The sequence below is a fragment of the Enterobacter sp. MF024 genome (assembly GCF_005843915.1).
GTDB lineage: Bacteria > Pseudomonadota > Gammaproteobacteria > Enterobacterales > Enterobacteriaceae > Enterobacter > Enterobacter barmai.
The window spans coordinates 402447-459960 of record NZ_VCBB01000005.1 but is presented as its reverse complement, the minus strand read 5'-3'; the positions used below and the strand labels follow the sequence as shown (position 1 = coordinate 459960).

The 57514-nt window shown below is 58.5% G+C and carries 50 protein-coding genes, 1 pseudogene and 1 riboswitch (1 of these 52 running past the window's edge); of the genes and pseudogenes, 21 read left to right on the top strand and 30 right to left on the bottom strand.

Annotation, left to right across the window (positions count from 1 at the left end; genetic code table 11):
* The 5 genes in view from FFB58_RS11565 to baeR are tightly spaced (each overlapping or abutting the next) and all read left to right on the top strand, a layout consistent with a single transcriptional unit that may run on beyond the window.
* Positions 1–158, top strand: partial view of an MdtB/MuxB family multidrug efflux RND transporter permease subunit gene (locus FFB58_RS11565; RefSeq protein WP_138369949.1) — the final stretch only. Its footprint begins 2968 nt before the window's first position; the window shows 158 of its 3126 coding nt (coding positions 2969–3126); its start codon lies beyond the left edge, outside the window; its stop codon occupies positions 156–158.
* Entirely contained in the window at positions 159–3239 is a 3081-nt protein-coding gene (mdtC, locus tag FFB58_RS11560) for a multidrug efflux RND transporter permease subunit MdtC (protein WP_138369948.1), read from the top strand.
* Positions 3236–4651: an MFS transporter gene (locus FFB58_RS11555; protein WP_138369947.1), complete on the top strand. Its 1416-nt coding sequence runs from the start codon at positions 3236–3238 to the stop codon at positions 4649–4651. Before mdtC ends, FFB58_RS11555 begins: the two co-directional genes overlap by 4 nt.
* Positions 4648–6051 carry a two-component system sensor histidine kinase BaeS gene (gene baeS / locus FFB58_RS11550; protein ID WP_138369946.1) on the top strand — a complete coding sequence of 468 codons (1404 nt, stop codon included), beginning with the start codon at positions 4648–4650 and terminating at the stop codon, positions 6049–6051. The genes FFB58_RS11555 and baeS overlap by 4 nt, the downstream gene beginning before the upstream one ends.
* A complete protein-coding gene (gene baeR / locus FFB58_RS11545; protein WP_039031110.1) occupies positions 6048–6773 on the top strand; it encodes a two-component system response regulator BaeR in 726 nt (241 codons plus the stop codon). The genes baeS and baeR overlap by 4 nt, the downstream gene beginning before the upstream one ends.
* A gap of 36 nt (positions 6774–6809) precedes the next feature.
* Here the strand turns inward: baeR and FFB58_RS11540 are convergent, their stop codons facing one another.
* On the bottom strand, positions 6810–7553 hold the full coding sequence (locus tag FFB58_RS11540; RefSeq protein WP_138369945.1) for a MerR family transcriptional regulator: 744 nt from the start codon (positions 7551–7553) through the stop codon (positions 6810–6812).
* 108 nt (positions 7554–7661) lie between these two features.
* Entirely contained in the window at positions 7662–8888 is a 1227-nt protein-coding gene (locus FFB58_RS11535) for a diguanylate phosphodiesterase (protein WP_138369944.1), read from the bottom strand.
* A gap of 303 nt (positions 8889–9191) precedes the next feature.
* Here FFB58_RS11535 and ycgZ point away from each other — a divergent pair, with 303 nt between their 5' ends.
* The 5 genes from ycgZ (at position 9192) to yegS (ending at position 13467) form a co-directional block, all read left to right on the top strand.
* The gene (gene ycgZ / locus FFB58_RS11530) at positions 9192–9431 is read left to right on the top strand and encodes a regulatory protein YcgZ (RefSeq protein WP_039031107.1); all 240 of its coding nucleotides are present in this window, start codon (positions 9192–9194) and stop codon (positions 9429–9431) included.
* 136 nt (positions 9432–9567) lie between these two features.
* Positions 9568–9885: a hypothetical protein gene (locus tag FFB58_RS11525; protein ID WP_039031106.1), complete on the top strand. Its 318-nt coding sequence runs from the start codon at positions 9568–9570 to the stop codon at positions 9883–9885.
* A gap of 38 nt (positions 9886–9923) precedes the next feature.
* Positions 9924–10202, top strand: a complete 279-nt coding sequence (locus FFB58_RS11520; RefSeq protein ID WP_072036700.1) for a biofilm development regulator YmgB/AriR family protein — start codon at positions 9924–9926, stop codon at positions 10200–10202.
* A 173-nt stretch (positions 10203–10375) separates the two neighbouring features.
* On the top strand, positions 10376–11737 hold the full coding sequence (yegQ, locus tag FFB58_RS11515) for a tRNA 5-hydroxyuridine modification protein YegQ (RefSeq protein ID WP_138369943.1): 1362 nt from the start codon (positions 10376–10378) through the stop codon (positions 11735–11737).
* A gap of 830 nt (positions 11738–12567) precedes the next feature.
* On the top strand, positions 12568–13467 hold the full coding sequence (yegS, locus tag FFB58_RS11510; protein WP_138369942.1) for a lipid kinase YegS: 900 nt from the start codon (positions 12568–12570) through the stop codon (positions 13465–13467).
* Positions 13468–13581: 114 nt separating this feature from the next.
* On the opposite strand, the gene FFB58_RS11505 is transcribed toward yegS, so the two are convergent.
* The 9 genes from FFB58_RS11505 to thiM form a co-directional block, all read right to left on the bottom strand.
* Positions 13582–14355 (bottom strand): ABC transporter ATP-binding protein, encoded by a 774-nt coding sequence (locus tag FFB58_RS11505; protein ID WP_039031103.1) that lies wholly within the window; start codon positions 14353–14355, stop codon positions 13582–13584.
* 9 nt (positions 14356–14364) lie between these two features.
* Complete coding sequence (locus tag FFB58_RS11500; RefSeq protein WP_138370006.1) at positions 14365–15228, bottom strand: ABC transporter ATP-binding protein; 864 nt, start codon at positions 15226–15228, stop codon at positions 14365–14367.
* Entirely contained in the window at positions 15200–16105 is a 906-nt protein-coding gene (locus tag FFB58_RS11495) for an ABC transporter permease (RefSeq protein ID WP_138369941.1), read from the bottom strand. The genes FFB58_RS11500 and FFB58_RS11495 overlap by 29 nt, the downstream gene beginning before the upstream one ends.
* Positions 16102–17139, bottom strand: coding sequence for an ABC transporter permease (locus tag FFB58_RS11490; RefSeq protein WP_138369940.1), 1038 nt, complete (start codon positions 17137–17139; stop codon positions 16102–16104). The genes FFB58_RS11495 and FFB58_RS11490 overlap by 4 nt, the downstream gene beginning before the upstream one ends.
* Positions 17136–18752 (bottom strand): ABC transporter substrate-binding protein, encoded by a 1617-nt coding sequence (locus tag FFB58_RS11485; RefSeq protein WP_138369939.1) that lies wholly within the window; start codon positions 18750–18752, stop codon positions 17136–17138. The genes FFB58_RS11490 and FFB58_RS11485 overlap by 4 nt, the downstream gene beginning before the upstream one ends.
* A gap of 36 nt (positions 18753–18788) precedes the next feature.
* Complete coding sequence (locus FFB58_RS11480; protein WP_138369938.1) at positions 18789–19943, bottom strand: mandelate racemase family protein; 1155 nt, start codon at positions 19941–19943, stop codon at positions 18789–18791.
* 357 nt (positions 19944–20300) lie between these two features.
* Positions 20301–21353 (bottom strand): class I fructose-bisphosphate aldolase, encoded by a 1053-nt coding sequence (fbaB, locus tag FFB58_RS11475; RefSeq protein ID WP_039031098.1) that lies wholly within the window; start codon positions 21351–21353, stop codon positions 20301–20303.
* A 118-nt stretch (positions 21354–21471) separates the two neighbouring features.
* The gene (gene thiD, locus FFB58_RS11470) at positions 21472–22272 is read right to left on the bottom strand and encodes a bifunctional hydroxymethylpyrimidine kinase/phosphomethylpyrimidine kinase (RefSeq protein WP_039031097.1); all 801 of its coding nucleotides are present in this window, start codon (positions 22270–22272) and stop codon (positions 21472–21474) included.
* Complete coding sequence (gene thiM, locus FFB58_RS11465) at positions 22269–23039, bottom strand: hydroxyethylthiazole kinase (protein ID WP_138369937.1); 771 nt, start codon at positions 23037–23039, stop codon at positions 22269–22271. Before thiM ends, thiD begins: the two co-directional genes overlap by 4 nt.
* 35 nt (positions 23040–23074) lie before the next feature.
* A riboswitch (TPP riboswitch) is annotated at positions 23075–23171 on the bottom strand.
* Between the two features lie 322 nt (positions 23172–23493).
* Between thiM and FFB58_RS11460 the strand changes: the two genes are divergently transcribed.
* The 3 genes from FFB58_RS11460 to FFB58_RS11450 all read left to right on the top strand — a co-directional run bounded on the left by FFB58_RS11460 (position 23494) and on the right by FFB58_RS11450 (position 27065).
* On the top strand, positions 23494–23955 hold the full coding sequence (locus tag FFB58_RS11460; protein WP_138369936.1) for a hypothetical protein: 462 nt from the start codon (positions 23494–23496) through the stop codon (positions 23953–23955).
* A 242-nt stretch (positions 23956–24197) separates the two neighbouring features.
* Positions 24198–25580 (top strand): diaminobutyrate--2-oxoglutarate transaminase, encoded by a 1383-nt coding sequence (locus FFB58_RS11455; RefSeq protein ID WP_138369935.1) that lies wholly within the window; start codon positions 24198–24200, stop codon positions 25578–25580.
* 18 nt (positions 25581–25598) lie between these two features.
* Positions 25599–27065, top strand: a complete 1467-nt coding sequence (locus FFB58_RS11450) for an aspartate aminotransferase family protein (protein WP_039031093.1) — start codon at positions 25599–25601, stop codon at positions 27063–27065.
* 61 nt (positions 27066–27126) lie between these two features.
* On the opposite strand, the gene FFB58_RS11445 is transcribed toward FFB58_RS11450, so the two are convergent.
* From FFB58_RS11445 to FFB58_RS11435, 3 genes are read right to left on the bottom strand one after another with little or no spacing between them, the layout of a single operon-like run.
* On the bottom strand, positions 27127–29316 hold the full coding sequence (locus FFB58_RS11445) for a polysaccharide biosynthesis tyrosine autokinase (RefSeq protein WP_138369934.1): 2190 nt from the start codon (positions 29314–29316) through the stop codon (positions 27127–27129).
* Positions 29298–29762, bottom strand: a complete 465-nt coding sequence (locus tag FFB58_RS11440) for a protein-tyrosine-phosphatase (RefSeq protein ID WP_039031091.1) — start codon at positions 29760–29762, stop codon at positions 29298–29300. Before FFB58_RS11440 ends, FFB58_RS11445 begins: the two co-directional genes overlap by 19 nt.
* Positions 29762–30901: a polysaccharide export protein gene (locus tag FFB58_RS11435; protein ID WP_138369933.1), complete on the bottom strand. Its 1140-nt coding sequence runs from the start codon at positions 30899–30901 to the stop codon at positions 29762–29764. Before FFB58_RS11435 ends, FFB58_RS11440 begins: the two co-directional genes overlap by 1 nt.
* A 496-nt stretch (positions 30902–31397) precedes the next feature.
* Between FFB58_RS11435 and FFB58_RS11430 the strand changes: the two genes are divergently transcribed.
* On the top strand, positions 31398–31730 hold the full coding sequence (locus FFB58_RS11430) for an RcnB family protein (protein ID WP_039031090.1): 333 nt from the start codon (positions 31398–31400) through the stop codon (positions 31728–31730).
* Positions 31731–31814: 84 nt separating this feature from the next.
* Here FFB58_RS11430 and apbC read toward each other — a convergent pair whose 3' ends face one another.
* Positions 31815–32924, bottom strand: a complete 1110-nt coding sequence (gene apbC / locus FFB58_RS11425) for an iron-sulfur cluster carrier protein ApbC (RefSeq protein ID WP_039031089.1) — start codon at positions 32922–32924, stop codon at positions 31815–31817.
* Between the two features lie 136 nt (positions 32925–33060).
* On the opposite strand from apbC, the gene metG reads away from it, so the two are divergent.
* Positions 33061–35094: a methionine--tRNA ligase gene (metG, locus tag FFB58_RS11420; RefSeq protein ID WP_138369932.1), complete on the top strand. Its 2034-nt coding sequence runs from the start codon at positions 33061–33063 to the stop codon at positions 35092–35094.
* Positions 35095–35213: 119 nt separating this feature from the next.
* Here the strand turns inward: metG and FFB58_RS11415 are convergent, their stop codons facing one another.
* The 3 genes from FFB58_RS11415 to FFB58_RS11405 are packed head-to-tail and all read right to left on the bottom strand — an operon-like array spanning position 35214 to position 38132.
* Positions 35214–35684: a DUF1456 family protein gene (locus FFB58_RS11415; RefSeq protein ID WP_039031087.1), complete on the bottom strand. Its 471-nt coding sequence runs from the start codon at positions 35682–35684 to the stop codon at positions 35214–35216.
* A gap of 46 nt (positions 35685–35730) precedes the next feature.
* Positions 35731–36450, bottom strand: a complete 720-nt coding sequence (gene btsR, locus FFB58_RS11410; protein ID WP_039031086.1) for a two-component system response regulator BtsR — start codon at positions 36448–36450, stop codon at positions 35731–35733.
* Positions 36444–38132 (bottom strand): sensor histidine kinase, encoded by a 1689-nt coding sequence (locus FFB58_RS11405; RefSeq protein WP_039031120.1) that lies wholly within the window; start codon positions 38130–38132, stop codon positions 36444–36446. Before FFB58_RS11405 ends, btsR begins: the two co-directional genes overlap by 7 nt.
* A 218-nt stretch (positions 38133–38350) precedes the next feature.
* Here FFB58_RS11405 and mlrA point away from each other — a divergent pair, with 218 nt between their 5' ends.
* Both mlrA and FFB58_RS11395 read left to right on the top strand, forming a co-directional pair.
* Positions 38351–39085 carry an HTH-type transcriptional regulator MlrA gene (gene mlrA / locus FFB58_RS11400; RefSeq protein ID WP_138369931.1) on the top strand — a complete coding sequence of 245 codons (735 nt, stop codon included), beginning with the start codon at positions 38351–38353 and terminating at the stop codon, positions 39083–39085.
* Positions 39086–39144: 59 nt separating this feature from the next.
* Positions 39145–39258 carry a protein YohO gene (locus FFB58_RS11395; protein ID WP_072036698.1) on the top strand — a complete coding sequence of 38 codons (114 nt, stop codon included), beginning with the start codon at positions 39145–39147 and terminating at the stop codon, positions 39256–39258.
* On the opposite strand, the gene FFB58_RS11390 is transcribed toward FFB58_RS11395, so the two are convergent.
* The 5 genes from FFB58_RS11390 to bglX all read right to left on the bottom strand — a co-directional run bounded on the left by FFB58_RS11390 (position 39233) and on the right by bglX (position 45412).
* On the bottom strand, positions 39233–39970 hold the full coding sequence (locus tag FFB58_RS11390) for an ABC transporter permease (protein WP_039031084.1): 738 nt from the start codon (positions 39968–39970) through the stop codon (positions 39233–39235). The two genes, FFB58_RS11395 and FFB58_RS11390, sit on opposite strands and share 26 nt — an antisense overlap.
* On the bottom strand, positions 39967–40899 hold the full coding sequence (locus tag FFB58_RS11385) for an ABC transporter ATP-binding protein (RefSeq protein WP_138369930.1): 933 nt from the start codon (positions 40897–40899) through the stop codon (positions 39967–39969). Before FFB58_RS11385 ends, FFB58_RS11390 begins: the two co-directional genes overlap by 4 nt.
* Positions 40892–42049, bottom strand: coding sequence for an ABC transporter permease (locus tag FFB58_RS11380; protein WP_286172678.1), 1158 nt, complete (start codon positions 42047–42049; stop codon positions 40892–40894). The genes FFB58_RS11385 and FFB58_RS11380 overlap by 8 nt, the downstream gene beginning before the upstream one ends.
* Before the next feature lie 19 nt (positions 42050–42068).
* Entirely contained in the window at positions 42069–42986 is a 918-nt protein-coding gene (locus FFB58_RS11375) for an ABC transporter substrate-binding protein (protein WP_138369929.1), read from the bottom strand.
* Between the two features lie 128 nt (positions 42987–43114).
* Positions 43115–45412: a beta-glucosidase BglX gene (gene bglX, locus FFB58_RS11370; protein ID WP_138369928.1), complete on the bottom strand. Its 2298-nt coding sequence runs from the start codon at positions 45410–45412 to the stop codon at positions 43115–43117.
* A 189-nt stretch (positions 45413–45601) separates the two neighbouring features.
* On the opposite strand from bglX, the gene dld reads away from it, so the two are divergent.
* Together dld and FFB58_RS11360 are read left to right on the top strand one after the other, a co-directional pair.
* Positions 45602–47359: a D-lactate dehydrogenase gene (gene dld, locus FFB58_RS11365; protein WP_138369927.1), complete on the top strand. Its 1758-nt coding sequence runs from the start codon at positions 45602–45604 to the stop codon at positions 47357–47359.
* 103 nt (positions 47360–47462) lie between these two features.
* Positions 47463–48017 (top strand): GNAT family N-acetyltransferase, encoded by a 555-nt coding sequence (locus FFB58_RS11360; RefSeq protein WP_039031078.1) that lies wholly within the window; start codon positions 47463–47465, stop codon positions 48015–48017.
* An 85-nt stretch (positions 48018–48102) separates the two neighbouring features.
* On the opposite strand, the gene pbpG is transcribed toward FFB58_RS11360, so the two are convergent.
* Both pbpG and FFB58_RS11350 read right to left on the bottom strand, forming a co-directional pair.
* Positions 48103–49023: a D-alanyl-D-alanine endopeptidase gene (pbpG, locus tag FFB58_RS11355; protein WP_138369926.1), complete on the bottom strand. Its 921-nt coding sequence runs from the start codon at positions 49021–49023 to the stop codon at positions 48103–48105.
* A 167-nt stretch (positions 49024–49190) separates the two neighbouring features.
* Entirely contained in the window at positions 49191–49778 is a 588-nt protein-coding gene (locus FFB58_RS11350; RefSeq protein ID WP_039031076.1) for a Yip1 family protein, read from the bottom strand.
* Between the two features lie 150 nt (positions 49779–49928).
* Between FFB58_RS11350 and FFB58_RS11345 the strand changes: the two genes are divergently transcribed.
* Both FFB58_RS11345 and FFB58_RS11340 read left to right on the top strand, forming a co-directional pair.
* Positions 49929–50195, top strand: coding sequence for a hypothetical protein (locus FFB58_RS11345; RefSeq protein WP_138369925.1), 267 nt, complete (start codon positions 49929–49931; stop codon positions 50193–50195).
* 24 nt (positions 50196–50219) lie between these two features.
* Positions 50220–50780 (top strand): DedA family protein, encoded by a 561-nt coding sequence (locus FFB58_RS11340; protein ID WP_039031074.1) that lies wholly within the window; start codon positions 50220–50222, stop codon positions 50778–50780.
* Positions 50781–50783: 3 nt separating this feature from the next.
* Here FFB58_RS11340 and FFB58_RS11335 read toward each other — a convergent pair whose 3' ends face one another.
* The 5 genes and pseudogenes from FFB58_RS11335 to licT form a co-directional block, all read right to left on the bottom strand.
* Complete coding sequence (locus tag FFB58_RS11335) at positions 50784–51557, bottom strand: SDR family oxidoreductase (RefSeq protein WP_138369924.1); 774 nt, start codon at positions 51555–51557, stop codon at positions 50784–50786.
* 55 nt (positions 51558–51612) lie between these two features.
* On the bottom strand, positions 51613–53031 hold the full coding sequence (gene mdtQ, locus FFB58_RS11330) for a multidrug resistance outer membrane protein MdtQ (protein WP_138369923.1): 1419 nt from the start codon (positions 53029–53031) through the stop codon (positions 51613–51615).
* Between the two features lie 141 nt (positions 53032–53172).
* Positions 53173–54567, bottom strand: a complete 1395-nt coding sequence (gene ascB / locus FFB58_RS11325; RefSeq protein ID WP_039031071.1) for a 6-phospho-beta-glucosidase — start codon at positions 54565–54567, stop codon at positions 53173–53175.
* A gap of 12 nt (positions 54568–54579) precedes the next feature.
* Positions 54580–56551 (bottom strand): annotated as a pseudogene (bglF, locus tag FFB58_RS11320) (PTS beta-glucoside transporter subunit IIABC).
* A gap of 25 nt (positions 56552–56576) precedes the next feature.
* On the bottom strand, positions 56577–57410 hold the full coding sequence (licT, locus tag FFB58_RS11315; RefSeq protein WP_138369921.1) for a BglG family transcription antiterminator LicT: 834 nt from the start codon (positions 57408–57410) through the stop codon (positions 56577–56579).
* Positions 57411–57514 lie beyond the last annotated feature (104 nt).

The following is a 57514-nucleotide window of genomic DNA, read 5'->3' as shown; positions in this document are numbered from 1 at the left end:
CCGAACTGCGTCGTCCGTTAGGGATCGGCATGGTGGGCGGCCTGCTGGTGAGCCAGGTGTTAACCCTGTTCACCACGCCGGTGATCTATCTGCTGTTTGACCGCCTGGCCCTGTGGAGTAAAAGCCGCTTCCCGAAACGTGAAGAAGAGGAGGCGTAAGTGAAGTTTTTCGCCCTCTTCATTTACCGCCCGGTGGCGACGATTTTAATCTCGCTTGCCATTACGCTCTGCGGCGTGCTCGGCTTCCGGCTGCTGCCGGTGGCCCCGCTGCCGCAGGTGGATTTCCCGGTGATCATGATCAGCGCCTCCCTGCCGGGCGCATCGCCGGAGACCATGGCCTCGTCGGTGGCTACGCCGCTGGAGCGCTCTCTCGGGCGCATAGCCGGGGTCAACGAGATGACCTCCAGCAGCTCGCTCGGCAGTACGCGCATCATCCTTGAGTTCAACTTTAACCGCGACATCAACGGCGCGGCGCGGGACGTGCAGGCGGCCATCAACGCCGCGCAGAGCCTGCTGCCAAGCGGCATGCCGAGCCGTCCGACCTACCGCAAAGCCAACCCGTCCGATGCGCCGATCATGATCCTGACGCTCACCTCGGACACTTACTCTCAGGGGCAGCTGTACGACTTCGCCTCCACCCAGCTGGCGCAGACCATCGCCCAGATCGACGGCGTGGGCGACGTGGACGTTGGCGGCAGCTCCCTGCCCGCGGTGCGCGTGGGGCTGAACCCGCAGGCGCTGTTTAATCAGGGCGTGTCGCTGGATGACGTGCGCAGCGCCATCAGCAATGCCAACGTGCGCAGGCCGCAGGGGTCGGTGGAGGATGGCAGCCGCCGCTGGCAGATCCAGACCAACGACGAGCTAAAAACCGCGGCGGAGTACCAGCCGTTAATCATTCACTACAACAACGGCGCGGCGGTGCGCCTGAGCGACGTGGCCAGCGTCACCGACTCGGTGCAGGACGTGCGTAACGCCGGGATGACCAATGCTAAACCGGCCATTTTGCTGATGATCCGCAAGCTGCCGGAAGCCAATATCATTGAGACGGTGAACAGCATCCGCGCCCGTCTGCCGGAGTTACAGGAGACTATTCCGGCGGCCATCGATCTGCAGATTGCCCAGGATCGCTCCCCCACCATTCGCGCCTCGCTGGAGGAGGTGGAGCAGTCGCTGATCATCTCGGTAGCGCTGGTGATCCTGGTGGTGTTCCTGTTTCTGCGCTCCGGGCGCGCGACTCTGATCCCGGCTGTCGCCGTGCCGGTATCGCTGATTGGCACCTTCGCCGCCATGTACCTGTGCGGCTTTAGCCTCAACAACCTGTCGCTGATGGCCCTGACCATCGCCACCGGCTTTGTGGTAGATGACGCCATCGTGGTGCTGGAGAACATCTCGCGCCATCTCGAAGCGGGGATGAAGCCGCTGCAGGCGGCGTTACAGGGCTCACGGGAAGTGGGCTTTACGGTGCTCTCCATGAGCCTGTCGCTGGTGGCGGTGTTCCTGCCCCTGCTGCTGATGGACGGCTTGCCGGGGCGTCTGCTGCGGGAATTTGCGGTGACGCTGTCGGTGGCGATTGGCATCTCGCTGTTGGTGTCGCTGACCCTGACGCCGATGATGTGCGGCTGGATGCTCAAACGTAGTCCGCCGCAGTCGCAGCCGCGCAAAAAAGGCTTTGGCCGGATGCTGATGGCGCTGCAGGCGGGCTACGGGAAATCACTGAAATGGGTGCTGAACCACACCCGGGTCGTCGGCCTGGTGCTGGTGGGCACCATCGCTCTCAACGTCTGGATGTACATCTCCATCCCGAAAACCTTCTTCCCGGAGCAGGACACCGGGGTGCTGATGGGCGGGATCCAGGCTGACCAGAGCATCTCCTTCCAGGCGATGCGCGGCAAGCTGCAGGACTTTATGAAGATCATCCGCGAAGACCCGGCGGTGGATAACGTTACCGGCTTCACCGGCGGCTCGCGGGTAAACAGCGGGATGATGTTTATCACCCTGAAGTCCCGCGACGAGCGTAACGAAACCGCGCAGCAGGTGATCGACCGCCTGCGGGTGAAACTGTCCAAAGAGCCGGGAGCGAATATGTTCCTGGTGGCGGTGCAGGATATCCGCGTCGGCGGGCGTCAGTCTAACGCCAGCTATCAGTACACCCTGCTGTCGGACGATCTCGCCGCGCTGCGGGAGTGGGAGCCGAAGATCCGCAAGGCGCTGGCGGCATTACCGCAATTGGCGGACGTCAACTCCGACAGCCAGAACAACGGCGCGGAGATGGCCTTAACCTACGATCGTGAAACCATGTCGCGGCTGGGCATTGACGTCAGCGCCGCCAACAGCCTGCTGAATAACGCCTTCGGTCAGCGGCAGATCTCCACCATCTACCAGCCGATGAACCAGTACAAGGTGGTGATGGAGGTCGATCCGCGCTATACCCAGGACATCAGCGCGCTGGATAAGATGTTTGTGATTAATAACGACGGCAAGGCGATCCCCCTCTCCTACTTCGCCCACTGGCAGCCCGCTAACGCGCCGCTGTCGGTGAACCACCAGGGGCTGTCGGCGGCGTCGACCGTGTCGTTTAACCTGCCGACCGGCTCGTCGTTGTCGGAGGCCAGCGAGGCCATCACCCGCACCATGACCCAGCTTGGCGTACCGTCCTCGGTGCGCGGCAGCTTCGCCGGTACCGCCCAGGTGTTCCAGGAGACCATGAAATCGCAGGTGATCCTGATCCTGGCAGCCATTGCCACGGTCTATATCGTGCTCGGGGTGCTGTATGAGAGCTATATTCATCCCCTGACCATTCTCTCCACCCTGCCGTCGGCGGGGGTGGGCGCGCTGCTGGCGCTGGAGCTGTTTGGCGCGCCGTTCAGCCTGATTGCGCTGATAGGCATTATGCTGTTAATCGGCATCGTGAAGAAAAACGCCATCATGATGGTCGACTTTGCCCTCGAGGCCCAGCGCAACGGCAACATGACGCCGCAGGACGCCATTTTCCAGGCCTGCCTGCTGCGTTTTCGCCCGATCATGATGACCACCCTGGCGGCGCTGTTTGGCGCCCTGCCGCTGGTGATCTCCAGCGGTGATGGCGCGGAGCTGCGCCAGCCGCTCGGGATCACTATTGTCGGCGGGCTGGTGATGAGCCAGCTGCTGACGCTGTACACCACCCCGGTGGTCTATCTGTTCTTCGACCGCCTGCGGGTGCGTTTTTCCCGTAAACCCAACGAGACGGTACCTGGCCCATGACCGATCTTCCCGCTAACGTTCGCTGGCAGCTGTGGATTGTCGCCTTCGGCTTCTTTATGCAGTCGCTGGATACGACCATCGTCAATACCGCCCTCCCCTCCATGGCGAAAAGCCTCGGGGAGAGCCCGCTGCATATGCACATGGTGATTGTCGCCTACGTGCTGACGGTGGCGGTGATGCTGCCCGCCAGCGGCTGGCTGGCGGACAAAGTGGGGGTGCGCAATATCTTCTTTACCGCCATCGTGCTGTTTACCGCCGGATCGCTGTTCTGCGCCCGGGCAGAGACCCTGAACGAGCTGGTCATGGCCCGGGTGCTGCAGGGCGTCGGCGGGGCAATGATGGTGCCGGTGGGCAGGCTGACGGTGATGAAGATTGTGCCGCGCGAGCAGTATATGGCGGCGATGACCTTCGTCACCCTGCCCGGCCAGGTGGGGCCGCTGCTGGGCCCGGCCCTTGGCGGCGTGCTGGTGGAGTACGCCTCCTGGCACTGGATCTTCCTGATTAACCTGCCGGTGGGCATCATCGGGGCCCTCGCCACGTTGTGCCTGATGCCGAACTACAAAATGCAGACCCGGCGCTTTGACCTGGTGGGCTTTTTCCTGCTCGCGGCGGGGATGGCGACCCTGACCCTGGCGCTGGACGGGCAAAAGGGGCTCGGGATCTCCCCGCTGGCGCTGGCCGGGCTGGTGGCTATCGGGGTGGTGTCGATTCTGTGGTATCTGTGGCACGCCAGGGGCAACGACCGGGCGCTGTTCAGCCTGACGCTGTTCCAGAACACCACCTACCGCCTGGGGCTGCTCGGCAGCCTGGCAGGGCGCATCGGCAGCGGCATGCTGCCGTTTATGACCCCGGTCTTTTTGCAGATTGGCCTCGGCTTTTCGCCGTTCCACGCCGGGCTGATGATGATCCCGATGGTGCTCGGCAGCATGGGGATGAAGCGCATTGTGGTGCAGGTGGTGAACTACTTTGGCTATCGCCGGGTGCTGGTATCCGCCACGCTGGGACTGGCGCTGGTAAGCCTGCTGTTTATGGCCGTCGCGCTGCTGGGCTGGTACTACGTCCTGCCGCTGGTGCTCTTCTGCCAGGGGATGATCAACTCCATCCGCTTCTCCTCCATGAACACCCTGACGCTGAAAGATCTGCCCGATGAGCAGGCGAGCAGCGGCAACAGCCTGCTGTCGATGATCATGCAGCTGTCAATGAGCGTCGGGGTCACCATTGCCGGGCTGCTGCTGGGCATGTACGGGCAGCACCAGCTCACCGCCGACAGCACCGTCGTCCATCAGGTGTTCCTCTACACCTACCTTAGCATGGCGCTGATCATCGCCCTGCCGGCCTTTATTTTCGCCCGGGTTCCGGATGATACCAGCAAGAATGTCGTCATCAGGCGGCGCAAAAGGAGTGAACCATGAAGTTCTGGCGACCGGGCATTACCGGCAAGCTGTTTCTGGCCATTTTCGCCACCTGTATTGTCCTGCTGATCACCATGCACTGGGCGGTGCGTGTCAGCTTTGAGCGCGGCTTTATCGACTACATCAAACACGGCAACGAGCAGCGGCTGCAGGGGTTGAGCGATGCCCTCGCCGAGCAGTACGCCCTGCACGGCAACTGGCGCTTTTTACGCAATAACGACCGCTTTGTCTTTCAAATCCTGCGCTCGCTCGAGCACGACACCGACGACGATCGCCCCGGCCCCGGCATGCCGCCACACGGCTGGCGCACCCAGTTCTGGGTAATCGACCAGGATCTGCGGGTGCTGGTCGGCCCGCGCGCCCCGGTGCCGCCGGACGGCACCAGGCGGGCCATCACGGTGAACGGCAATGCCGTCGGCTGGGTGATCGCCTCCCCCGTTGAACGGCTGACGCGCAATACCGACATCAACTTTGACCGCCAGCAGCGCCAGACCAGCTGGCTGATTGTGGCCCTGTCCACCCTGCTGGCGGCGCTGGCCACCTTCCCGCTGGCGCGCGGCCTGCTGGCGCCGGTCAAGCGGCTGGTGGACGGCACCCACCGGCTGGCGGCGGGGGATTTTTCCACCCGCGTCGATACCCGCAGCCAGGACGAACTGGGCAAGCTGGCGCAGGACTTTAACCAGCTCGCCAGCACCCTTGAGAAGAATCAGCAGATGCGCCGGGACTTTATGGCCGATATCTCCCACGAGCTGCGCACCCCGCTGGCGGTGCTGCGCGGCGAGCTGGAGGCGATCCAGGACGGGGTGCGTAAGTTTACGCCGGAATCGGTGACCTCATTGCAGGCGGAAGTGGGCACTCTCACCAAGCTGGTGGACGATCTGCATCAGCTGTCGATGTCCGACGAAGGGGCGCTGGCGTACCAGAAAGCACCGGTGGATGTGATTAATATTCTGGAGATGGCCAGCGGTGTCTTCCGGGAGCGCTTTGCCAGCCGGGATCTGCGCATTGAGCTGTCGCTGCCGGAACACGCGGTGGTGTTTGGCGATCGCGACCGGCTGATGCAGCTGTTCAACAACCTGCTGGAAAACTGCCTGCGCTACACCGACGCGGGCGGCGCGCTGCGCATCTCCGGCAAATGTGAAGAGCAACGCTTCGCCCTGACCTTCGCCGACACCGCGCCCGGCGTCTCTGACGAGCAGCTCAACAAGCTGTTTGAGCGTTTTTACCGCACCGAAGGCTCCCGCAACCGCGCCAGCGGCGGCTCCGGGCTGGGGCTGGCGATCTGCGTGAACATCGTGGAAGCCCACGGCGGCACCCTCCGTGCCGCCCATTCGCCTTTTGGCGGGGTTAGCATTACAGTAGAGCTACCGCTGGAACGCGATTTATCGAGAGAAGCATGACTGAGTTACCCATTGACGAAAACACACCCCGCATCCTGATTGTGGAGGACGAGCCTAAGCTTGGGCAGTTATTAATCGACTATCTGCGGGCGGCGAGCTATGCCCCGTCGCTTATCAGCCATGGCGATCAGGTGCTCTCTTACGTGCGCCAGACCCCGCCGGATCTGATCCTGCTCGACCTGATGCTGCCTGGCACCGACGGCCTGACCCTGTGCCGGGAGATCCGCCGCTTCTCCGAGGTGCCGATTGTGATGGTGACCGCCAAAATCGAAGAGATCGACCGCCTGCTGGGGCTGGAGATCGGCGCCGATGATTACATCTGCAAACCCTACAGCCCGCGCGAAGTGGTGGCCCGGGTGAAGACCATTCTGCGCCGCTGCAAGCCGCACCGTGAGCTACAGGCGCTGGATGCGGAAAGTCCGCTTATTATCGACGAAGGCCGTTTCCAGGCGAGCTGGCGCAGCAAGCTGCTGGACCTGACGCCGGCGGAATTCCGCCTGCTGAAAACCTTGTCCAGCGAGCCGGGGAAAGTGTTCTCCCGCGAGCAGCTGCTGAACCATCTGTATGATGATTACCGGGTGGTGACGGATCGCACCATCGACAGCCATATCAAAAATCTGCGCCGCAAGCTGGAAGCGCTGGATGCCGAGCAGTCGTTTATTCGCGCGGTATACGGTGTGGGGTATCGCTGGGAAGCGGATGCCTGCCGGATCGGCGGGTGAAGGAAGAAAAATTACCCGCTGCGGCGGGTAATGGCATCAGAGGACGTCAGCCGCCCCGTGCGCCGTAATGACATAACCCTGCTTTTGCCAGTGCTCCAGCTGCTGGCGCTGTTCATCCGACAGGGTTTTACCTGCCCAGACGAGAATATGCTGGCCCGGGAAGAACTCCGGATGGGGTAACTCCAGCGGTTCAGCAAAAACGTTGATGCGCCACCCCCGGTGCGACAGACGCCACGCCTCCATCCACAGGCGGGTACGATCCTCAACCCCCCAGCCAATGAGCAACGCATCCCTGCCCGCTTTGGTACGCGAATCGGTCAGGCTGGTGATCGCCTGTTCGATCAGAATGCCGTCCAGCATGCTGCCCATAATGCGCGCGGTAGCGTGGTCAAGGCTTAAGGTCTCCCGCACGGGAATAAACACGTTGTCGATCAGGACGTCCACAGGATGGTGCTGACAGAAAATCGCGATCTGCGCCCGCGATTTAGCCGGGTTCACCTGGCGCAGCGTGCCCATCATCTCTTCCTGCAGCACACCCCAGTTCCCTGGCTCAGGGGCTTTGTCCCCATCCAGCAGGGCTTTTACCTTACCCACCGGTACGCCACGCTCAATCCAGCGCTTGATCTCTTCAATGCGCTGTAGATCGTCGTCATCAAATTGCCGATGTCCGCCTTCACTACGCTGCGGCTTTAGCAGGCCATACCGGCGCTGCCACGCACGCAGAGTGACGGGGTTGATGCCGCAACGTTCTGCCACATCGCCAATACTGTAAAAGGCCATCAATTCCTCATGGCTGATCAATATATTCATCGTTCAAGGTAACGAATCTCACCGGGCTGTACAACTCGTTATATTGTACAACAGAATTGTATCACTGCCCGGTGAAGGTTAAAGAAGAACCTCCTCGCGCGGCTCAGGCCACGAAACTGGCGGGATCCCGGCCAGTTCAGGGTGGGCAAACAGGTGCCCCTGGAACTGAGAAACGCCTGCAGATTCGAGCCACATCCACTCTTCCGGCTGCTCGATACCCACTGCGGAGATCAGAATTTCTAAAGCTGTACAACATTTTATGATCGCGAGCACAATCGCCTGCCGCGGTCCGCTCTTGTGAACGTCGCGAATCAGATCGCGATTAATCTTAATTCTGTCTGGCTGGAACTGCGCCAGCAACAGCAGACCGGCAAAACCACCGCCAAAGTGGTCAATCGCCACGCCAATACCTGCGGCTTTTAACTCGCGTACCGCACCGGTGAATTCATCCAGACGGGAGATCACTTCGTGCTCGGTAAACTCCACCACAATCTGCTCTGCCACCAGTCCGTTGGCCTCTATCTCACGAATCAGATAGTCGACCGCGTTGGGAATATTGACCAGCGTCATCGGTAAAAGGTTCACTGACAGGCTCTGTTCACCCAGCCCCAACTCCTTTGCCATCGCAAAGGCAACGCTCTTGCTTTTAAGGTCGGCTTCATAAACGGCATCCCCTTCCAGCTCCTCAAACCAGCGCTGGGCAGGCTCCCCTTCCGGGGTGCGGATCAGGGCTTCGAGAGAGACAACTTCGCGGGCCAGCGGGTCGATAATCGGCTGGAACGCGAAGCTGCACGACTCGCTGTAACGCCCCGGCAGGGTGCGTACGCTGGGATCGTCGCTGTCAGGAACAAATACCCAGTGGTCCCCTGACGGCAGCTCAAAGTAGTTCTCTTTTTCACTCTCCTCGACGAAGGTTCTGAAGAAGTGCAGCGCCCTGTCGTTATAAAACATCTGGTACTTTGTGGTGCCCTTGTCCAGCACGTTTTGCAGTACTTCGTGACGGTCATAGTGGCGTAAATCAAACAGTTCCATGCCGTACTTGCCGAAGCGCCGGGCGCGGGAATAATCGCACAACAGTTCCACCACGTTGTGGTGACGCGGGTCTTCACAGATCGCGCGGTAAATGGCTCTTACATTCTCCTCAGGTCCTTCGAGCAGCTGAAAAAAGAGCTTGCCAGTAAACAGAAGAATGCCGCTAACCCCGGCTTCTTTGTTTTTTTCATTTGCTGCAACAACCATGTCTTCCAGCACGGTAACCGGTACGTCGTCACGAAAATGACTACGGTAAATGATGGTAGTGAGCATAGGGTTTCCAATAGAGGAGGTGAATGAAAGTCCACAGTATCAGATGGTTCGCTTAACTTCTTATAAGCTTCCCCGGACGAAGTAAATTCCGTCACCTGTACCCGCCATAACGACAAAAATCGTCGACAATGTACAATCTTTTTAGCTTGTTTTACAAATTTTATCTATTTTAACTTACTGAATAATATGGGTTAGCACGTAATGGTAAAAATATATTTGTTAACTTGTACAATTGGTGTGTACAGTATTTACAAGTTAACAAGATATTAACCTTCTAAATACAGCGGATTTCAGGAGTGACATATGCGCGAGAACGGGTACTCACCGAACACAGCCAATGCCATTGCCCAGTACTTTAACAAAGCAAACCAACCCTCCCAGCAGGAGACGCTAGGTCAAATTGTGGTTGAAATTCTACGGGAAGGAAAAATCCTCAATCGAAAAGCCATTTGTACCCGTCTGCTTTACCGGATGGACCAGGCTTCGGATCGGGAAGAGGAGAGCCGTTATCAGACGCTGGTTGGCCTGCTGTTTGATCGATAAACGATACGCCACAGCATATGATTACCTTGTTTTTTGAGTCAGTTTTTTCTTTGCGACAGATTTTTTATACTGTCACGACAGACTGACTTTATGCCGCATCTCTTCTGCAGGAAGATGCGGCGACAGAGACGTAGTTATGAACAGAAGTGACCATGAACGATTAACTGACGAACTTATTGGCGAAGCTACTCTTTCTTTGCTCAAAGATAACGGCCCCATAAGCATGAAGCTGTTGCTGGAGAGGCTGCAACAGATGTTATCGATTGAGCGGGACGGGCAGCGGCGGAACGTGCTATCCCAAATTATTCTGGAAATTTCCAACGATGGTAAGGGTGGCGCCCGGCGTAATACCAAAAGTGAGCAGCAGGAGTGGGACACGGATGGTCGACACAGCAGCAGCAATGTGTATCCCCTGTTTGGCAATAGCCCGCAAGCCAACAGGAATAAGCATTAACTGCACCATTAACTTATTAACTGAACCGGTGTGACACTATGAGCCAGGCTATGCTCCAGAAAAATGACTTTTACGATGAACTGCCCAATGCTGCATTGTCCAACTACTTTCGTAGTGCCGGTGGTTTGCTGGCCGAAGAGTGGGCGCTGCTTCAAACTGTGACAGGCGCCATTCTGGATGCGAAGGAACCGCTGACTAATAAAGCGATTATTTTACGTTTGATCCATGAGATCGAGTCTACGCGCGACGTTGTCCGCGCCGATATCATTCGTAAGACCCTGGAAATTATTGTCGATCATACCCAGGACGACCTCTGATTGCCCCACCCCTGAGCTAAACGCCGACGGTACTGTCCTGCCGTCGGCCTTTACTCACTCAATGGTTTACCTCCCCTTCCCGCAGCGCTACAATGCCCGCCCTTAATGTATGGGATCTCCTCCCGGCGCCCACCCGTGTGCGCATCTGACCTGTCATCAGAACGAGAACGAACATGTTTAAACCGGAACTCCTCTCCCCGGCGGGAACGCTGAAAAATATGCGTTACGCTTTCGCCTACGGCGCCGATGCCGTTTATGCGGGCCAGCCGCGCTACTCCCTGCGCGTGCGTAATAACGAATTCAACCACGAGAATCTGCAGCTCGGCATCAACGAAGCCCACGCGCAGGGTAAAAAATTCTACGTGGTGGTGAATATCGCCCCGCATAACGCCAAGCTGAAAACCTTTATCCGCGACCTGAAACCAGTGGTAGAGATGGGCCCTGACGCGCTGATTATGTCGGACCCGGGTTTGATCATGCTGGTGCGGGAGCATTTCCCGGAGATGGACATTCACCTCTCGGTGCAGGCTAATGCCGTGAACTGGGCGACGGTAAAATTCTGGAAACAGATGGGGCTGACCCGGGTGATTCTGTCCCGCGAACTGTCACTGGAAGAGATCGAAGAGATCCGCACCCAGGTGCCGGACATGGAGCTGGAAATTTTCGTCCACGGCGCACTGTGCATGGCCTACTCCGGGCGCTGCCTGCTCTCCGGCTACATCAACAAGCGTGACCCGAACCAGGGTACCTGCACCAACGCCTGCCGCTGGGAATATAACGTCCAGGAAGGCAAGCAGGATGAGGTGGGCAATATCGTGCACAAGCACGAGCCTATTCCGGTGCAGAACATTGAGCCGACGCTGGGCATCGGGGCGCCTACCGACAGCGTGTTTATGATTGAAGAGGCCCAGCGCCCGGGTGAATACATGACCGCGTTCGAAGACGAGCACGGCACCTACATCATGAACTCCAAAGATCTGCGCGCCATCGCCCACGTAGAGCGCCTGACCCAGATGGGCGTGCACTCCCTGAAGATCGAAGGCCGCACCAAGTCCTACTACTATTGCGCGCGTACCGCCCAGGTCTATCGCCAGGCGATTGACGACGCGGCGGCGGGCAAACCTTTCGACAGCACCCTGCTGCAAACTCTGGAAGGGCTGGCGCACCGCGGCTACACCGAGGGCTTCCTGCGTCGCCACACCCATGACGACTACCAGAACTACGAATACGGCCACTCCGTTTCCGATCGCCAGCAGTTTGTCGGCGAGTTCACCGGCGAGCGCAAGGGCAACCTCGCGGCGGTGGCGGTTAAAAACAAGTTTCTCGTGGGCAACAGCCTGGAGTTGATGACCCCACAGGGCAACATCAACTTTACTCTGGAGCATATGGTGAACGGCAAAGGCGAGTCGGTCTCCGTCGCGCCGGGCGACGGTCATATCGTCTGGCTGCCGGTACCGGAAGAGATCAACCTGGAATATGCGCTGCTGATGCGTAACTTTGACGGCGAAAACACCCAGGCGCCGCACGCTAAGTAGTGAAAAGGGGTTATTTTTTGGTATGAGATGATTCTTAGAATTCGATCACATACCGCTGCGTTTGATGCGGGTATTATTGCAGGCGCTGAAAAACATAACCCATAAATGCTAGCTGTACCAGGAACCACCTCCTTAGCCTGAGTAATCTCCCTTACGCAGGCTAATTTTTTTGTCTGAAATTCCCCCTCTCCTCTCTTTCTGCGCATCTGAAGTACTATTGCCCCCCCCTTAACGTAAATTTGTTTCTATTTACGACGAGAAGCCCCTTTAATTATCAATTTATTAAAGGCAGGGTATTCATACACATATCAGATGCTATTCTTCTTACGAATGAAATTTCACTTAAGGAGAAGGAGGAGATATATGTACTGGGTGGTTGAAAACAGGATGGTTTGCCCTCGTACTGGAACAATTTTTATACACGTACTCACCGTTAAAAATCTCAGGCTGATAATCTGGTATAAAGGAGATTACTTTATCAGCACCGGATCGGTTCTTGTCACCAGCCCCTTCGGAATTGCTATAGATGGCAAAATCAGAGCGTTACACATCCTTCGAACATTCCCGTATACATCAAAACTTTGGTCATCATTTGTTGAAAGCTCAGGCTGCCCCGGCAACGAGGGTGGGCTGATTATCCGCTGTCCATATCGCCAGCACTGTATGTTCGCGTTATGTCCTTATGGCGCACTACCGACCTAAACCGTCTGGACCGAGTGGCGTAAACCCGAGCTCGCCACTCATTTAATTTCTCGCCTTTCATCCTCTTCTTACCCGCTTTTTCCCGCGCTGCGATACACTTCTTGAAGATCAGCACAGGAGCAACGTGGATGGCGACCTATCCGGCAAGTTTATTAATTCTCAATGGTAAAAGCGCGGGCAACGATCTGTTGCGCGAGGCGGTGACACTGTTACGCGACGAAGGCGTTCATATCCACGTGCGCGTGACCTGGGAAAAAGGCGACGCGGCGCGCTATATCGACGAAGCCCGCACCCTCGGCGTCGAGACGGTGATTGCAGGCGGCGGCGATGGCACCATCAACGAGGTAGCGACCGCATTGATTAATCTGCAGGGCGACCACCGTCCTGCGCTGGGCATTCTGCCGCTCGGCACCGCCAACGATTTTGCCACCAGCGCCGGGATCCCGGAGGCGCTCGATAAGGCTCTACAGTTGGCGATTGCCGGTAAAGCCACGGCGGTGGATATTGCCCGGGTGAACGATGAAACCTGCTTTATTAATATGGCGACCGGCGGGTTTGGCACCCGCATTACCAGTGAAACGCCTGAAAAGCTGAAAGCGGCGCTGGGCGGCGTTTCGTACCTGATTCACGGCCTGTCTCGACTGGATACCCTGAAACCGGATCTGTGTGAAATCCGCGGCGAGAACTTCCACTGGCAGGGTAACGCGCTGGTGATTGGTATCGGCAATGGCCGTCAGGCGGGCGGCGGGCAGCAGTTGTGCCCGGACGCGCTGATCAACGACGGGCTGCTCGGGGTACGTATCATTACCGGCGATGAACTGCTCCCGGCGCTGTTCACCACCCTGACCAAAGCGGAGGACAGCCCGCATCTGGTGGATGGACAGTCGGCGTGGTTTGAAATCCAGGCTCCGCACGGGATGACCTTTAATCTCGATGGCGAACCGCTGAGCGGCGACCGTTTCCGCATCGCGCTCCTGCCAGGGGCGATCCAGTGCCGGCTGCCGCCGGATTGTCCGCTTCTGCGCTGATAAGTGCGGCCTGATGCCCTCACCCCGACCCTCTCCCACCGGGAGAGGGTGCTAACACTAAAAACGGTAACATGCGTTACCGTTTTGCTTTTACCTCCGCCGCCGGGCAAAAAACTAATATACCGCCACCTCCCTCGCCATCTCGCGGGAATACTGCTGGCTGGCGTTGACCAGCATCCGGGTGTAATCGGTTCTGGCCTGCCCTGCCACCAGATCGTCCACCGTCAGGGTTTCGAGGATCTTGCCGTACTGCATCACCGCCACCTTCTGGCACAGATGGGCAATCACCCCGAGATCGTGGGTCACCATCAGATAGGTGAGTTTCGACTCGCGCTGCAGCTCCGCCAGCAGGTTTAAGATCTCCGCCTGTACCGACACATCCAGCGCCGAGGTGGGTTCATCGAGCAGCAGCACCTGCGGCTCCAGGATCAGCGCCCGGGCAATCGCCACGCGCTGGCGCTGGCCGCCGGAAAGCTGATGCGGATAGCGATCGCGGAAGGCACGATTGAGGCCCACCTTATCCAGCAGGGCGTGAATGCGCCGATCCCGGTCGTTGATGCCGTGAATTTGCAGCGGCTCTTCCAGAATATCGCCGATGGTGTGCCGGGGGTGCAGCGAACCGTAGGGGTCCTGAAACACCATCTGCACCAGACGGCAGCGCTGGGGGCTGATGCGCCGCTCCAGCGGCTGGCCGTTAATCGCCAGCGCCCCTTCCCAGTGGGTGAACAGCCCCGCCAGGCATTTCAGCACCGTGGTTTTACCGGAACCCGACTCCCCCACCAGGCCGTAAATCTCCCCCGGCTGGACGTTGATATTGACGTCGTACAGAACCTGGCTGCGTTTTTCCCCTTCACCGAAGGCCAGATTCAGGTTTTTTACCTCGATCATCGTTGCTCCTTATTCGGTCAGCCAGCTGGCCTGACGCTGCAGTACCGGCAGCACCGGGCGGCGGCGGTTCATCTCTGGCAGGGCGTTAATCAGCCCCTGCGTATAGGGGTGCTGCGCATTGTGCAGATCGCAGGCGGCGATGGACTCCACCACCCGCCCGGCGTACATCACCAGCACCCGGTCGCAGAAGCTGCGCACCAGGTTGATGTCGTGGCTGATAAAAATCAGCCCCAGCCCGCGGGACTGGACCAGGTCGTCCAGCAATCCCAGCACCTGCAGCCGCACCGAGACGTCCAGCGCCGAGGTAGGCTCATCGGCGATCACCAGCTCCGGGTCGGTGATCAGCATCATGGCGATCATGATGCGCTGCCCCTGCCCGCCGGAGATCTCGTGCGGGTAAAGGTGATAAACCCGATCCGGCTGGCGAATGCGCACCACGTCCAGCATCTCCAGCACTTTGGCTTTGGCCTCCGCCTTGCGCCCCGGATGGTGGGTCAGCCAGGCTTCGGCGATCTGATCCCCGACGCACACCACCGGGTTAAGGGAGTATTTCGGATCCTGCATGATCATCGAGATGCGCTTGCCGCGAATGCCGCGCATCTGCGCCTCGCTGACGGTGCGTAAATCGACGTCGCCAAACTGCATCCGCGTGGCGGCGATCTGCGCCTTCGCCGGATGCAGACGCAGCAGCGCCCGCCCGACGGTGGATTTACCGGAGCCCGACTCGCCGACTATCGCCAGCTTCTCGCGGCCCAGCTGAAAGGAGACGCCGCGCACCGCGTTGGTGACCGCGCGTCCGTTGATAAAGTCGACGTGCAGATCGCGCACGTCGAGCAGCGGCACATCAGTTGCTGCGAGGATCGAGGATGTCACGTAAGCCATCTCCTAAGAAGTTGAACGCCAGGCTGTTAATCAGGATCGCCAGCCCCGGAATAGTCACTACCCACCAGCACTCCATCATGTAGGTGCGGCCGCTGGAGATCATCGCCCCCCACTCCGGCTCCGGCGGCTGTGCGCCAAGGCCGAGGAAGCCAAGCCCGGCGGCGGTCAGGATGATCCCCGCCATGTTCATGGTGATACGAATGATCACCGACGGCAGGCACAGCGGCACGATGTGACGCCACAGCACCCGTACCGGAGATGCCCCCTGCAGACGCACGGCGGAGATAAAATCGACCTGGCGCAGGGAGAGGGTTTCGGCACGCGCCAGACGGGCAATCGGCGGCCAGGCGGTGATCGTAATGGCGATCACCACATGTTCCAGCCCCGGGCCGAGCGCTGCGACAAACGCCAGCGCCAGCACCAGGCTCGGGAAGGAGATAAAGATATCGGTGACGCGCATCAGGACCGCATCCACCTTGCCGCCAAAGTACCCGGCGGTGACGCCCAGCAGCAGCCCCAGCGGGCCGACGGTAACCGACACCAGCAGCACGATATAGAGCGTGATGCGCGAGCCGTACACCAGGCGGCTGAAGATATCCCGGCCAAACTCGTCGGTGCCGAACCAGTGCTGCGCGTTCGGCGCCACCAGGGCGTTATTCAGATCCTGCACCAGCGGGTTGTAGGGGGCGATCCAGGGCGCGAAGGCCGCGACGATCAACAGCAGCAGGATGATGCCGCCGCCGATAGCCGTCAGGGGGTTACGCGCCATCTGCCCGGCAAAGCCGAAGCCGCGGCGGGCCATGCGCGCCAGGCGCTGGCGTCCTTCGCTGCGAACGCCTTGCAGCGGTGTATCCAGAGAAACGGTCATGATTTCGTCCTCGGGTCGAAGAGTTGATACAGCATGTCGGAGAGCAGGTTGAGCATCACGAAGATCATCCCCACCAGCAGGACGCAGCCCATCACCGCGTTCATATCGCCCAGCAGCAGGCTGCCGGTAAGATAGGAGCCAAAGCCCGGCCAGGAGAAGACGGTTTCAATCAGCACCGCCCCTTCCAGCAGCGAGCCGTAGGCCAGGGCCACCACCGTCAGCAGCTGCACGAGGATGTTGCGAAACGCGTGGTTCCAGATCACCTGACGCTCGGTTAAGCCTTTCACCCGGGCGGTGATGATGAACTCCTGGGACAGCTGGGCCAGCATAAAGCTGCGGGTCATACGGCTGATGTAGGCCAGGGAGTGGAAGCCCAGCAGCGAGGCGGGCAGCACCAGGTGGTTAATGGCGTTCCAGAACACCGCGCTATTGCCTGCCAGCAGGGCATCGACGGTCATCAGCCCGGTGCGGCGCGGCACAATGCCATCCAGCCCTAAATCCAGCCGTCCGGCACCGCCCACCCAGCCGAGCCAGGCGTAGAACAGCAACAGCCCCATCATCCCTACCCAGAAGATCGGCGTGGAGTAACCGGCGAGGCTGATGATGCGCACCACGTAATCCGAGACGCTGTTACGACGCGCCGCCGCCAGCACCCCCAGCGGGACCCCTAAACCGGCCCCGACGATAATCGCCATGGTGGCCAGCTCAAGGGTCGCCGGGAAGACGCGCAGAATGTCGTCCAGCACCGGTTTGCCGGTCAGCAGGGCGTTGCCAAAATCGCCGTGCAGCAGGTTGTTGAGGTAGATCCCAAACTGGGTCAGGAGGGATTTATCAAAACCGAGCTGCTGGTAGACCTGCTGATAGGTGCTCTGGTCGGCATCCGGGCCAACAATCGCCAGCACCGGATCCACCGGCATCACGCGGCCAATGAAAAAGGTCAGCACCAGCAGGCCGAACAGCGTCACTAGCACCTGGGTTAAGCGCTTTGAAAAACGCCGGGTGCGGGAGCCTGGGGCGAGTATCGCTACACTCATTTTTCACCTCCGGTTTTGTACACTTCCCGCAGGAAGGTGGTGGCGGACGGATGCGACTGGAAGTTTTTTACCTCGTTACGCACCACCACCGAATCAACCATCTGCGACAGCGGGATCAGCGCCGGGATCAGCTGGTCATAGCGCACCTGAATCTGCTGGTAGTCGGCGATTTGCTTTTGCGGATCGCGCTCCAGCAGGGCCTTGTCGATCATCTCGTTCAGCGGTTTGTCGTAGAAACTGGTACGCCAGCCCTGGAAGTTGGTCAGCCGGGCCTCGTCGCTGTTGTCCGGGTTGTAGACCAGCGCCCGCAGGCTGGAGTGCGGATGCGGCTCCACGCCGCTGCCGCCGCGCCCGACCAGCATGTCGAACTTACGCTCGCGCATCGCGCCGTAGATCTGGTTCCCGGTGCCGGTGATGATTTTGGCGTTGATCCCCGCCTGCATCAGGGTGGACTGCACGGCGATGGCGATATTGAGGAACGGCTGATCCGCCAGCACCCGCAGGGTAGTGTCGAAGCCTTCCGGGTAGCCCGCTTCCGCCAGCAGCTTTTTGGCGCGCGGGATATCGAGTTTGTAGCCCGGGTCCGGCAGCGTGGAGGGCATCCCCGCCTTGATCGGCCGCTGGTGCAGCACGCCGTAGCCCGGCATCAGCGCCTTGTTGATCCCCTGATAGTCGATGAGATAGCGCACCGCTTCGCGCACCTTCGGATTGGCGAAGTGCGCCTCCTTCATGCTCATCGCCACGTAGTAGACCGTGCCCTTCTGCACGGCTTCCACCGTCAGCTGCGGATCCTTACGCAGGGCGTTAATGTCGGCCACCGCCATATTGCTGGCGATATCCAGATCGCCCTTCTCCACCATCAGGCGCAGGGTCTGCGACTCCTGGAAGTGGCGCAGCACCACGCGGTTCATCTTCGGTTCTTCGCGCCAGTATTTCGGGTTCCGCTTCATGCGCAGCACGTCTTTTGCCTGCCAGGTCTCCAGCATAAACGGCCCGGAACCGGCTTCGTTGGTGGTCAGCCAGCGGTTGCCCCAGTCGCTGTTGACCTCGTGGCTGAGCACCGTTTTGCGATCCAGTACGCCAAGATTGCCCAGCGCGCCGAGGGAGTAGATCACCAGCTGCGGATCGTTGGCCTTCGGCAGGGTGAGCTGCACGGTGTAGTCATCCAGGGCTTTCACCTGCTGGTCGATGTTCTTCTTTGAAAACCCGTAAGATTTCCACACCGAGGCCTGGGCGAGGTTCAGATGCAGCAGGCGACGCATGGACCACACCACGTCTTCGGCGGTAAGCGGGTTGCCGGAGTGGAAGGTCACGTTATCGCGCAGGTGGAAGGTCAGGGTTTTGCCGTCCGGCGAGATGTCCCAGGATTTCGCCAGCGCCGGTTTGACGTTAGTGAGGGTATTAGGATCGAGCTCCACCAGCGAATCGTAGAGATTGACCACAATGCCGACCACCTCGTTGCCGGTCATCGCGGCCGGATCGAGGGTCAGCAGGTTGTTCATGTTCATACCGATGATGAGCTGATCGGGCGGCGTTTTTGCATACGCCGCGCCGCTCCCCATCATCAGCGAGAGCGCGAGTAAACACGCCCCGGTGAGGGAGTTTTTCTTCATCTGTGTATACCGTTTGTAGGGTAGAAGTTTTATTTATCAGTCGTGGCTGAGGGTATTGGCTTCGATATACGCAAAATTAATGTCTTCGCCCAGTCCCGGGCGATCCGGCAGGCTGACCATGCCGTTTTCATCCATCGGATCGATGAGGCTGTGCAGATATGCCGCGGGCTCGTCGTAGTCGAGGAACGGATGCAGCAGACCGCGTTCGTACCAGCGGCAGTTTTTAATAGCGCCGATCACCGCCAGGCTGGCCGCGCCGTTGCCGTGCACTTCGCAGTCCATGCCGAACGACTCGGCGAGGTTGGCTACCTTCAGGGTTGGCGAGATGCCGCCTACGCCATTGGCGCCCGCACGCAGGATGTCGCACGCTCCGGCTCTTACCCAGTCGGCGCGGCTGTGGTGCTTGCCGCCCAGGCTCTCCGGCCCGACGATGGGAATGGAGAGGTTTTCAGCCAGCCAGGCGTAGGAGGCCATGCTCTCCTCTTCCATCGGCTCTTCAAACCAGGCGAAGTTGAGTTTTTCCAGCTCTTTACCGATCCACAGTGCTTCCGCACGGCTGTACCAGTGATAGCCGTCGATCATCAGGTCGATATCCGGCCCGACCGCCTCACGCACCGCAGCGCAGGCTTTGATATCCATCTTCGGGTTCGGCGCGAAGGAGACCGGCGGCATCCAGGTGTGGAGCTTGATGGCCTTGTAGCCGCGGGCGACCAGGGTTTCAGCGAAGCTGGCGTACTCTTCCGGGGTAGAGAGTCCGCCCGGCAGGTCGTCGCCGCACATGGTGCTGCCGTAGGCAGGCACTTTGTCGCGGTAGCCGCCCAGCAGCTTCCAGACCGGCATATTGAGCTTGCGGCCAATCAGATCCCAAAGCGCCTGCTCAACGAAGCCCAGCGCGCGTTCGGTCAGCTGATGGGCGCTGCCGCGCTGCCAGTGGGCCAGCTCTTGCCAGATCTTTTCGCGGTTAAAGGCGTCCTGGCCGATCAGCACCTTACGGAAGAAGGTGTTGACCACAAAAGGGCGCACCACTTCCGGCGGTGCAAAAGAGTACCCTTTGGTGCCATCGTCTGCGGTAATGGTCAGCATCGCCATTTTCGCAAGGCTTTCCGGCCCCGGATGAGAGTGCCCGGCGCTGTCGGAAACCCGGCGGGTGGGATACTGAAAGACGGTGACGTTTACGGATTCGATTTTCATTTTTTGTCCTTAAAACTGCGTAGGTTCAGCGTGTTCTTTCATTTTGAAAAGCTGTTTCGAATCTAACTTTAAGCGCAAAATTCACCCACTGCCTTAGACAAATTCCGCTAAGCGTCGACCGTTTTTTGTGCATCTGCACGGGGGGGAGTGATACTTTTCACAAAAGAGAGGGGAAATGTGAGGTGGATCGGGATGGATGTTTGAATGAAATGAAATGGGGTTTCGATCATGTCCGGAGGGGGACAAATCCCCTCACCCCGGCCCTCTCCCCAAAGTGGTGAGAGGGAAAAGACGCCACCGGACAGTCCCCTCTCCCCTATGGGGAGAGGGTTAGGGTGAGGGGAGAGGGGTTAGGGATTACGCGATAGTCACCTTCTTATCCAGATAGACGTCCTGCACCGCATTTATCAGCTTCACGCCGTCCGCCATCGATTTTTTAAACGCCTTACGACCGAGGATCAGCCCCATCCCGCCCGCGCGTTTATTAATAACGGCCGTGCGTACCGCATCGGTGAGATCGGTTTCCCCCCCCGCTGCGCCGCCGGAGTTGATGAGCCCCGCGCGGCCCATATAGCAGTTCGCCAGCTGGTAGCGCACCAGGTCGATAGGGTTGTCGCTGGTCAGTTTGCTGTAGACCCGATCGTCGGTATAGCCAAACTTGACCGCCTTATAGCCGCCATTATTTTCGGCCATTTTCTGCTTCACAATATCCGCCCCGATGGTGGCCGCCAGATGGTTGGCCTGTCCGGTTAAATCGGCGGAAACGTGGTAATCCGTGCCGTCTTTATTAAAGGCCGGGTTACGCAGATAGGCCCACAGCACCGTCACCATTCCTAACTCATGGGCGCGCTCAAAGGCGGCGGAGATCTCCTCAATCTGACGGCGCGACTGCTCTGAGCCGAAATAGATGGTCGCCCCGACCGCCACCGCGCCCATGTTGAACGCCTGCTCGACGCTGGCATAGAGGGTCTGGTCATATTCGGTTGGATAGCTCAGGGTTTCGTTGTGGTTGAGCTTGACCAGGAACGGAATGCGGTGCGCATAGCGCCGGGAGACCGACGCCAGCACGCCGTAGGTAGAGGCGACGCAGTTGCAGCCAGCTTCAATCGCCAGTTCAACGATGTTCTTCGGATCAAAATAGAGCGGGTTGGCGGCAAACGACGCACCGGCCGAGTGCTCCACCCCCTGGTCCACCGGCAGGATCGACAGATAGCCGGTTCCGCCCAGACGCCCGGTGTTATACAGCGTCTGCATATTTCGCAAAACCGCTGGCGGGCGGTTGTTGTCGATCATCACGCGGTCGACGTAGTCGTGGCCAGGCAGATAGAGCTGGTCGGCTGGAATAGTCATACAACGATGCTGTAACAGGCTGTCGGCGTCTTTGCCAAGCAACTGCGCAATATCAGTCATAGTTTTGCTCCCCTTAGTGCCGACAGGCTGTCGGCATGTTTTCTCCAGGCTCACAGGATTGCGAGCCCCCTAAGCCTGGTCTGTGGGTAGCGAATTTTCCAGCTATGGGCGGTAACCTTTACCACCACGCATGGAAATGGTGGACCGGACCCATGCCCTGCCCCACCTCCAGCGTGTCCGCCTGTGCCAGCGCGCAGGAAAGCCAGGTTTTGGCCTCGCGCACCGTATCCGCCCAGCTATCGTGACGCGGGCGCAGCGCAGCCAGCGCGGCCGAGAGGGTGCAGCCGGTGCCGTGGGTGTTTTTGGTCTTCACGCGCGGGGCGGTAAAGCGCACCGTTCCGTCGCGGGTAAACAGCCAGTCGGGGCTCTCGGGATCGTCAAGATGCCCGCCTTTCATCAGCACCGCTTCACACCCCATCGCCAGCAGGGCATAACCCTGCTCTTTCATCTCCTGTTCGCTGCGGGCGTGAGGGGCATCGAGCAGCGCTGCGGCTTCGGGCAGGTTTGGCGTGATCAGCGCCACCTGCGGCAACAGCTTTTTACGTAGCGTTTCGACGGCAGAAGGTGAAAGCAGCGGGTCGCCGCTTTTCGCCAGCATCACCGTGTCCAGCACTACGTTTTTAACCTGATGACGCAGCAGCTGCTCCGCCACGGCCTCGACGATATCGGTTTCGGCCAGCATGCCGATCTTGGTGGTGTCGATGCGCACATCGCTGAACACCGATTCCAGCTGCGCCGCCACAAAATCGGGTTCAATACGATAGACCGACTGCACTCCGCGGGTATTCTGCGCCACCAGGGCGGTGATCACCGAGCAGCCATACGCCCCCAGCGCCGAGAAGGTTTTCAGGTCGGCCTGGATCCCGGCGCCGCCGCTTGGGTCGGTGCCGGCAATGGTCAGGGCATTAATGCGTTTCATTGTTGCGCCCCCAGTTCCCACAGGGCATCCAGAAACGCCGTGGCAAAACTGCCCGGTCCGCGGCTTTGGGCTGCCGCAAGGGTTCCGGCCCGTTTCATCCAGCCGCAGGCCGCCGCGATGTTTTCCAGCCGGTCGCCCGGCAGTGAACAGCTGGCCGCCACTACCGCCGACAGCGCGCAGCCGGTGCCCACCACACGGGTCATCATCGGATCGCCCCCGGTAACCGTCTGGGTACGCAGCCCGTCGGTGACGTAATCCACCTCCCCCGTCACCACCACGATGGCATTGGTTTGCCGCGCCAGCGCCTGGGCCGCAGGCAGCGCGCTGGCCGCCGTATCGGTGGTGTCCACGCCGCGTCCCCCCGCGCTCATCCCGGCAAGGGCGAGGATTTCCGAGGCATTGCCGCGAATGGCCGCCGGTTTGAGGACGAGGATCTGCTGACAGAACCGGGTGCGGTACCCCAGCGCGCCGACGGCTACCGGATCGAGCACCCAGGGTTTACCGACGGCAACCGCACTCTCAATGGCCCGACGCATCGCCTGGGCGCGCGACGCGGTTAACGTCCCGACGTTAATCAGCAGCGCATCAGCAACAGCAGAGAATTGTTCCGCCTCTTCGGCTTCAATCACCATCGCCGGTGACGCGCTAAGTGCCAGCAACACGTTGGCGGTAAAGGTCTGCACGACGTCGTTGGTCATACAGTGGGTGAGCGGAGAACGGGTTCGGAAGTGGTGTAAGGCATGTAAATTGAGCAGGTCAGGCTGCATGGTATCGCTCCTGCCTTGCGCGAAGAAGCGATAGCCCGCAGGGCATCTGACTTCCCTACGCTGGCATTATCCAGATCAGGTGGTACGGGTATTTCTCAGCCTTCACAAAGAAGGGCACCCCGAGTCAAATTACATAATGTAACGGTGGCAGCGTAGAGGATGCGTCTGGCAATAGCAAGGGGCTTTCTGGCGCTTCGCCACTCCTCCTGCTTACATCTCTGACACCCTTTTCTAACCCAGCAATAACCAGCTGCCAGGATAACTCTCAAGAAATTAGCTATTCGTGCTAAATGTGATCTTCGTCAACCTGAGACAACGCCCCTTGCGTGATATTCAGCGCGCGCCACTGGTGCGTCTCTAATATAGACACCAGCAAAAAGTGGCCAGGCCAATAATAATTATCGAATCAACAACCGGGGAACAGACGATTTCCCCTTTCCTTTAAGGTTAATGTATGAAAAAGATTCTGTTGGTGGGTATGATTGCCGCTTTGCTGGCGGGCTGTGTCTCTGAAGAGCAGCGTTTAGCGCAGTGTGAGGCCAAAGGCGTAAGCCGTGATGCCTGCTACATTGCTGACCAGAACCGTCAGGCCACCATCAATGCCGCAGCGGAAAAACAGGCGCTCGAGAATGCGCATGAAGCCGTACAGCATGGCCAGGCGGCGCACGTTGCCGATCCGCTGCGTGAAGCCTCCTTCAGCGCCAACGGTATTAAAGCCAGCATCAATAACGGCTTCACCCAGGCCACCATCAACGGCAAGAAAGCCGTGGTGAAACGCTCAAATGCGAATTTCTACGAGGTGAAAGGCGCGGGTTACGTGCTGTCGATTTCGCTGGATGCGAACGGCGTGACCGACGCTTCATGGAATAAAACCCATGGCCGCGATCACGGTATTCTGAACGTCGTCCAAAAGTAGTTCTAAAGCGTTCTAAAACGCCCCGCTTTTATACCCGAAGCCTCCCCCTGGAAACCTCAGGTGCCATGCGGGGTTACGCCCTACGCGCGTTGATTCAACGCGCGTAACAAAACGATAAACAATTAACCATTGAGCCCCGGGCAAAAAGGCTCTATATTGGCCGCGATTTTTTATGCCCTTCTCATTTTCTTAATTAATTATTCAATCGGAGCCACGTGCTGAGCTGCGGTTGTAGGAGTGATATGATGACGGATAAAGTCCGTATTGATACTTTGAATGCCTCTTCTTTCAAAACCAACGAAACCTATCTGGCCCGTCAGGCCGAAATGGAATCCAATGTCAGGAGTTATCCGCGCAAGCTGCCTTTAGCCATTACTAAGGCGGACGGGGTGTGGATCACCGATGCGGATAACAAAGAGTATCTTGATTGCCTGGCCGGAGCGGGAACGCTGGCGCTGGGTCATAACCATCCTGATGTGCTGAAAAGCATCCAAAGTGTCATTACCAGCGGCTTGCCGTTACATACCCTGGATCTGACCACGCCGTTGAAAGACGCGTTTTCAGAATACCTGCTCTCTATGCTGCCAGGCCAGGGCAAAGAGTACTGCCTGCAGTTCACCGGCCCGTCCGGCGCGGATGCTGTAGAAGCTGCGCTGAAGCTGGCGAAAAAAGTGACCGGCCGCAGCGGCATCATCAGCTTCTCTGGTGCATACCACGGCATGACCCACGGTGCACTGTCCGTGACCGGCAACCTGTCTCCGAAAGAAGCGGTTGACGGCATGATGCCAGAAGTCCAGTTCATGCCTTACCCGCACCAGTACCGCTGCCCGCTGGGTATCGGTGGTGAAGCGGGCGTTAAAGCGCTGACCTACTACTTCGAAAACCTGATCAACGACGTTGAAAGCGGCGTGCGTAAACCTGCTGCCGTGATCCTGGAAGCAGTCCAGGGCGAAGGCGGCGTGAACCCGGCACCGGTTGAGTGGCTGCAGCGCATCCGTAAAGTGACCGAAGAGCACGGCATTCTGCTGATCCTCGACGAAGTTCAGGCTGGCTTTGCCCGTACCGGTAAATTCTTCGCCTTCGAACACGCCGGTATTCAGCCAGACATCGTTGTGATGTCCAAAGCTGTGGGCGGCGGTCTGCCGCTGGCCGTTCTCGGTATCAAAAAGCAGTTCGACGCATGGTCTCCTGGCCACCACACCGGTACCTTCCGTGGTAACCAGCTGGCAATGGCCACCGGCCTCACCACCCTGCAGATCCTCAAAGAGCAGAACATCGCTGATAAAGTTGCCGCCCAGGGCGAGTGGCTGAAAGCGAAGCTGGTTGAGCTGCAGAAACGCTATCCGGTTATTGGTCACGTGCGCGGTCTGGGCATGATGATCGGGATTGAGATCGTTAAGCCGCACGAAGCTGCCGACCACATGGGCTGCTTCCCGGGCGACGGCGAGCTGTCTGCATTGATCCAGAAGAAGTGCTTCGAAGCGGGCCTGATTCTGGAGCGTGGCGGTCGTAACGGTAACGTCGTGCGTCTGCTGCCTTCCCTGCTGATCAGCGATCAGGAGCTGAATGTGTTCCTGGATAAATTTGAGCAGGCGCTGCTTGCTGCGGGCGTTCGCCCAGTCTAACCGGAGACAATGGATACAATGTCAGATTTAAACCCGATTTTGTCGTCCTCGGCGCAAAGCATCGAAGCCTATCAGCAGGCCATCGAGCAGAGCACCCAGGCGGTCATGCAGTGGCTGAAACAGCCGGAAATGTACCAGGGTAAAACGGTCGCCGAGCTGCGCGAACGTATTAACCTGGACTTCAGCCCGGAAGGGCTGGGCAACGAAACCGCTATCGAGCGCGCCGTTGAATATTTCCTGAAAGACAGCCTGGCGGTGCATCATCCGCAGTGTGTGGCGCATCTTCACTGCCCGAGCCTGGTGGTAAGCCAGGCGGCGGAAGTGATGATCAACGCCACTAACCAGAGCATGGACTCCTGGGATCAGAGCCCGTCTGCGACCATTATCGAGATAAAACTGATCGAGTGGCTGCGTACCCGCCTGGGTTATCAGGCGGGCGACGCGGGCGTTTTCACCAGCGGCGGCACCCAGAGCAACATGATGGGTCTGATGCTGGCGCGTGATGCCTTCTTCGCGCGTCAGGGCCACTCCGTCCAGCAGGACGGTCTGGTGGGCGATCTACGTAAGATCCGTGTTCTGTGCTCCGACAGCGCACACTTCTCCGTACAGAAGAATATGGCGCTGATGGGTCTGGGCTACCAGTCCGTTATCCAGGTTAAAACTGACGAATGTTCGCGTATGGATCTGAACGATCTGGCCGCGAAAATTGAGCAGTGCAATGCCAACGGCGAACAGATTCTGGCGATCGTTGCCACTGCAGGTACCACGGACGCGGGCGCTATCGATCCGCTGCGTGCGATTGCAGAGCTGGCGGCAAAGCAGAATATCTGGGTTCACGTCGATGCGGCATGGGGCGGCGCGCTGCTGATGTCCGAGAAGTATCGCGATTACCTCGATGGTATCGAGCTGGTGGATTCCGTGACTCTGGACTTCCACAAGCAGTTCTTCCAGACCATCAGCTGCGGCGCGTTCCTGCTGAAAGAGGCGCGTCACTATGAGCTGATGCGCTATCAGGCAGCGTACCTGAACTCTGAGTTTGACGAAGAGGCTGGCGTGCCAAACCTGGTATCCAAATCCCTGCAGACCACCCGTCGTTTCGACGCGCTGAAGCTGTGGATGAGTCTGGAAGCGCTGGGCGAGAAGAAATACGCGGAGATCATCGATCACGGTGTCACCATGGCGCAGCAGGTTGCCGCGTACGTAACCGAACAGCCGCTGCTGGAGCTGGTCATGCCGCCACAGCTGGCGAGCGTTCTGTTCCGCTTCCGTCCTGAGCATCAGCTGGATGACGCGGCCATCGCGCTGCTCAACCAGAAAATCGGCGACGCCCTGCTGGAATCCGGCCGCGCTAACGTCGGGGTTACCGAGCATAACGGTATCACCTGCCTGAAGCTGACCCTGCTGAACCCGGTTGTGACCCTGGAGGATGTTAAAGTCCTGCTGTCACTGGTGGAACGCACGGCGCGCGAGCTGCTGGCTAAGTAAGTTGTTCTATCCGGCGGCGCCCTGCCGCCGGATTTCTTTCCCTTCTTCACTGCTCTTAGCCCTATTTTTTCTCTGCGTCGTGTTGCGAGACGTAGCTGTAGGTGCCGTAACTCTCGCTGTAATAGTTGGCTGCAGACTTCACAACGTCATTCAGAATGGCACCTTTGATATTCACCCCCATCTGCTGCAAACGCCGTTGACTGATCAGCATCTCCCGCACGGTCGTGATGTTGTGGCGGGCGACCAGCAGCGTAGATGCCGCAATACTCCCCACTAATGCCGCGTCAGTCACCGCCAGGATCGGCGGCGTATCGACAATCACGATATCGTAATGCTCACTCGCCCAGGCCATAAATTCTCGGAAACGGCTGTGCATCAGCAGTTCAGACGGATTCGGCGGGTACTGACCGCAGGTCACCACGTCGAAATTGCCGCTGGTAAAGGTCTGGGCGGCCTGGGTGAAGGACACTTTGCCTGACAGGACGTCAGATAAACCCTTATCATTATTAAGCCCCAGAATGTTGTGCACGTAGCCTTTGCGCATATCCGCATCAACGAATAGCACCCGCTGATCCACCTGTGCCACCAGCGCCGCCAGCGACGTACTGACCAGGGTTTTACCGCAGTCCTGGCCCGGGCCGCTGAACATGAGAATGTTATTCCCGGCATCCATCATGGCGAAATGCAGGCTGGTGCGTAATCCGCGCACCGCCTCGACAAAAATATCCAGCGGTTGGTCGACGGGCAAAAAGGGCACGCCTGAGGTTTTATGCTTAAAGTAGTAGCGGAAGAAATATCTCCCGCCTAAACGGGTTTTACTGTTTAACCATTCCGAGCGCGGTAAGGTGGCATAGACATTAATCCCTTCGCTTTCGAGCTGCTCCGGCGAGTTAATTCCCCGTCTCAGAGCGGATTTCGCCAGCACCAGGCCCACAGAAAGGAACGCGCCAAAAATTGTCATGAGCATGACAACAAGCGCCTTACGCGGCTTTATTGGAACCGGGTGGGTGGCCGCCTGGTCAATGATACGCACGTTGCCAATGGCGCTGGAGCGGGAGATGTTCAGCTCCTGCTGGCGCGTCAGCAGCTGAAGATAGACGGCGCGACCAGAATCCACGTCGCGGCTGAGGCGTACGATCTGCTGCTGGGTCGACGGCATCGCACTGACCCGTTTGTTCAGCCGCGCCCTTTCCTGCTCTAACGTCTGACGCTTTTCACGCAGCGCGCGATAGGTCGGGTGATCTTTTTTATAGTGCTGCGACACTTCCGCTTCGCGGAAGGTTAATTCATTGAGTTGATTATCGACGTTAACAATCTGTTCAAGAACGGCTTTTGCCTCGAGCGATAGATCCACCGAGTCGCGCTGTTTACGGTAGGTGTTCAGCCGCTCTTCTGCCAGCTCCAGTTCGCTGCGCACCTGCGGCAGCTGGCGCTGCAGAAAATCAAGACTTTGCGAATCCTGCGCCGCCTGGCGGGCAATGTTTTGTCTCAGATAGCTCTCGGCAATGTGGTTCAGAATGTTGGCGATCTGGTCGGGATTCGACCCCGTCATGCTCAGCGTGAGGATCCCACTCTCTTTCCCCTGTTCCGTCACGGTAAACTGGCGGCTCAGGGCGTTGATGGCTTCAAGCTGCGAACGCTGACTCACCCGAAAACGGGTTCCTGGCGGTGCCGACAACTCACGAACCTTAATCGTCACGCCCGCCTGTTGCACCAACGCCCCGACGCTCCCCTGCAGGTTAATCCCTTCCCCTTCAAGACGATATTTACCGTTGCTTTCAGCAGTGAGGGTCAGCGACATCGCTTTACCCGGCGTGCCGGGGAGCGTCAGACTGTCGAGCATCAGGGAGACGGCTGGCTGGCCGCTCAGCCTCGCCCAGCCCTCTCCTGCCAGAGGGAAGCGGATCGGGGTTATCTCATCACGCAGGCGCAACGCGTCCACGGTTTCGCCAAGGATCATGCGGGATTTCAGCAGCTGAATTTCAGCAGATGAGTCCTGAGTGAAAGTGGGCGATAGCTGATTTAACGATTTGAGCAGGCTGTTCTGCTGCTTCTCTTCAATTTGCACCAGGGCATCTGCAATATATACCGGCGATGCAAATAACGCATAGAGCACGCCGCTGAGCGCAAACAGTAGCGTACAAATAAAAACAGACACGCGATGATCAATTAATTCTCCCAGAAGCCGCGCCAGATCCAGCTCATGATTATCAACAGAATAAGCCTGCGCATTTACGATTTTCGACGACATGTACGTAATCCCTTAACTGTAAGTCGGTTGGCCCATTCCTGACTTGCTTCGCCAAGCAGGCGAAAAACATACTCAAATGCTTCCATGCTTTTACCGTACGGATCGGGGATCTCCTGTTGCCTGAGCCATTGGCCGAACAGCAGGGTTTTGCCACGCATTTCCGGCGCAATAAGCGAAATACGGTTTATTTGCGCGGATTCCATAGCAAGGATCAGATCGTATTCCCGCATCATTACCGCCGTCAGTGGTCGCGCAGCGTGATCCTCCAGCGAGATTCCATAGGTGCTGGCTATTTTCTGCGCATGACTGTCCGCCGGACGTCCGGCCAGACCGCAGATACCCGCCGAGGCGATGGTAAATGTGGGCAACTTTTGTTGCAAAAGCCGCTCGCCAATCGGAGAGCGACAAATGTTTCCCGTGCATACCACCAGAATTGACTGGATCATTATTCAGGCCACGACCTGATAAAGCGCACGGTTTCGGTCAGGTCATGCACGCCGCTGATGGTAGGCACCAGCTGCGTAATTACCCGGTTCCAGCGTGAGACAGGGGCTGTGGTGACGTAGACGATATCGTAGGGCTGGAGCTGAAACTCAGTGCCGAGCACCATAGCCGACGCATCGCGGGCATTCAGCTGATAAATGTTCGCGATTTTACCGTCCTTACTGTTTTTGCCGGTGGAGCGGATGATGAAGATGCCGCTCGCATCAGCCATGTCCTGATTCATACCACCGGCATTTGCCAGGGCTTCTGCCAGCGTCATGCCGCTGCGATCCATCTTCAGGGTGCTCTGTTTCACCACTTCGCCCATCACAAAGACTTTCAGGGCGTCATTGCGCGGTACAAACAGGATATCGCCCGGCCACAGCAATCTGTTTTGCGTCAGATCGCCGTGCTGCATCAGGGCGTGCAGCGAAATTCGCGTGTCCTGGCCCTCATGCGTCAGCACCACGTTTCGCCAGTCTGCATCCGTCGAAAGGCCCCCCGCCGCGTTAATCGCATCCATGATGGTCAGGGGAATATTGGTAATTGGCTGCTGCCCGGATTTCACCACTTCGCCGGTGACATAGGCCTTTTGTGAACGAAACGCCGCAATGCTGACGTCGACCTGCGGACTTTCAATGACTCTGTCCAGCCGGGCCGTGATCTCTTCGCGCACCTGGGCGAGGGTCTTTCCGGCGACATGGAGTTTGCCGACGTAGGGATAGAAGATCGTTCCGTCTGCGCCCACCCAGTTGCCGGTGTCGCTGGCGCTGCGATACTGACCGGCAGGCGTGGTGAGCTCGGGGTGATCCCAGACGGTGATCATTAGCACGTCCCCGGGGCCGATCCGGTATTCCCAACGTTTTAGCTGTTCATCGAGATTCGGATTTGCCTGAGATTTTACCTGGTTGGTGCGAAGCTGCTCAATCAGTGAGGGCGTCAAAGGCCAGACATCCACTTTCTTATCTAAATCAAGCGGGTTGTCTTTAACAGCAACGTTATTTTTTCCAGATATATTTATATGTTGGCCGGGCATATGGGTGCAGCCCGATAATAATATTGCGCAAATAAAAGCTGCACTGTTGCGGAGTGGGATTGTCATTAATAATGGATGCTCTATTATATTCCGTTAATAGCCCTATAACTTCCTTGTAGCTCACATTAAATTAGCCACATCATTAAAAATAAAATATCAATTACAATTAATCACTTACAGAAAAACCCGATAAAAGAAAAGCACCAACCATGTTGATAACTGTCTGGCATTATCTTTAAATAAGAGGAAAACCAAAAAACGCAAATTGACTAACACACATCATAAGCATTTCACGAAAAGAATTATACAGTACAATAACGGCTATTATGCCCTTAAGCGTCACTTTCAGATTTTATAAAATTAATAATACATTACACAAATTCCATTTAATGAAAAATTTACGCCACAAATAATTAATTCGGCCCTGCTGGTGGCAAGGATGTGTTGATTTGTTACATTTTTTACCAACTTAGCCAAACGGCAAAACATAAAATAGACTCTCTGTTGCTCAGCCACGAAACGGCAAAACAAGAGTAATGGCCACGGTAAATCTGGAGAAAAAATGACTAAAGGTAAAATTCTACTTCTGGGCGTATTGATGTCACTGGCGAGTGCAGCCTTTGCTGCCCCACAAGCCACAGCGGCGCCGTCTGGCATCCAGGCCTATGAGGAACAGGAGTTTGTAGCCGATTTTACGAAATATAAGATTGGTGATTTCGCCCCGGCGCAGTACCTGACACCTGAGTACACCATCAAGCAATATAACCTGCGTAATCTCCCTGCACCGGATGCAGGCACGCACTGGACCTACATGGGCGAGAACTACGTGCTGGTGGGTGATACTGACGGCAAGATCTACAAAGCCTATAACGGCGATATTTTCTACCACCGTTAACCGTTTGTTGTGCCGGGTGGCGAGGTAAAAGCAAAACGGTCACCTGAGGTGACCGTTTTTTGTGTTAGCACCCGCGCAAAAGCGTTACACCGCGCGGAATGAGATATCCGCAGGGATCACCTCACCCTGCCAGTAAAGCTGGGCGGCAACGCGATTCGCCAGCTGGCGATACATCTCCGTAAATTCACTTTCAGGACGGTTGACCACGGTCGGCTTACCGCTATCGAGATCTTCACGCAGCGTAATGTGCAGCGGCATCTGACCCAGTAGCTGGGTGTGATACTGCGCGGCCAGTTTTTCTGCCCCGCCGGTACCGAAGATGGCCTCATGATGACCGCAGTTGCTGCAGATATGCATGCTCATGTTTTCAACGATGCCCAGCACCGGCACGTCAACCTTCTCGAACATCACGATCCCTTTTTTGGCGTCGATCAGCGCGATATCCTGTGGCGTAGTCACGACCACCGCCCCGGTAACCGGGATGTTCTGCGCCAGCGTCAGCTGAATGTCACCGGTGCCCGGCGGCATATCCAGCACCAGATAATCGAGATCCGGCCACATCGTCTCCTGCAGCATCTGCATCAGCGCTTTGCTGGCCATCGGCCCGCGCCACACCATGGCATTATCGTCAGTGACCAGATAGCCAATCGAGTTGGTCGCCAGTCCGTACGCCATAATCGGCGCCATATGGGTGCCATCCGGCGAGGTCGGACGCTGATTTTCCGCGCCCAGCATGTTAGGAATTGACGGGCCATAGATATCGGCATCGAGAATACCGACTTTCGCCCCTTCAGCGGCCAGCGCCAGCGCCAGGTTCACGGCGGTAGAGGACTTCCCTACCCCGCCCTTGCCGGAGCTGATCGCGATGATATTTTTCACGCCATTGATGCCCGGATGGTTTTTCACCCGTTTCAGCGTGGCGATGGTATGGGTCAATTTCCAGTCAATAGCCTTCGCCCCGGTGATACGCAGCAGCTCGGCGCTGGTTTGCTCTTTCAGCGTCTCGAACGCATGGTTCCAGACGAAAGGCATATGCAGCTCGACATGCAGAGTGTCATCCAGCCACGCCACGTGATGTAACGCTTTCAGCGTGGTGAGATTGTGCTTCAGGGTGGGGTGCTGAAAATTAGCCAGCGTCCCGGCGACCATTGCGCGCAAGGCTTCCGGTGATTTGGCCTGGGATTGAGAACTCATCCCGACTCCTTTTGTTTTTGTGGATAAGACCTTTGTTGAACAAGTTTACCTGAAAGGCCATGGTTTGTGCTTACTTAATAATGCCCCTTTTGGTACTATCAAAACCCTTTTCACTACCAAAGAAGTAATGCTTACTATGACTCAAGTCGCGAAAAAAATTCTGGTGACGTGCGCTCTGCCGTACGCTAACGGCTCAATCCACCTCGGCCACATGCTGGAGCATATCCAGGCTGATGTCTGGGTCCGTTACCAGCGAATGCGCGGCCATCAGGTAAACTTCATCTGTGCAGACGACGCACACGGCACGCCAATCATGCTGAAAGCCCAGCAGCTTGGTATCAGCCCTGAGCAGATGATTGCTGAAATGAGTCAGGAGCATCAGACCGATTTTGCTGGCTTCGACATCAGCTATGACAACTATCACTCCACGCACAGCGACGAAAACCGCGAACTGTCGGAGCTGATCTACACCCGTCTGAAAGAGAACGGTTTTATTAAAAACCGCACCATCTCTCAGCTCTACGATCCGGAAAAAGGCATGTTCCTGCCGGACCGTTTCGTGAAGGGCACCTGCCCGAAATGTAAATCCCCGGACCAGTACGGCGATAACTGCGAAGTGTGCGGCGCGACCTACAGCCCGACCGAGCTGATTGAGCCGAAATCCGTGGTTTCCGGCGCAACGCCTGTGATGCGTGACTCCGAACACTTCTTCTTCGACCTGCCGTCATTCAGCGAAATGCTGCAGGCCTGGACCCGCAGCGGCGCGCTGCAGGAGCAGGTGGCGAACAAAATGCAGGAGTGGTTTGAATCCGGCCTGCAGCAGTGGGATATCTCCCGCGATGCGCCGTACTTCGGTTTCGAAATCCCGAACGCACCGGGCAAATATTTCTACGTCTGGCTGGATGCGCCAATCGGCTACATGGGCTCCTTCAAGAACCTGTGCGACAAGCGTGGCGACACCACCAGCTTCGACGAATACTTGAAGAAAGATTCCGACGCCGAGCTGTATCACTTCATCGGCAAAGACATCGTTTACTTCCACAGCCTGTTCTGGCCGGCGATGCTGGAAGGCAGCGGTTTCCGCAAGCCAACCAACCTGTTCGTCCACGGCTATGTGACGGTGAACGGCGCGAAGATGTCCAAATCCCGCGGCACCTTTATCAAAGCCAGCACCTGGCTGAACCACTTTGATGCCGACAGCCTGCGCTACTACTACGCGGCGAAGCTCTCTTCCCGTATCGACGATATCGACCTGAACCTGGAAGATTTCGTTCAGCGCGTGAACGCCGACATCGTCAACAAAGTGGTGAATCTGGCCTCCCGTAACGCGGGCTTTATCGCCAAGCGTTTCGACGGCGTGATGGCGGCTGAGCTGGCGGATCCTGAGCTGTACAAAACCTTCACCGACGCGGCTGCCGTAATTGGCGAAGCCTGGGAAAGCCGCGAGTTCGGCAAAGCCGTGCGTGAAATCATGGCGCTGGCAGACCTGGCTAACCGCTACGTTGACGAGCAGGCGCCGTGGGTTGTCGCCAAACAGGAAGGCCGCGATGCCGACCTGCAGGCGATCTGCTCCATGGGTATCAACCTGTTCCGCGTGCTGATGTCTTATCTGAAGCCTGTTCTGCCGCAGCTGGCCGCGCGTACTGAAGCCTTCCTGAACACCGAGCTGAGCTGGGACAGCATTAATCAGCCGCTGCTCGGCCACAAGCTGAACGCGTTCAAGGCGCTCTACAACCGTATCGAGATGAAGCAGGTTGAAGCCCTGGTTGATGCCTCTAAAGAAGAGGTGAAAGCCGCTGCCGCACCGGTTACCGGCCCGCTGGCGGACGATCCGATTCAGGAGACCATCACGTTTGACGATTTCGCTAAAGTCGATATGCGCGTGGCGCTGATCGAGAACGCGGAATTTGTTGAAGGCTCCGACAAGCTGCTGCGCCTGACCCTCGATCTGGGCGGCGAGAAGCGCAACATCTTCTCCGGCATTCGCTCCGCCTATCCGGACCCGCAGGTGTTGATCGGTCGCCACACGGTGATGGTCGCCAACCTCGCGCCGCGTAAAATGCGCTTCGGTATCTCGGAAGGGATGGTGATGGCCGCTGGCCCTGGCGGGAAGGATATCTTCCTGTTAAGCCCGGACAGCGGTGCGCTGCCTGGTCATCAGGTGAAATAAACGAAAAAGCCGGAGATTATCTCCGGCTTTTTTTATCGCTTTTTTGCCGGGTGGCGGCTTTGCCTTACCCGGCCTACCAACCCGCAGGCCCGCGCAAGCCCAGCGCCACCGGGCAAAAATCACGCTTTCGGGTGATGCACCCGATGGGTCAGGCCGCGCAGGAAATTACGCAGGAACTGGTCCCCGCACTCGCGGTAATTTTTATGATCCGGGGCGCGCATCATGGCGGTAATTTCCGGCATCGAGACGCGGTATTTCTGCTCGGTCATAATCGCCAGAATGTCGTCGGTCTTCAGCGAGAAGGCGATACGCAGCTTTTTCAGCACCGTGTTGTTGTTCACCCGACGCTCCAGCGCCAGTTCCGGCGCAGATTCATCTTTGCCGCGCTTGTCGTAAATCAGGCCGTTCAAAAAGCCGGAAAGGATGATGTCAGGGCAGCGAACAAAACCGTCCTCCTCCTCTTTGGTCATCCAGGTGTCGAACCCGGCCGAGGTGGATTCCATGTCGGCAAGCGCAAGAATGCGCACCATGTCGTTGTTATTGGCTTTCAGGGTGTAGCGCAGGCTACGAAGAATATCATTACTGAGCATAGAGCCTTCGAGTGTCGATGATGCAATGGCGCGCAGTGTAGCAGTTTTACAGCCCTATCGCCTCTTTCAAACTCTTCAGGTAGCGACGGCTGACCGGCACCGTCTGCCCGGCCCGCAGCACCAGTTCCGCCTGGCCGTTCTCCTCAAGGCGGATCTCTTTCAGATGCGCCATGTTCACCAGGTACTGGCGATGGCAGCGCAGCAGCGGGGTACGGCTCTCCAGGGTGCGCAGCGTCAGTTCCGTAAAGCCCTCTTTGCCTTCATGGCTGGTCACATACACCCCGCTCATCCGGCTGCTGACAAACGCCACATCCTCCATCTGCAGCAGCCAGATCCGGCTGTGGCCGGTGCAGGGAATAAACTTCAGCGGCTGCTGGTGTTCCGCCAGCAGGGACACGTCCTGCACGCTGCGCTCCTGGCGCAGGCGATTGAGCGTTTTCTCCAGCCGCGGCTCTTCGATGGGTTTAAGCAGATAGTCGAAGGCGTGCTCTTCGAACGCCTTAACCGCGTACTCATCAAAGGCGGTGAGAAACACAATATAGGGGCGATGCTCCGGGTCGAGCATGCCCACCATCTCCAGGCCGCTGATGCGCGGCATCTGGATATCCAGAAACAGCACGTCGGGGCGCAGCTTATGCACCGCGCCAATCGCTTCGATGGCGTTGGCGCACTCGCCGACAATCTCAATATCGCTGTGCTCCTGCAGCAAAAACCGCAGGTTTTCTCGCGCTAAAGGCTCATCATCGACAATCAGCACATTCAACATGCGTGTTCCTCCAGGGGCAGTCTTAAGGTTATGCGGGTAAAGCTGTCGGGCTCGCAGGTGACGGTAATGCCGCAATCCTCACCGAAATGGGCGCGCAGGCGTTTATCCACCAGCCCCATTCCCAGGCCGCCCCCCTCTTTTGCCGTAGCGTAGAGCCCGGCATTGTCTTCAATATCCAGCACCAGATAGCGATTAAAGCGGCTGGCGGTGATGGCAATCTCTCCGATACCCAACAGCTGGGAGGTGCCATGCTTAATCGCATTCTCAACGATCGGCTGCAGGGTGAAGGCCGGCAGCTGCTGCCAGGCCAGTTCATCCGGCACCGACAATGTGACCTGCAGGCGCGACTGGAACCGGGCCTGCTCAATTTGCAGATAGGCGTTCACATGCTCAATTTCATCCGCAAGGGTGACGATTTCCGAAGGCCGCTTCAGGTTTTTGCGGAAAAAGGTCGAAAGAAACTGCACCAGCTGCGTCGCCTGCTCGCTGTCCCGGCGGATCACCGCCTTCAGGGTATTGAGGGCGTTAAACAGAAAATGCGGGTTCACCTGCGCGTGCAGGAGCTTGATCTCCGACTGGGTGAGCAGCGCCTTCTGCCGCTCATACTGTCCGGCCAGGATCTGCGCCGAGAGCAGCTGGGCGATCCCCTCCCCAAGGGTACGGTTGATGGAGCTGAACAGGCGGTTTTTCGCCTCGTAGAGCTTGATGGTGCCCATCACCCGCTGATTTTCGCCGCGCAGCGGGATCACCAGCGTCGAACCCAGCTTGCACTGCGGATGCAGGGAGCAGCGGTACGGCACTTCGTTACCGTCGGCGTAGACTACCTCACCGGTCTCAATTGCACGAAGCGTATATGCGGACGAAATCGGTCTGCCCGGCAGGTGGTGATCGTCCCCGGTGCCGGTAAAGGCCAGCAGCTTTTCGCGATCGGTGATGGCGACCGCACTGATATCCAGCTCCTGGTGCAGGACCTGCGCCACCTTCATGCTGTTCTCTTCGTTAAAGCCCTGGCGAAGGATCCCCTCCGTCGAGGCCGCGACCTTCAGCGCCGTCGCTGAAAACGCGGAGGTATACTTCTCAAACATCGCCCGCTTATCGAGCAGAATGCGCATGAACAGCGCGGCGCCGACCGTGTTGGTGACCATCATCGGCGCGGCAATGCTGCCCACCAGATGCAGGGCATCCTCGAACGGGCGGGCGATCAGCAAAATGATCAGCATCTGCACCAGCTCGGCCACCAGGGTGATAGCCCCTGCGGTGAGGGGACTAAAGACTTTATCCGGGCGACCGCGGCGGATCATCACGCTGTGAACCAGGCCGCCAAGCAGCCCTTCGACAATGGTCGAAATCATACAGCTCAACGCCGTCATCCCGCCCATCGAGTAGCGGTGTAAACCGCCGGTCAGCCCCACCAGCCCGCCGACCACCGGGCCGCCGAGCAGGCCGCCCATCACCGCGCCAATGGCACGGGTGTTGGCAATGGAGTCTTCAATGTGCAGGCCCAGATAGGTGCCGAGAATGCAGAAGATGGAGAAGGTAACGTAGCAGAGCAGCTTGTGCGGCAGTCGGACGGTGACCTGCATCAGGGGGATGAACAGGCGTGTTTTACTCATCAGCCACGCGATGACCAGAAACACACACATCTGCTGAAGCAGCAGCAACACCAGATTAAATTCGTACATGCCCACAAACCGGAAATTCTAAAAGCGCGTAACATACACCGAAGCGCATTAACTTTCTTTGCAGTAAAAGCATGAAAATGTGTTTTCGTGCCACCCATCACACCTTTTGCCGAACATAATCTGATATTCGCATTATTTGTGCAAAAAAAGAGCAATCCTTCCTGGTTCAGCATTCTGCGTCTACAGTTAATCTGGGTATGTGCAAGCCGGGGGATAACATGGCGCTCTACACGATAGGGGAAGTGGCACTCCTGTGTGATATCAATCCAGTGACGTTACGCGCATGGCAGCGTCGTTACGGGTTGCTTAAACCACAGCGAACCGACGGCGGACACCGGCTGTTTACGGATGCGGATATCGACCGGATCCGCGAGATCAAAGGCTGGATCGATAACGGCGTGCAGGTCGGGAAGGTCAAAACGTTGTTGAGCCCGGAAGGTCAGGACGAACTGGACATCTGGCGCGAACAGCAGGAGGTGCTGCTGCGTTATCTGCAGTCCGGCCATCTGCATCGCCTGCGCGTGTGGATCAAGGAGCGAGGCAGCGAATACCCTGCGCAAACCTTAATCACCCAACTCTTTATTCCGTTACGAAGGCGGTTGCAGTCGCAACAGCCCACGCTGCAGGCGCTGCTGAGCGCGCTGGACGGGGTGCTGATCAACTACATCTGTATCTGTCTGGCGGCAGCGCGAAAGAAGAACAGCAAGGATGCGCTGGTGGTTGGCTGGAACGTGCACGACACCACACGCCTGTGGCTGGAAGCGTGGATTGCCGCCCAGCAGGGCTGGCGCGTCGACGTGCTGGCCCATTCCCTGGTACAGCTGCGCCCGGAGCTGTTCGACGGACAGACGCTGCTGGTGTGGTGCGGTGAATCACCGACGGCGGCGCAGGAGCTGCAGCTGACCCAGTGGCAGGAGCACGGGTATCCCGTCTTCCCGCTGAAAGGCAATTAATGGTTCATTAACACCCGCGCTTCACCGTATAATCGCCCTGTTAACATCAGGAGCACATTATGAAGGCAACCAAAGTCGCGGTTATCACCCTGTTCTTTCTCATGGCCGTCAGCGGTATTGGTGGCGTGATGCTGGCAGGTTATTCGTTTATTGTCCGTGGCGGTGTCGGCTGAGGCTTCTTGCCAGCCGCTCAAAAGCGCGATCCACCACAATCGCCGCCAGCGCCACCAGCAGCGCACCCTGGATAATATAGGCGGTATTAAAGCCGCTTAAGCCGATAATGATCGGCGTTCCCAGCGTATTCGCCCCCACCGTTGAAGCAATGGCCGCCGTGCCAATATTGACGATCACCGAGGTGCGGATCCCGGCCAGCATCACTGGCGCGGCAAGCGGCAGCTCGACGTTACGCAGGCGCTGCCAGCCACTCATCCCCATCCCTTCCGCCACGCTGATTGCCGCTGCGGGTACCGCCGCCAGCCCGGCAAGCGTCGCCTGCAAAATCGGCAGGACGCCATAGAGGATCAGCGCGATTATCGCTGGCTGCTGACCAAAGCCCATCACCGGCACCGCAATCGCCAGCACCGCCACCGGCGGAAAGGTCTGGCCGACGGCGGCGATAGTCTCCACCAGCGGGCGAAACTCGCGCCCTGCCGGTCGCGTGACCGCAATTCCGGCCCCAACCCCCAGCACGATGGCAAAGACGCTTGAGGCGCCCACCAGCCAGAAGTGGGCGAGCGTCAGGGTAACGAAGCTCTCCTGCTGATAGACCGGACGCGGCAGCTCCGGGAACAGCGTGCTGAAGAGCGGCGCGCTGTAGGGCATCAGCAGCAGGAGTGCGACAAACAGCGCCACCAGCCACAGGAGCGGATCGCGTAGCCACCTCATGTTGCCTCCCGGATCAGCAGATCGCGAAAGTACAACGTGCCGCACGCTCTTTCCTCTTCGTCCACCACCGGCAGGCTTTCGCATCCCTGGCTGACAAACGCCGAGAGCGCATCGCGCAGGCTCATGGAGGCCCGCAGCGGGCTTTCGCCTGGAGTGATGTCCGGGCGCATCGATTCGCCCACCGTGCGCAGCGACAGCAGGCGTACGCCCAGCTCGCTGCGGCCAAAAAACTCGCGCACGAAGCTGTTCGCGGGCCGGGTAAGCAGCTCCAGCGGCGTGCCCTGCTGCACCACCCTGCCGCTGTCCATCAGCACCAGGTGATCCGCCAGGCGCAGCGCCTCGTCGATATCGTGGGTCACCAGAACGATGGTACGGCCCAGGATGCGGTGAATACGGGTCATCTCCAGCTGCAGCGCGCTGCGGGTCACCGGGTCGAGCGCGCCAAAGGGTTCATCCATCAGCAGCACTTCCGGATTAGCGGCCAGCGCTCGCGCCACCCCAACCCGCTGCTGCTGGCCGCCTGAGAGCTGGTGCGGGAAGCGCTCGCGCAGCCCCGGCTCCAGCCCCAGCAGCGCCATCAGCTCATCCACCCGATCGTCAATTTTTTGCCGCGACCACTTTTGCAGCTGCGGCACGGTGGCGATGTTGCGCGCCACGGTCCAGTGCGGAAACAGTCCGATGGACTGAATGGCGTACCCCATCCGGCGACGCAGCTCCAGCACCGGCAGGCTACGGATCTCCTGCCCGGCAAAGCGGATCAGGCCGCTGTCGTGCTCCACCAGCCGGTTGATCATCTTCAGGGTGGTCGATTTACCCGAGCCCGAGGTGCCCACCAGCACCGAAAAAGCGCCTTCGGCAAAGGTCAGATCCAGATTGCTGACCGCGGGCTCCCCGGCAAAGGTTTTACTTACATCATGAAATTCAATCATTGGTTCTCCTTCGCAGCAGGGCTATCCACAGCGCAAACAGCGCATCCACCACCACCGCCAGTACGATGGTGGGTATGACGCCCAGCAGCACCAGATCCAGGGCGCTGCTCAGCAGCCCCTGGAACACCAGCGCCCCGAATCCTCCGGCGCCGATTAACGCCGCGATCACCGCCATCCCGACGGTTTGTACCGCCACCACCCTCAGTCCGCGCAGCAGCACCGGCAGCGCCAGCGGGAGCTGGATCTGCCAGAAGCGCTGGCGGCTGTTCATCCCCATGGCGTCGGCGCTCTCCAGCACCTCGGCAGGCACCTGGCTGAGCCCCGCCAGCACCCCGCGCGCCAGCGGCAGCAGGGCATAAAGCACCAGGGCGATCAGCGCCGGGGTCATGCCGGTCCCGGCAATACCCAGCGACGAAAGCCACGGCCAGGCGCGAGTCAGCCCGGCGAGCGGAGCAATCAGCAGGCCGAACAGCGCCACGGAGGGGATAGTCTGAATGACGTTCAGCACCGCGAATACCGGCCCCTGAGAGGCCGGGCGGCGGTAACAGAGGAGCCCCAGCGGCACGCCAATCAGCAGCGCCGGAACCAGAGTACCCAGCAGCAGGGTGAGATGCTGCTGCCCGGCATCGTTAAAGACATCCTGCCGGTTGGCGTACTCTTTCATCAGCGAGAGGGCGTTGAGTTCGCCGCTGAACAGCAGCAGCAAGGGCAGGATCCAGATTTGCGCCTGCAGCAGCCAGCGCCAGAGTGGCTGCGGGCTGAGCCTGCGAATGGCATCGCTACAGGCCAGCAGGCAAAGCGCCATCCAGAGCCACAGGCCGCTGCCCACGGCGGTACGCGCCAGCGGGCTTTCGCTGCTGGCAAGATGCGAGGCGGCAAGCCCCGCGCTCCAGACCAGCCCGGCAAACAGCAGTTCGCAGACCACCAGCGTCGACGCTAAAGCCCAGCGCCCGCGAACCAGCGTCAGCCCCAGCAACAGGCAGAGCGGGATGAGCAGCAGCGCAGGGGAAAACGTCCAGACCTGCCAGACGGCGCGCCCTTGCCCGGACACCAGCCGGTTCGGGGCAAAATTCACAAAGGGTAACGCGGCTGCTGCAAGGGCAATAAGCGCCATCAGCAGCAGCACGCGGTTATGACATTTTATCGGCACATCGCAGTCCTGCGGCGGGTTATTTCACCAGCCCTTTTTGCTTCAGGTAATCTGCCGCCACTTTTTTGGCATCCAGCCCTTCCACTGCAATGCTGGCATTGAGCTGCTGCAGCGTTTTTTCATCCAGCGTTTCAAATACCGGCTTCAGCCAGGCGTCCAGCTCCGGGTATGCCTTCAGCACCGCCTCGCGCACTACCGGCGTCGGGGCGTAAATAGGCTGAACGCCTTTCGGATCGGTGAGGGTTTGCAGGCCCAGTGCCGCGACCGGGCCGTCGGTGCCGTAGGCCATCGCCGCGTTGACGCCCGAAGTTTGCTGGGCCGCCGCTTTAATGGTCACCGCCGTATCGCCCCCCGCCAGGGAGAGAAGCTGGCTCTGATCGAGCTTGAAGTCGTAGGCTTTTTCAAAGGCAGGGAGAGCGTCCGGGCGCTCGATAAACTCGGCTGAAGCTGCGAGTTTGAAATCGCCCTTCTCTTTCAGGTAGCGGCTGAGATCCTCAAGCGAGGTGAGCTTGCCTTTATCCGCCACGTCCTTGCGAACCGCGATGGTCCAGGTGTTGTTGGCCGGGGCCGGAGTCAGCCAGATCAGCTTGTTCTGCTCGGCATCGAGTTTTTTGACTTTCTCGTAGCCGTTCTTCGCGTTTTTCCACGCCGGGTCATTTTCATCTTTGAAGAAGAAGGCCCCGTTGCCGGTGTATTCCGGGTAGATATCCAGCTCGCCCGAGGTGATGGCCCCGCGTACCACCGGGGTGGTGCCCAGCTGCACTTTATTGACGGTTTTAACACCGTGACTCTCCAGCACCTGCAAAATGATGTTGCCCAGCAGCGCGCCTTCCGTATCAATTTTCGACCCGACCTTAACCGGCTCCGCCGCCTGTAATGGCAGGCTCAACGCCGCCAGCAGCGCCGTTGAACCAACAATCCCCTTAAAGATAGTCATTCCGCTTTCCTCATGATTTTGCCGCCTTTTTCAGACGCTTGAGAGAAAAGCGTAGTCGATAACCAGGGTTTTAGCGCGCCATTCACAAATTGTGTATGGCGGCCTGGTTTAGCTATTGCCCGGCGATTTTACAGCAGCTCGAACTCGCCCTTATTCACGCGGGCTGAATCCGTACCGATAAAGACGTTGAACTTGCCTGGCTCAGCGTCGTATTTCATCTGCTGGTTCCAGAACTTCAGCGCATCCACGTCAATCGGGAAGCTGATGGTTTTGGTTTCGCCCGGTTTCAGGTTCACCTTCTCAAAGCCACGCAGCTGTTTTACCGGGCGGCTCATGGAGGCGGTCACATCCTGAACGTACATCTGGACAACCGTCTCCCCTTCGCGTTTACCGGTGTTGGTAACCTCGACGCTGGCGGTCACCGTGCCGTCCGCCTTCATGGTCGGCGCAGACATTTTCACCTCAGAAACGTTGAAGGTGGTGTAACTCAGGCCGTAACCAAACGGATAAAGCGGACCGTTGGCTTCGTCGAAGTAACGCGAGGTGTACTTGTTCGGTTTGTCGGCGTTATACGGGCGACCGGTGTTCAGGTGGCTGTAGTACACAGGGATCTGCCCGACGGAGCGCGGGAAGGACATCGGCAGTTTGCCCGACGGGTTGTAGTCACCAAACAGCACGTCGGCAATGGCGTTACCGCCCTCGGTACCGGCGAACCAGGTTTCCAGAATCGCGTCTGCCTGCTGATCTTCTTTCACCAGCGCCAGCGGACGGCCGTTCATTAGCACCAGCACCAGCGGCTTACCGGTGGCTTTCAGGGCGGCGATCAGATCGCGCTGGCTCTGCGGCAGGGTGATATCGGTCCGGCTCGACGCTTCATGGGCCATCCCCTGGGCTTCACCCACCACGGCCACCACCACATCGGACTGCTTCGCGGCGTTAACCGCCTCGTTAATCATCTCCTGGGCGGAGCGCGGATCGACCTTCACCGCCTCTTCATACTGGTTGAGGAAGGTGACGATGTCGTTATCGCTGGTGACGTTGGCCCCTTTGGCGTAAATCACTTTGCCCTTGTCACCCAGCGCGTCTTTGATGCCGGTCAGCACGGTAACGGACTGATCCGCCACGCCCGCCGCAGACCAACTGCCCATCACGTCGCGCTTGCTGTCGGCCAGCGGGCCGACCACTGCCACGGTGCCGGATTTCGCCAGCGGCAGCGTGTCGAGACGGTTTTTCAGCAGCACCAGGCTTTCACGCGCGACCTCACGCGCCTCTTTGCGGTGCAAGCGGCTTTCGGCGTTGGTATCCACCGGGTCGGACTCTTTCGGCCCCAGGTGGCTGTACGGATCGTTAAACAGCCCCATGTCATATTTGACGTTCAGAACATGGCGCGTGGCGTCATCCAGCTCCGCCATGGTGACCTTACCGCTCTTCACCAGACCCGGCAGGTACTTGCTGTAATACTCGTCGCTCATGCTCATGTTGATGCCGGACTTCAGCGCCACGCGCACCGCATCTTCCGGATCGGCGGCGGTGCCGTGCTTGATAAGCTCTTTGATCGCCCCGTGATCGGAGACGGTGATGCCCTTAAAGCCCCACTTGTCGCGCAGAATATCTTTCAGCAGCCAGCTGTCGGAGGTCGCCGGGGTGCCGTTCAGGGAGTTCAGCGCCACCATCACCGCGCCGCTTCCGGCATCAAGACCGGCTTTGTACGGCGGCATATAGTCGTTGAACAGGCGCTGCGGGCTCATGTCGACGGTGTTGTACTCTTTTCCGCCTTCGACGGCGCCATAGGCGGCGAAGTGTTTGACGCTGGTCATGACCGAGTAGCGATCCGCCGGGCTTTTGCCCTGCATCGCTTCCACCATGGTTTTACCCATCGTCGCGGTCAGGTAAGTGTCTTCCCCGAACCCTTCCGAGGCGCGGCCCCAGCGCGGATCGCGGGAGACGTCCACCATTGGCGCCCAGGTCATGTTCAGGCCATCGTCCGCCGCCTCGTAGGCCGACACGCGGCCGACGGTTTTCACCGCCTCGAGGTTAAAGGAGGAGGCCAGGCCCAGGCTGATCGGGAAGACGGTACGCTGGCCGTGGACCACGTCATAGGCGAAGAATAACGGGATTTTCAGGTGGCTGAGTTCCATCACCTGATCCTGCATTTTGCGGATATCCTGGCGGGTGACGGTGTTGAAGATCGCCCCTACCTGCCCGTTTTTGATCATCTCGCGAATGGCTTCTTTCGGATTATCCGGTCCGACGCTGATCAGGCGCAGCTGGCCGATTTTCTCGTCTACCGACATCTTTGTGAGCAGATCGGTCACAAAGGCGTCCCGGGCTTCCGGCGTTAGCGGATGATTGCCAAACAGGTCGTCAGCCAGCGCGGGTTGCAGCGCCAGACTTACAGCTACCCCTACAGAACAAAGCCATTTCATCTCGTTTACTCTCTCATCAATAACCGCCGGATAGTCGCGGCCAGACCGTACGAAAAGCGCAGTGTGCCATAAACCCTGTTAACGTTGCAGGGTTTATTCTCTGATTTTTCTGGCGAATAGTCGTTCGCATAAACATTAATCGCGCTATGATTTTCGACGACGCATTTGAATAACCACAAGGGGTGGACGATGTCTTCTGAACGACTGCACGATAACACCAACTTTATAAACGACCTGGCACGTCTGGTAGGTCATGCGCACCTGCTTACCGACGCCGCGAAAACTGCCCGCTACCGCAAGGGCTTTCGCTCCGGACAAGGGGACGCGCTGGCGGTGGTGTTCCCGGGCACGCTGCTGGAACTGTGGCGGGTGCTCAGCGCCTGCGTCGAGGCTGACAAAATTATTCTGATGCAGGCGGCCAACACCGGCCTGACCGAAGGCTCTACGCCGAACGGCAACGATTACGATCGCGACATTGTGATTATCAGCACCCTGCGCCTCGACAAGCTGCATCTGCTGGATAAGGGCGAGCAGGTGCTGGCGTATCCGGGCACCACACTCTATTCGCTGGAGAAGGCGCTGAAGCCGCTGGGCCGCGAGCCGCACTCGGTGATTGGCTCCTCCTGTATTGGCGCCTCGGTGATCGGCGGGATCTGCAACAACTCCGGCGGCTCGCTGGTGCAGCGCGGCCCGGCTTATACCGAAATGTCGCTCTTCGCCCGCATTGACGAACAGGGCAAACTGACGCTGGTGAACCATCTGGGTATCGACCTGGGGGTGACGCCGGAGCAGATCCTCAGCAAGCTGGATGACGACCGCGTGAAAGAGAGCGACGTGCTGCACGACGGACGTCACGCCCACGATCATGATTACATCACCCGGGTGCGCGAGATTGATGCCGACACCCCGGCGCGCTACAACGCCGACCCGGATCGTCTGTTTGAATCCTCCGGCTGTGCCGGCAAGCTGGCGGTCTTCGCCGTGCGCCTGGACACCTTCCCGGCGGAGAAACGCCAGCAGGTGTTCTATATCGGCACCAACCAGCCGGACGTGCTGACCACCATCCGCCGCCATATTCTCGGGGAGTTCACCCATCTGCCGGTCGCCGGGGAATATATGCACCGGGATATCTACGACATTGCCGAGCGCTACGGCAAAGATACTTTCCTGATGATCGACAAGCTCGGCACCGACAAGATGCCCTTCTTCTTTACCATGAAGGGACGCACCGATGCGATGCTGGAGAAGGTGTCGCTGTTTAAACCTAACTTTACCGACCGCTTTATGCAGAAGCTGGGCAACGCCTTCCCGGCGCATCTGCCGCCGCGCATGAAGAGCTGGCGCGATAAGTACGAGCATCACCTGCTGCTGAAAATGGCGGGCGACGGCATTGCCGAAGCGCAGAGCTGGCTGGCGGAGTTCTTCAAAACCGCCGAGGGCGACTTCTTTGCCTGCACGCCGGAAGAAGGCAGCAAGGCCTTTTTACACCGCTTCGCCGCCGCCGGGGCCGCGATCCGCTATCAGGCGGTTCACGCCGACGAGGTGGAGGATATTCTGGCTCTGGATATCGCCCTGCGCCGTAACGATACCGAATGGTTCGAGCAGTTGCCGCCGGAGATCGACAGCCAGCTGGTGCATAAGCTCTATTACGGCCACTTTATGTGCTACGTCTTCCATCAGGATTACATCGTCAAAAAAGGGGTCGACGCCCACGCCCTGAAGGCGCAGATGCTGGAGCTGCTGCAGGCGCGCGGGGCGCAGTATCCGGCGGAACATAATGTGGGTCACATTTACGAAGCGCCGGAGGCATTAAAACAGTTTTATCGCGCTAACGACCCAACAAACAGCATGAACCCCGGCATCGGTAAAACAACCAAGCATAAATACTGGGCAGGCGAACTGGAAACAGCGCGTGATGGTGCGCAAGCCACTGATCAAACCAGTTAGGCATCGCATGGGCGCTGTTAAGCCCACATAAATAGGACTAGAGTAGCGTCACGACGCCAGAGAAACATTTCTCTGGCTTTTTTTAACGAGGAGCGGGCAGACCATGTCGGCTGTTGAAACATTATCCGAAACTGACGTTGTAATACGCGATGCCGGGGCCGAGGATGCGCATGCCATTGCTGCCATCTACGCCTGGCATGTCCTTAACGGGCGCGCATCCTTTGAAGAAGTTCCCCCGACCGTAGACGAGATGCGGGATCGCATTAACGCGGTGACCAGCCAGGGTCTGCCGTGGCTGGTGGCGCTCTATCGCGGGATTGTGGTGGGTTACTGCTATGCCACCCACTATCGCGCTCGCCCCGCCTACCGCTATACCCTTGAAGAGTCGATTTACGTCGAGGCCAGCACTCCCGGGCGCGGTTTTGGCAGCGCGCTGCTGAGTGCCCTGATCGCCCGCAGCGAAGAGGGCCCATGGCGGCAGATGATCGCCGTGGTGGGCGATGGGCCAAACAACGCCGGCTCGTTACGCCTGCATAAAAAGCACGGGTTTGAAGTGGCGGGACAGCTCAGAAGCGTGGGTTACAAGAAAGGTGACTGGCGCGATACGCTGATTTTGCAGCGTCCCCTCAACGACGGTGACTGGACGCTGCCGGAGTAGTTTTTGCCCGGCGGCGCTTCGATTACCCGGCCTGGGAAACCCGTAGGCCCGTGCAAGCGCAGCGCCGCCGGGCATTAAACCCAGCTCAATCGTTCTGCGCGGTGGCCATCTGCGCGGCTTTCTGCTTTTTGTAGCTCAGGGCCGCGGCCGGAACCGGGGTGACTTTTCCGGTTTCAATCCAGGTACGCAGACGGCTGGCGTCGGCAAAGTGGGTATATTTGCCAAACGCATCCATCACCACCAGCGCGACCGGCTTGCCGTTAAAGACCGTCCGCATCACCAGACAGTGGCCCGCGGCGTTGGTAAAGCCGGTTTTGGTCAGCTGGATATTCCAGTTATCGCGGTAGACCAGGTGGTTGGTGTTACGAAACGGCAGGGTATAGGCCGGGTTCGAGAAGGTCGCCATCTCTTCACGGGTGGTGCTGAGCTGGCCGATCAGCGGATACTGCTTGCTGGCGATCAGCATCTTCGTCAGATCCTGCGCCGTCGAGACGTTATGGATCGACAGGCCGGTTGGCTCCACAAAGCGCGTCTGGGTCATCCCCAGTGCCTTCGCTTTGGCGTTCATGGCGCGGATAAAGGCGTCATAGCCGCCCGGATAGTGGTGCGCCAGGCTTGCGGCGGCGCGGTTTTCCGAGGACATCAGCGCCAGCAGCAGCATGTTCTTGCGGCTGATTTCGCTGTTCAGACGCACGCGGGAGTAAATCCCTTTCATTTCCGGCGTCTGACTGATGTCGACGCGCAGTTTTTCATCCAGCGGCAGCCGTGCATCCAGCACCACCATCGCGGTCATTAATTTGGTAATAGAAGCAATCGGGCGCACCAGATTCGGGTGGCTGGAGTAGATCACCTTGTTGGTTTCCAGATCGACGATCATGGCGCTACCGGAGGCAATCTCCGGCTGGGCCGCCGTAGCCACAGCGGCAGGTTTGGCGATCGCAGGGGTCGCCACTGGCACAGCCAGCAACAGTGCAAGACTCAGTAAAGAAACGCGGAATTTCAGCATGGTGAGATTTCGGATAATTATTCATGCACGTAATAACGTACGCCGCCCGGGCCGAAGCGAGAACACGGGCTGGCTAAGGCATCATAGCCGTCCGGATGCCTTGCTACCAGTAGTTAATCGTGAACAGATGCTGCATTGCTGGCATTTACGCCAGCAATGCAGTGACCTCAGAAGAGACGATATCCATAACCCCAAAGAATAACCGTCAGCGCCAGCAGCACTTCCAGCAGCAGCACGCCGATGGCGAGGGTCGAGCCGGAAAAACTGCGCCCCTCTTCTTTGTTGATACTCAGGAAGGTCGGAATGCCGATATAGAGCAGATAGCCGGTGTAACAGAGCGCAAGCGTCCCCACCAGCGCACACAGCCAGACGATCGGGTAGAGCGCCACAATCCCACTCAGAAACAGCGGGGTTGCCACGTAACCAGCGAATACCATGCAGTGTGTCAGCGATGGCCGTTGCGGATACCGGCGCGCCATCCAGTAAATCACCCGCCCCATTGCCGCCACGCCCGCCAGCATCAGGGCGTAAAACACCACGGCCAGCGCCAGGCCGGTCATCCATGAGAGTTTTACGACATTGCCGTCGTCAAAATCCCAGCCGATTTGCGTGGTACCAATAAACGCGCAAATCACCGGTACGGCGGCCATCAGCAGCACATGGTGGGTATAGTGATGACTGACCGTTTCGTTTTCGCTTCTGATCACGTGCATTTCACGATCGGGATGGGAAAAGAGTCCCCAGACATGGTTCATAACGCCCCCTTGTTGTCGGCCCGCTAGCGATAACTCAAGTATAATGCAGGCCTGAGATTATTTTTTATACAGCCTAAAAATGCACCGGCGGGTTCAGCGCTCTGGTATATTAATCCCTGCTAAACAGCAGCTTACGGGAGGGAATCTCAGATGGCGGAATTCATTTTTTTCAAAAAGGGAAATAACGTCGCGGCGCTGGATAAAGCCGACGTGCAGGGCGCCAGGATGTTGATTGAACAGGGGTATATCAGGCAGTTTGAAGAGATTACCGCCCCTGATGGTCAGCACGCGCTGGCGCGCTTTGACAATATCAAAAAAGAAGAAGAGTTAGGCCCGTTTGTCTGGGCGACAGGCGCCCTGTTTTGCGGGCTCATCGTCCCCGTTATTGGTTTAATCGGCTGGTTGTTATTACGTTAACGTTTCCTGCGCTACGCTTAACGTATGGATATCAATACTCTCATTGCACAGTATGGCTATGCCGCGCTGGTTATCGGCAGCATAGCGGAAGGCGAAACCATCACCCTGCTGGGTGGCGTGGCGGCGCATCAGGGATTGCTTCGCTTTCCTCTGGTGGTGGCCGCGGTGGCACTGGGCGGCATGATCGGCGACCAGCTTCTTTACCTGATTGGGGTGCGGTTTGGTCCGACGATCCTGCGACGCTTTTCCCGCCATCAGAAGAAAATCGACCGTGCTCAGCAGTTGATCCAGCGCCACCCCTATCTTTTCGTCATCGGCACCCGCTTTATGTACGGCTTTCGCATCATCGGCCCACTGCTGATCGGTGCCAGCCGCCTGCCACCGAAAATCTTCCTGCCGCTGAACATTGTAGGGGCCATCGTCTGGGCGCTGATTTTCACCACTCTGGGCTATGTGGGCGGTGAAGTGCTGGAGCCGTGGCTGCACGCCCTGGACCAGCACCTGCGCCACTGGATCTGGCTTATTGTGGTGCTGGTGCTGGTCTTCGCGGTGCGCTGGTGGCTGAAACGCCGGGATCGCCGCTAAAAATTACTGCTCCGGTTTAAACTGCGGATTGCCCAGCATAAAGCCGCCGTCGACGATAAACGACTGACCGGTGGCGTAGCTGGCATCAGAGTCACACAGCCAGGCGACCAGGCTGGCGATCTCTTTGGTATGTCCCGGCCTTGCCAGAGGAATGTTTGGCATGGAGCCAGGCTCGACCTCGCTGTCGTCCATGTTGTTCATCGGCGTGGCAATCGCTCCCGGCGCCACGGCGTTAACCAGAATGTTGTGATGCACCAGCTCCATCGCCATCGACTTGGTCAGGCCGCCGAGGGCGTGTTTGGCTGAGGTGTAGGCGCTGGCCTCCGGCAGCGGGGTATGCTCATGCACCGAGGTGATGTTGACGATACGTCCGCCCTCCCCCTGCTTCACCATCTGACGGGCGGCGATCTGCGAGCAGAGAAACGCCCCATCCACGTCGACGCTAAAAATCGACCGCCACTGGTCATACTCCATATCGAGAAACGCCGCTTTGGTCATCGCCCCGGCGTTATTGACCAGCACGTCGATACGCCCGAAGCGTTCAATCAGCGTCTCGATGGCTTTCGCTCCGTCCGGCAGCTGGCTGAGATCGAGCTGAATGGCCTCTGCCCGCTGCCCCCGGGCCTCGATCTCACGACAGGTTTTCATCGCCCCTTCTTCGTCCGAGTGCCAGGTCACGCCAATATCAAACCCACGCTCCGCCAGCATCAGCGCCGTGGTTTTGCCGATCCCCGAATCCGATGCCGTTACAATAGCTACACGATTGGTTGAACCCATACTCACCTCCGGAATAATAAAAGACAAAGAGATAAGTATAGTTACTTCTCATTTTCTACCCGTGGTGATAGCCGCCGCCCAGGGCGGAGATGAGCTGCAGGGTGGCGTCAACGTACTGCCCCTGCAGGGTCAGCCCGGCCACCTGCTCCTGCAGGGCGGGAATTCTGGCTTCGCTGACCCGCGCGCCAGCGACGATCCCGGCGTTGAAACGCGCCTGCGCCAGGGCCACCATCCGCGCGGCATCGGCTTCCACGCGCTGCTGGTGTCTGTTTTTCGCCATCAGCGTTTCCACCTCGCTGGCGCTGCGGGCCACCTGATTGACCGCCTCCACCACCGCTTTGTTGTAGTTCGCGATCGACAGGTTGCTTTGCGCCTGGGCGATATCGAGGTTGGCGTTCAGGCGTCCGCTGTCGAAAATCGGCAGGGTCAGACCGGCGGTGACGCCCATCTGCTGCGCCGAGGAGCGGAACAGATCGCTTAAGTGCAGTGCGTCCTGTTGCAGAAACGCCATTAAATTTACGTCGGGATAAAACGCCGCTTTCGCCGCGTCTACCTCGCGCAGCGAGGCCTCGATGTACCAGTGCGCCTCCTGTAAATCAGGACGGCGGGCCAGTAATTCATAGCCCAGGGTGGAAGGCAGGTGGCTCTCTACCGCAGGCAAGGCATGCGGGGTCAGCTTCACCGTCGGGGCATTAGTGAGCGCCTCCAGACGCGCTTCGATGGCTTTCATCTTCCCGGTCACCTCCGCCAGCCGCTCATCGGTTTTGCTGGCGTTGATGTCGGTTTCGACCCCTTCCACGGAAGAGGTAATGCCATGCTGATACAGCTCGCGGTCGGTGCCAACGATCGCCAGCTGTTCCTGCTTGATAGTGGTTAACACATGCCCGATGGCCGCCTCGGTCTGCCACTCCCAGTACAGGCGCGCCACGCTGCTGGCAAGCAGCTGGCGGGTCTGTTCCAGCTCCGCCTGTTGCGCGTTGACCTTGCCGATGCGGGATTCAACCTGAGCGCGGTTTTTGCCCCACAGATCCAGATCCCAGCCCGCGGTTAAGCCGAAGGTGCCGTTAGTGTACCAGGGGCCGGTGGTTCCGGCTGCCGGATCGGTTATCGCAAAGGGCCCCATCAGCCCTTCGGCGGACATTTTCTGCCACTCGGCATCGGCGGAAAAATCCACTTCCGGACCATCGGCGGCCATCGCCATTCTGGCCTGGGCTTCGGCAAGGGTAATGCGCTGACGGGCAATATTCATATCCGGCGCATCGGCCAGCGCTCTGATGATAAGGCTGGTGAGTTCGGGATCGTGAAAATCTTCCCACCAGCTGTTTTTTGGCCACTGACCGGCAGTGAGCCCGGTGTCAATTTTCGCGGCAGGGATCTGTTGAGGCAGCGACGCCGCCGTATCGTGGCCGGGCGCACAGGCAACCAGAAGAAGAGAGAGAGGCAGGCAGCAGAAATAAAAACTCGAACGTTTCATCACGTTATTCACCCAAAAAAGAAGGCTGCAAAATACGCCCGCTTCGTCTCCTTTTTTTAGGAATGGGTGGCAATGCACAATTTGTCATACCTTTACATATCCGGCAAAGGTGCCCGGCATAGCACCGGGCCCTTGCGGTGATTACGCTTTCAGCGAAGCGCCATTGGTCGCAATCACCTCCTGATACCAGTAAAAACTCTTCTTACGACTGCGCGCCAGGGTGCCAGCGCCGCTGTCGTCACGATCGACATAGATAAAACCGTAGCGTTTGGAGAGCTCGGCTTTGGAGGCGCTCACCAGGTCAATCGGCCCCCAGCTGGTGTAGCCCATCACCTCCACCCCGTCGTCAATGGCCTCACGCACCTGCACCAGGTGGTCGTTGAGGTAGCTGATACGGTAATCATCCTGCACCACGCCATCGGCGTCCGGCTTGTCTTTGGCACCCAGACCGTTCTCGACAATAAACAGCGGCTTCTGATAGCGATCCCAGAGCACGTTCAGCAGGGTGCGTAGGCCGACCGGATCGATCTGCCAGCCCCACTCAGAGCTTGCCAGGTACGGATTCGGCACCATATTCAGAATATTGGCGCGCGCCTGCTGGTTCAGCGCTTCATCGGTGGTGACGCAGCCGGTCATGTAGTAGCTGAAGGAGATAAAATCGATGGTCGATTTCAGCGCCTCGCGATCGGCATCGGTAATGTCGAGCTCAATGCCGTTATCGCGGAAGAAACGCAGCATATAGCCCGGATACGCCCCGCGGCACTGCACGTCGCCGAAGAACTGCCAGGCGCGGTTTTCCTGCAAGGCTTCCAGCACATCGTCCGGCTTGCAGGTCAGTGGATAGACCAGGCCACCCAGCAGCATATTGCCAATTTTCGCGTCCGGGATGATTTCGTGGCAGGCCTTCACCGCCAGCGCGCTCGCCACCAGCTGATGGTGAATCGCCTGATACACTTCCGCCTTGCTGCTGGTTTCCGGCAGGCCAACGCCGGTCATCGGCGCGTGCAGGGACATGTTGATCTCGTTGAAGGTGAGCCACAGCTTCACCTTATCCTGATAGCGGGTGAAGACGGTGCGGGCATAATGTTCGAAGAAGCCAATCACCCGGCGGCTGCCCCAGCCGCCGTACTGTTTCACCAGCCTCCACGGCATCTCGTAGTGTGAGAGGGTCACCAGCGGCGTGATGTTGTGCGCCGCCAGCTCGTCAAACAGCTTATCGTAGAAGGCCAGTCCGGCTTCGTTGGGCTGCTGCTCGTCGCCGTTCGGGAAGATACGCGTCCAGGCAATGGAGACGCGCAGGCAGCTGAAGCCCATTTCGGCGAACAGCTGGATGTCCTCGGGGTAGCGATGATAAAAATCGATGGCCACATCCTTAATGCCGCTGTCGCCCGCCACGCGCTCCACCACCGGGCCAAACACCCCCTGGGGCTGAACGTCAGAGGTAGAGAGACCTTTGCCATCTTCCAGGTAAGCGCCTTCGACCTGATTAGCGGCAACCGCGCCGCCCCATAAGAAATTATCCGGGAACGTTTTCATTCTCTTCTCCTGTTATTGATGGCTGACGCACAGCAGCGGCGCGCCAGCCTGGACAGCGGTTGCTGCCACGGTAACGACCTCGCTGTAGTCGTCGCTGTTACTGATAATAATGGGTGTCGCCAGATCGTATCCGGCATCGATAATGGCCTGGCGATCGAACTCCAGCAGCAGATCGCCCGGCTGCACTTTGTCCCCCACCTTTACGTGGGCGGTAAACGGCTTGCCGTCGAGCTTCACGGTGTCGATCCCGACGTGGATCAGCACTTCGATGCCGCTGTCGCTCAGCAGGCCGATGGCATGTTTAGTGGCAAACAGCGAGGCAACCTCCCCGGCAAAAGGGGCGATGACCTTGTTGTCGGCGGGAATAATCGCCGCGCCCTGTCCGAGCAGGCCGCTGGCGAAGGTGGCGTCCGGCACCTGATCCAGTGCCAGCACGCTACCGTTCATCGGTGACAGGACATCGTTTTCACCCGCAGTGACGGCGACCGGCGTCGCTTCTGCCGCGCGGCGCGGCATCCCGGCCACCATCGTCAGCACGCAGCTCAGCAGCAGCGCGACCAGTAATCCGAGAACGCCGCCCCACAGGGTGGCATCGACGCCGCCAGGCGGAATCATCTGCGCAATGGTGAAGATATTGCCAAAACCGAAGGAGTAGACGTGCGTATCGCTGAAGCCGACAATCGCCCCACCGATGGCCCCGGCCACGCAGCCAAAAATAAACGGACGGCGCAGCGGCAGATTGACGCCATAGACCGCGGGTTCGGTAATGCCGAAGATCCCCGCCGTCACCGAAGAGCCCGCCAGCATCTTCTGCCGGGCATCACGGGTGCGCAGGAATACCCCCAGCGCCGCCCCGACCTGGCCGAATACGGCAGGCAGCAGCATCGGCAGCATGGAGTCGTGCCCCAGCACCGCCAGGTTGTTGATCATCAGCGGCACCAGCCCCCAGTGCAGACCGAAGATCACGCAGACCTGCCACAGGGCACCCATCGCCGCGCCCGCCAGCCAGGGCGCCAGCGCGTAAACCCACTGATAGCCGTTGGCCAGCATCTGGCTGAGCAAGGTGGCGACCGGGCCAATCGCCAGGAAAGTGAGCGGCACCGTCACCCCCAGGCAGATAAGCGGCGTGAAGAAGTTTTTCATTGCCGACGGCAGGCGTTTTGCGCTCTGTTTTTCCAGCCAGCAGCTCACCCACGCCGCGAGAATGATCGGAATGACCGATGAGCTGTAATTAAACCAGGTCACCGGAATGGACAGGAAGGCGTCCCCAGCCGCCCCGGCCTGCTGGCTGGCCTCAAAGGCCTGAATCATCACCGGATGGACCAGCGCCCCGCCAATCACCATCGTGATAAACGGGTTGCCGCCAAACTTTTTCCCGGCGGTGTAGCCCAGCACCAGCGGGAAGAAGAAGAACAGCGCATCGCTGGCGGCAAACCAGATTTTGTAAGTGCCGCTGTCGGTAGCCAGCCAGCCGCAGACCACCGCCAGCGCCAGCAGCCCTTTCAGGATACCGGAGGCAGCCAGGATGCCGATAAACGGGGTAAAAATGCCAGACACAATGTCGATCAGCTGGTTCAGGGGGTTGCCCTTCTCCCCTGCGCTATCCGCCACCGGCGTCTCGTCACTGAGGCCCGCTTCGCTGCGCACCGCCTGCCAGACATCGTGGACGTGGTTGCCGATCACCACCTGGAACTGCCCGCCGCTCTCCACCACCATGATCACGCCCGGGTTTTGCTTTAGCCCTTCGGCGTTCGCACGCAGTGGCTCTTTCAGTTTGAAACGCAGCCGGGTCGCGCAATGAACCAGGCTGACGATGTTCTCTTTGCCGCCCACGTGGGCGAGAATATCCTTCGCCAGTGCTTGATATTCCATCTCTTTATCCTTCTTCACTGCCCGCAGGCAGGGTTTGACTGAGTCCTGAAAATAAAAAAAACCCGAGAACGACGCCCTTTCGGGAGCCGCGCTCAGGTTTTGCCTGCGTTATGCAGTAACAATCCAGTTGTGGGGACTTAGCGCCCCTCTTTTCTCACGCGCTCAATATGAATGGTGAGAAACATAATCTCTTCGGTGGTCAGCTCGCGCTGATAACTCTTTTGCAGATGCCGGGCTATTTTCTCGGCACAGCCCCACGCCTTCGCGTAGTTGTCCTTTACCGCCGAATGCAGCGACGCGTCGTCATCGGCCACCACGGTGCGGGTCAGCATCCGCTGGGCAAAAAACTTCAGATGGGTGACGAAGCGCTGATAGCTGAGCGACTCTTCGTCATACTCCAGCTGCAGGCTGTACTTCACCAGCTGCAGGATCTCCTGCATTACCCGGGTGACATGCATCACTTCCGGCATCTCGCTGTGCAGCTGGGCGGTGACCAGATGCAGGGCAATAAATCCGGCTTCATCTTCATCCAGCTGTACCTCCAGCCGTTTCGCGATGATCGCCCGGGCCTCCTGGCCCAGCTCAAACTCTTTCGGGTAGAGCCGCTTTATCTCCCACAGCAGGACGTTTTTGATCGCCAGTCCCTTTTTCTGCCGCTCAATGGCAAAGTAGCAGTGGTCGGTTAAGGTGATGTACAGACTCTCCTGCAGTTTGCCCAGCCGCTGCGTCGCCAGCCCGATAATGCGGTCGCAGGTGGTCATCACCTCAAGCGGGATCTGGCTGAGTAACTCCCCCAGCCGATGCACCAGCTCGTCACTTTGCAGGGCAAACACTTTCTCGATGTTCTCTTTCGGGACCACGTCGCCGATGCGTTTCTGAAAGCCCAGCCCACGGCCCATCACCACCTGTTCGCGCCCCTGTTCATCCAGAACAACCACCACATTGTTATTCAGTATTTTGGCGATTTTCATTCCATGCCCCAGAAACAAAAAAACCTGACCTCCGGCAGAAGCCAGAAAATCAGGTTTTGCCTGCCGCAGCAGTAACAATCCAGTTAACGCACTTTATCAGTTTC

Bases quoted from the DNA above. Each gene is read 5' to 3' on its own strand.
- FFB58_RS11485 (WP_138369939.1), bottom strand. From the start codon at position 18,752: ATGAAGAAAAACTCCCTCACCGGGGCGTGTTTACTCGCGCTCTCGCTG.
- FFB58_RS11535 (WP_138369944.1), bottom strand. From the start codon at position 8,888: ATGCTCACTACCATCATTTACCGTAGTCATTTTCGTGACGACGTACCG.
- metG (WP_138369932.1), top strand. From the start codon at position 33,061: ATGACTCAAGTCGCGAAAAAAATTCTGGTGACGTGCGCTCTGCCGTAC.
- pbpG (WP_138369926.1), bottom strand. From the start codon at position 49,023: ATGCTGAAATTCCGCGTTTCTTTACTGAGTCTTGCACTGTTGCTGGCT.
- baeS (WP_138369946.1), top strand. From the start codon at position 4,648: ATGAAGTTCTGGCGACCGGGCATTACCGGCAAGCTGTTTCTGGCCATT.
- mdtQ (WP_138369923.1), bottom strand. From the start codon at position 53,031: ATGAAACGTTCGAGTTTTTATTTCTGCTGCCTGCCTCTCTCTCTTCTT.
- FFB58_RS11490 (WP_138369940.1), bottom strand. From the start codon at position 17,139: ATGAGTGTAGCGATACTCGCCCCAGGCTCCCGCACCCGGCGTTTTTCA.
- ycgZ (WP_039031107.1), top strand. From the start codon at position 9,192: ATGCGCGAGAACGGGTACTCACCGAACACAGCCAATGCCATTGCCCAG.
- FFB58_RS11375 (WP_138369929.1), bottom strand. From the start codon at position 42,986: ATGACTATCTTTAAGGGGATTGTTGGTTCAACGGCGCTGCTGGCGGCG.
- FFB58_RS11405 (WP_039031120.1), bottom strand. From the start codon at position 38,132: ATGTACGAATTTAATCTGGTGTTGCTGCTGCTTCAGCAGATGTGTGTG.
- licT (WP_138369921.1), bottom strand. From the start codon at position 57,410: ATGAAAATCGCCAAAATACTGAATAACAATGTGGTGGTTGTTCTGGAT.
- FFB58_RS11455 (WP_138369935.1), top strand. From the start codon at position 24,198: ATGATGACGGATAAAGTCCGTATTGATACTTTGAATGCCTCTTCTTTC.
- baeR (WP_039031110.1), top strand. From the start codon at position 6,048: ATGACTGAGTTACCCATTGACGAAAACACACCCCGCATCCTGATTGTG.
- FFB58_RS11440 (WP_039031091.1), bottom strand. From the start codon at position 29,762: ATGATCCAGTCAATTCTGGTGGTATGCACGGGAAACATTTGTCGCTCT.
- FFB58_RS11395 (WP_072036698.1), top strand. From the start codon at position 39,145: ATGAAGGCAACCAAAGTCGCGGTTATCACCCTGTTCTTTCTCATGGCC.
- bglX (WP_138369928.1), bottom strand. From the start codon at position 45,412: ATGAAATGGCTTTGTTCTGTAGGGGTAGCTGTAAGTCTGGCGCTGCAA.
- FFB58_RS11525 (WP_039031106.1), top strand. From the start codon at position 9,568: ATGAACAGAAGTGACCATGAACGATTAACTGACGAACTTATTGGCGAA.
- FFB58_RS11415 (WP_039031087.1), bottom strand. From the start codon at position 35,684: ATGCTCAGTAATGATATTCTTCGTAGCCTGCGCTACACCCTGAAAGCC.
- mlrA (WP_138369931.1), top strand. From the start codon at position 38,351: ATGGCGCTCTACACGATAGGGGAAGTGGCACTCCTGTGTGATATCAAT.
- FFB58_RS11460 (WP_138369936.1), top strand. From the start codon at position 23,494: ATGAAAAAGATTCTGTTGGTGGGTATGATTGCCGCTTTGCTGGCGGGC.
- fbaB (WP_039031098.1), bottom strand. From the start codon at position 21,353: ATGACTGATATTGCGCAGTTGCTTGGCAAAGACGCCGACAGCCTGTTA.
- thiM (WP_138369937.1), bottom strand. From the start codon at position 23,039: ATGCAGCCTGACCTGCTCAATTTACATGCCTTACACCACTTCCGAACC.
- yegQ (WP_138369943.1), top strand. From the start codon at position 10,376: ATGTTTAAACCGGAACTCCTCTCCCCGGCGGGAACGCTGAAAAATATG.
- FFB58_RS11335 (WP_138369924.1), bottom strand. From the start codon at position 51,557: ATGGGTTCAACCAATCGTGTAGCTATTGTAACGGCATCGGATTCGGGG.
- FFB58_RS11340 (WP_039031074.1), top strand. From the start codon at position 50,220: ATGGATATCAATACTCTCATTGCACAGTATGGCTATGCCGCGCTGGTT.
- yegS (WP_138369942.1), top strand. From the start codon at position 12,568: ATGGCGACCTATCCGGCAAGTTTATTAATTCTCAATGGTAAAAGCGCG.
- FFB58_RS11480 (WP_138369938.1), bottom strand. From the start codon at position 19,943: ATGAAAATCGAATCCGTAAACGTCACCGTCTTTCAGTATCCCACCCGC.
- FFB58_RS11445 (WP_138369934.1), bottom strand. From the start codon at position 29,316: ATGTCGTCGAAAATCGTAAATGCGCAGGCTTATTCTGTTGATAATCAT.
- FFB58_RS11350 (WP_039031076.1), bottom strand. From the start codon at position 49,778: ATGAACCATGTCTGGGGACTCTTTTCCCATCCCGATCGTGAAATGCAC.
- thiD (WP_039031097.1), bottom strand. From the start codon at position 22,272: ATGAAACGCATTAATGCCCTGACCATTGCCGGCACCGACCCAAGCGGC.
- apbC (WP_039031089.1), bottom strand. From the start codon at position 32,924: ATGAGTTCTCAATCCCAGGCCAAATCACCGGAAGCCTTGCGCGCAATG.
- FFB58_RS11435 (WP_138369933.1), bottom strand. From the start codon at position 30,901: ATGACAATCCCACTCCGCAACAGTGCAGCTTTTATTTGCGCAATATTA.
- FFB58_RS11555 (WP_138369947.1), top strand. From the start codon at position 3,236: ATGACCGATCTTCCCGCTAACGTTCGCTGGCAGCTGTGGATTGTCGCC.
- ascB (WP_039031071.1), bottom strand. From the start codon at position 54,567: ATGAAAACGTTCCCGGATAATTTCTTATGGGGCGGCGCGGTTGCCGCT.
- FFB58_RS11390 (WP_039031084.1), bottom strand. From the start codon at position 39,970: ATGAGGTGGCTACGCGATCCGCTCCTGTGGCTGGTGGCGCTGTTTGTC.
- btsR (WP_039031086.1), bottom strand. From the start codon at position 36,450: ATGTTGAATGTGCTGATTGTCGATGATGAGCCTTTAGCGCGAGAAAAC.
- FFB58_RS11360 (WP_039031078.1), top strand. From the start codon at position 47,463: ATGTCGGCTGTTGAAACATTATCCGAAACTGACGTTGTAATACGCGAT.
- FFB58_RS11540 (WP_138369945.1), bottom strand. From the start codon at position 7,553: ATGGCCTTTTACAGTATTGGCGATGTGGCAGAACGTTGCGGCATCAAC.
- dld (WP_138369927.1), top strand. From the start codon at position 45,602: ATGTCTTCTGAACGACTGCACGATAACACCAACTTTATAAACGACCTG.
- FFB58_RS11450 (WP_039031093.1), top strand. From the start codon at position 25,599: ATGTCAGATTTAAACCCGATTTTGTCGTCCTCGGCGCAAAGCATCGAA.
- FFB58_RS11505 (WP_039031103.1), bottom strand. From the start codon at position 14,355: ATGATCGAGGTAAAAAACCTGAATCTGGCCTTCGGTGAAGGGGAAAAA.
- FFB58_RS11430 (WP_039031090.1), top strand. From the start codon at position 31,398: ATGACTAAAGGTAAAATTCTACTTCTGGGCGTATTGATGTCACTGGCG.
- FFB58_RS11345 (WP_138369925.1), top strand. From the start codon at position 49,929: ATGGCGGAATTCATTTTTTTCAAAAAGGGAAATAACGTCGCGGCGCTG.
- FFB58_RS11385 (WP_138369930.1), bottom strand. From the start codon at position 40,899: ATGATTGAATTTCATGATGTAAGTAAAACCTTTGCCGGGGAGCCCGCG.
- FFB58_RS11520 (WP_072036700.1), top strand. From the start codon at position 9,924: ATGAGCCAGGCTATGCTCCAGAAAAATGACTTTTACGATGAACTGCCC.
- FFB58_RS11495 (WP_138369941.1), bottom strand. From the start codon at position 16,105: ATGACCGTTTCTCTGGATACACCGCTGCAAGGCGTTCGCAGCGAAGGA.